The sequence below is a fragment of the Streptomyces sp. AA1529 genome (genome assembly GCF_000280905.1).
Taxonomy (GTDB): domain Bacteria; phylum Actinomycetota; class Actinomycetes; order Streptomycetales; family Streptomycetaceae; genus Streptomyces.
The window spans coordinates 56,634-111,450 of record NZ_ALAP01000037.1 but is presented as its reverse complement, the minus strand read 5'-3'; the positions used below and the strand labels follow the sequence as shown (position 1 = coordinate 111,450).

Below are 54,817 nucleotides of genomic sequence, written 5' to 3'. Positions count from 1 at the left end.
CTTCCCCGCTGTCCGGATGGCCGGGGTGGTCCAGTGCCCAGCGGGCGAGGGAACCGGTCCAGTTCCACTCGTAGTCGTCCAGCTCGTGCCGGGTCGAGACGTGTGCGTACACCGGGGTCCAGCCCTCCGCGGTGACCTTCCCGACCGTTCCCGCCAGGTCCTCGTACGCGCCCAGGATCTCCCGCGCCCGCGCGCTCGGCTCGCGCTCCCAGTACGCGTCCCCGACCAGCACCGCGCCGCCGGGCGCCAGCAGCCGCCGCGCGCCCTCCAGCGTGGGCAGCAGCCCGCCGAACGCGTGCGCGGCGCCCACGCTCAGCACCACGTCGCCGGGCCGCTCGGCGGAGAACGCCGCGGCCTCCTCCTGGCGCAGTGCCAGCCGCCCCGCGACCCCCGCCTCCTCCGCGCCGCGCCGGGCCCGCTGCAGCGCCTCCGCGGAGAGGTCGACCCCCTCCCCGGTGACCTCCGGATACGCTCGCAGGACACGCAGCAGCCACGCACCTTCGCCGCAGCCGAGGTCGATCACGTGTTCGTCGCCGCGGAGAATCGCCCGGGAGAGCAGTCGGTCCACCGAGAAGTCGTCGAGCGGCGCCGCGACGGGGTGGTCGGCGTGCGCGAGCAGGGAGCGTGTCTGTCGGTCCATGCCGGAACTCTGGCAGGTCCGACTTGCGCCGCGCCCCTGGTTTATTCTCCTTCCGCCTCCTTGCCCGGCATGGCGCCGAAGCCCGCAGTGTCGATGTCGCAATCGAACGGTGAAGGCAGGTGCACGATGTCGCCGAACTCGTAGGTGCGGCGTTCTGCGTATCCCAGGGGCGTCGGGGAGGCGAAAACGGAGAGGGTCAACTCCTGCATGTCGAGGAGCAGATACACCGGGACACTTGCCTTGGCGTAGGCCGGTAGCTTGTCGGTCCAGTCCACGGTGCGTGTCGAATCCGAGGTCAACTCGGCGACGAGCGTGAGCGCTTCACCGTCGATGTACCGATCATGCGTCCGGAACGCGTCGCGTGCCGCCACGTAGATGTCCGGTCCGTAGGCCCGCTCCTGCCCCGACAGGGCGAAGAGGAATGGGGCGTAGGAGACGCGCTGCCCCTCCGGCAGCCTCGGCATGAGCTGCTCGACGAGTGCGTCCATCACGTCGAGGTAGTACCCCTTCGACCACGGCGACATGACGATGTTTCCCCCGATGATCTCCGCCCGGTATCCCTCGGGCACCTCCATGGTCAAGAGTGTCCGGAACAGCGCCTGGTAGCGCGGTGGTCCCTCGGGGGTCTCTATGGGCGTCATGGGTGTCGTCCTGGCGGTCGGTCGTTCCAGCGTCTCCGTCATGATGCGCTCTCCAGGTGCTGTGAGCCAGTTGCCACGCACCGTAGCCGGATGGACCGACAATGTGAGCGGATCCCTCGACGGGGCCCTCGAAAGGGTGGGTTTCAGCTCGCTGCCGCGCGCAGTACCGCGTCGAGCAGGCCCGGGAAGCGGGCCTCAAGGTCGGCGCGGCGCAGGCAGCTGATCTTCGCGGTGCCGCGGTAGCACTGCTTGATCACGCCCGCCTCGCGCAGCACCCGGAAGTGGTGGGTCGCGGTCGAGGCGGAGACCGGCAGCTCGACCTGGGAGCAGGCGGCGCCGGCCCCGTCGCCTTCGCCATGGGCGCCCAGCGCGGTGGCGATGCGCAGCCTGATCGGATCGGACAGCGCGTGCAGCACCGTCTCCAGGCGGATCTCCTCCGGTGCGGGGTGCGGGAGTTCGCGTACGGCGGTCGTGGTCGGCACAGGTCCATAGTACGGCAGTCATCGAAATTTGACAGGTCTCGTAGTACGGCGGGTATCGTACTAAGGCCGTTGTGCCGGCAACGGCTCCCACCCCGATTGGAGAGCGCCGTGAGCGCACTGTTCGAGCCCTTCGACCTGCGGTCGGTGACCGTGCCCAACCGCGTCTGGATGGCACCGATGTGCCAGTACTCGGCCGCGCCGGACGGCCCCGACCAGGGCGCGCCCACCGACTGGCACCTCGCGCACCTGGGTGCGCGCGCCGCTGGGGGAGTCGGGCTGGCGCTGGTCGAGGCCACGGCCGTCACCCCCGAGGGCCGGATCAGCCCCTACGACCTGGGCCTGTGGAACGACCGCCAGCAGGAGGCGTTCACCCGCCTCACCCGGTTCCTCTCCGAGCAGGGCACCGTCCCCGGCATCCAGCTCGCACACGCGGGCCGCAAGGCGTCCACCGAGCGCACCTGGGTCGACCGCGGCGCACCCCTGGCACCCGGCGTGAACCACGGCTGGCAGCCGCTGGGCCCCAGCCCGATGCCCTTCACGGACGGGCACACCATCCCCGACGAACTCTCCCGGGAGCAGATAGCCGAGCTGGTGCGGCAGTTCGCGGACAGCGCCCGCCGCGCCCACGAGGCCGGATTCCGCGTCGTGGAGGTGCACGGCGCGCACGGTTACCTGATCAACGAGTTCCTGTCGCCCTACACCAACCACCGCACCGACGAGTACGGCGGCTCCTTCGAGGGCCGGACCCGGTTCGCACTGGAGGTCGTCGAGGCCGTCCGCGCGGTGTGGCCCGAGGAACTGCCGCTGTTCTTCCGGACCTCCGCGACCGACTGGCTGAGCGAGAACACCGAGGACGACCGCGAGGGCTGGACCGGCGACGACACGGTCCGCCTCGCGAAGGAACTGCACGCCCGCGGCGTCGACCTGCTCGACACCTCGACCGGCGGCAACGCGCCCGACGCCCGCATCCAGGCCCTCCCCGGCTTCCAGGTGCCGTTCGCCGAGCGGGTCCGCAAGGAGACCGACCTGCCCGTCGCCGCCGTCGGCCTGATCACCGAACCCCGGCAGGCGGAGCAGATCGTCGCCTCGGGCCAGGCCGACGCGGTCCTCCTCGGCCGCGAGTTGCTGCGCCGCCCGTACTGGGCGAACGAGGCCGCGGTGGAACTGGACGCCGAGCCGCGCCGCCCGGTCCAGTACCACCGGGCGTAGCCGGGCCGGTCAGGTCAACCGGGCGGGTCCGCGCCCGCGCGCAGTCGGCCCGGGCCCGGGCAGTCGGGCCCGGGCCGAGTCGTGCGGTTCGGCTTCGAGCCGCCCGGGCGCGCGCCCGCGGCCCGGTTCTATTCGGTCGACGCGGAGCCGGTCCGCCGGATATCACAGGACCGCACCGCGCACGCTGCGGTGCCGTACCTGTGGAGGAGAGGTGGCCGGGTGACCGCGCGTGCGGATTGGGCCGTGCTGGAGGTTCCGCAGTGGCAGGGATCGGGGTCGGTCTCGGCACCCCGCCTGGTGCAGGGGGCGCGCGCGACGGCGGACCTGTTCCCCGCCGCGCCACGGACGCGTGTGCCAGTGGACGTCCGGGCCGCGGCGACGGGCCCGGTGGACGGAGTCCGTGCGCTCGACGTGCTGGCCGCGAACTTGAGCGCCGTGCGTTTCGCGCTGGACCGACTGCCCGACCGGACCGTCGTGACGACCGGCGGCGACTGCGGGGTGGAACTCGCACCCGTCGAACGCGCGCACCGCCGGTACGGCGACAGACTGGCGCTCGTATGGTTCGACGCACACGGCGACCTCAACACTCCTGACACCTCGCCCTCCGGCGCGTTCCACGGCATGGTGCTGCGCACGCTGCTCGGTGACGGCCCCGCCGAACTGAGCACCGGCGTGCCGCTCGCGCCCGGGCAGGTCGTACTGGCCGGGGTGCGCTCCCTCGACCCCGCCGAGCGCCGGTACGTCGACCGGCACGCGGTCCGCCACCTCCCCCCGGCCGAGTTGGCCGACCCGTCCGCTCTGGTCGGGGCAGTCGCGCAGACGGGTGCGGAAGCGGTGTATGTCCACCTCGATCTCGATGTGCTCGATCCGGGCCAGTTCTCCTCCGTGGGGGTACCCGAGCCGGACGGCCTCTCCGCCTACCGACTCGCTTCCGCGATACGGGCCCTGGCCCGGAACTTCACCCTCGCCGGTCTCGGCGTCACCGAACACCAGCCGCCCGACGAGGGCCGTACGGCCGACGCCTCGGTCCTCGACCAGCTCGCCCGCACCCTGACCGACACGTTCGCCGGAAGCCCTCCCGAGGAGGTACGGCGTATCGAGCGGCACGCGCTGGCGGCCTGGCCCGCCCCCGTCACCCGGACCGCCGACGGCTGGCTGCTGCGCCACACCCCGGGCGTGCGGCGGCTGCGTTCTGACAACACCGCCCTGCCGCTGTCGCCACCGGCGACGGAACCGGCCGGTGATCCGGCGGCGGCCCTGTCCACGGTCGAGGACTTCTACGCCGGACGCGGCCTGCCCGCCGCTGTCCAGATCGGACCGGGGGCCGAACACCTGGCTCTGGACGCGTCCCTGGCCGCCCGCGGCTACCGACTCCGCAGCCGGGTGCACGTACTGACCGCCTCCGTCCGGACGGTCGCCGACGGCCCGGCCCCCCTCGCGGGCCGACGGACCCGGTTGAGCTCCGCGCCCACCGCGGAGTGGCTGCGGGCCTTCGTCGAGCTGGACGCGCAGCAGGACAGCCGACAGGTCGCCGACCAGGTCATCGCCGGTATCGCCGCCCCGCTGGCCTGCGTCGCGGTCTTCCCGGACGACGCCGGGAGCGATACCGGAACCCCGGCGGGCATCGGACTGTTCGTCGGCGGTGACGACGACTGGGCCGGCGTCTACTGTGTGATCACCCACCCGGCACACCGTCGGCGCAAGGTCGCCGCGACGGTCCTGCGCGCGGGGGCCGCGTGGGCCGCCTCCGAGGGCGTGCGCGGCCTCTATCTCCAGGTGGGCCGCGCCAACACGCCCGCTCAGGCCCTCTACACCGGCCTGGGCTTCCGCTACGCCTACAGCTACCACTACCGGCTGCGGGAGGAGTCTCCCGGCGCCCCCGCGCCCCGACGCTGACGCCGGAGCCCGGTCCTGCTCCCGCCCGGACGGCGATGGACGGAAGCGAGCGCCTCCGGCCCGCTCCGGCCGTACCTCCGCGGCTACCACCGACAGCTACCACCGACCCCGACGGGCCCACCGGTCCGGTCAGGAGTGAGCGATGCCCCTCGTCGAAGTGACCTGCGCGCCGGGCGTGCCCGAGCACACGCTCCGCGAACTGGGCGCGGTGCTGCCGCACCTGGTCTCGGTGGCGGTCGAGTGCCCCGAGGAGCCCTACGACGGCGACCTGCAACCCGGCGACGTGGAGCTCCGCTTCCGGCAACTCGGACCCCTCGACCGCTGCGGCCTGGACATCGTGATCGAGGTGCGGTCCAAGTGGTTCGAGAGCCGGGCCGCCGACCGTCAGCAGCGCGTGGACCGGCTCCACGAGAGCATCGCCGAGGCGACCGGCCTCGACGATTTCGGCGTCTACCTGGCGCTCCCGGTCGCCGCCTGGTCCCAAGGGGAGTGAGACACCCGCGGGGGCGCGGCTCAGTCCAACTGGTGCACGAACGCCACCAGGAACAGCGCGGCAGCCGCGCAGCTCAGCAGCACCGTCGGCAGTACCCACGCGGGTCGGTGCTCGCCGCGCAGCGGGGCCGTCATCCGCCGGTGCAGCGCGGCCAGGCCGTACAGCAGCCCGACCGCGGCGCCGCAGATCGGTACGCTCACCCCGAAGTGCGCCAGCCAGGCCCCGGTCCTGCTCGGGCCGCCCCAGGAGTCGTCGTAGGGGCCGCTGTCCACGAAGCCGTAGAACAGTCCGCGCGCGATGCCCAGGGCGAGTATCCCGGCCAGGATCAGCGCCAGGACGCCGAGCAGCACGGTCAGTAGCGCTTGTGTCAGTACTCGTGGACTGCTCGTTCCGGGGTCCGCGCGCAGCACCCTGCGTGCGGACCCGCTCTGTCCGCCGAGTCCCGCGAGCAGGGCGAACAGCCCGAGCGGGAAGAGCGCGACGGCCCCTCCCAGCCGCCGCCCGAACCGCCGCGAGGCCGAGGGTGCGGAGGAGGAAGGCGCTGTGGTGGTCCGGGAAGCGTTCATGAGCGGGAAGCTATGGCGCCTGATACGTCGCGCGGGAGCTACCGCGGAGCCACATGTGCGTGGCCGCCCCCTACCGCGGTAGGGGGCGGCCACGCTTGTCCTGGGCTCAGCCGGCCTCCGGGCCCCTGCCCAGCGCGCTGACGAATGCCTGCCAGGCTTGGGCCCCGAAGTACGCCGTTCCCCGCGCGGGGTCCTTGCTGTCGCGGACCGCGCGCCCGCCGGCCGCTGTGTGGGCGACCTCCACGCACTCGTGGTTCGGGTCGGAGCCCGAGTAGCTCGACTTGAAGAAGGGGGTGACCGGCTCGTCGCTCACGTTCACTGACTCTCCTCGGCTATGGCGGCCAGCGTGTCCGCGATGAATCCCTGGCTGTCGGCCGGATTCAGCGCTACCGAGCGTAGCTGGTCGAAGGAGTGTGCGTAGGCTGCGATTTCGGTCTCGTCTTCCGTGATGGCCACGTTGCGGTGTGTCTCCTGTCCCACGGCGGAAGGCGACCACTCGCCGTCGAAGGAGAGCATGACGAAGGTGGGCGCGGACCGCGCGGCGGCCCACTCGGTGGTCGGCAGCACCTGGAAGGTGACGTTCGGGCGAGCAGCGGTTTCCAGCAGATCTGCGAGTTGATTCCTGTGCACCTCGCGGGAGGGCATGGGGTTGGAGAGGGCGGGCTCCCAGACCACGGCGCTGTAGCGCGCCCCGGACTCCTCGAACCTGCGGCGACGCTCCTGCCGCATCTTGACTGCCTGCTCCACGACGTCGGGTTCCGTCACGGAGGGATTGCTTTCTACCAACGTCCGGGTGTAGTCGGCCGTTTGCAAGAGTCCTGGGACCAGCACTGTCTGCCAGGTGCGGACGAACGTCGCGTCGTGCTCCAGGGCGATGTAGTCGCTCAGCTCCGGCGAGATGCGATAGTCGAGCCACCACCCTCGTTTGTTGGCATCCCGCGCCAACTGCTCGTAGTGGCGGAACGTCTCCGGGTCCTGGATTCCGTAGAGCTCCAGCAGTAACCGGACGTCGCCGGGGCGCGCCGCTACCTGGCCCGACTCGATGCGGCTGACTTTCGCTTTCGAGCCCGCGATGTACTCGGCTGCCTGCTGCTGGTCGAGCCGTGCCACCTCGCGGAGACGACGGAGAGCCGACCCGAGACGACGGCTGCGCATCGTGGGGCGTCCACCTGCGGGCATCTTCTTCCTCTCTGCGTGTGCCGCTCGCACGGCAACGCACGGTACACGGGCATTCGTTGCTGCGGCAGCGTCATGCAAATTCTCGATAGTGAGGAGTTGCAGTGACCCGCGGGGGCCGCATAACGTGAGTCACCTCACCCAGCGCACCCATATGCGCACCAGGGGTGAATGAATCGACCTGCTCAGCCGCGGGAGGCCCCATGTCCGGGCGTACGAACATCGCAAGGTTCCGTCTCAGCAAGGCGTCCGTGCCAAGGGCGCGGGAGCATGTGCGGCTGGTGCTCAGAGAGTGGAAACTCGGCCACCTCTGCGACGAAGCGGCGCTCGTTGTGAGCGAGTTGACGACCAACGCGGTCACCCATGCCGCGCAGGGGATCGGCGACCAGTTGGAACTCGTGCTCCGCCGCCGGGGCGGGGTCCTCGTCCTGGAGGTCTCCGACGCCTACCGAGGCGCTTGGCGGGAGTGCCCCGTCCTTGAGGGCGGGGGTGACATTGCCCCATGGCGGCGGCCCGCTCAGTCGGGCCGCTTCTGCTGTTCGATGTAGTCCTTGACCAGGTGGAGGGGTGCGCCGCCGACCGATCCGGCGAAGCATGAGGGTGACCGGAAGTGTCCGTGTATGACGGCGCGGTTGACCCGGCCGGTGTACTCGGCGCGCGGACGCCGGGCGGAGACGCCCTTGAGTGAGTTCACCAGTCCGGACAGGGTGATCTTCGGCGGGTAGTGCACGAGGAGGTGTACGTGGTCGGCTTCGCCGTTGAACCCGGTGAGCGTGGCGCCGAAGTCGTCGCCCACCTTGCGCATGGTCTCTTCGCAGCGTGTCAGCATCTCGTCGTCCATGGCGCCCCGCCGGTACTTGGTGACGAAGACCAGGTGCGCGTGCAGGTTGTGGACGACCGTACGGCGCCTGCGGATATCGGGATTTGGGTCCCGTCGTGGTGGCATAGGCCAATAAGGTGATCTCATGCAGCTGCGGTACAGCTTCCGCTTGTACCCGGGCGCCGGTCAGCGCATGGCGTTGGCGAGGGCGTTCGGGTGTGCGCGGGTCGTCTTCAACGACGCATTGCGCGTCCGAGAGGAGGCCCGCACAGCGGGGCTGCCGTTCGTCTCCTCGGGCGAGCTGTCGAAGCGGCTCACCGCGTCGAAGAAGACACCGGAGCGGGCCTGGCTCGGCGAGGTGTCCTCGGTGATCCTCCAGCAGTCCCTCCGGGACCTGGACACCGCGTACAGGAACTTCTTCGACGGCCTCGAGGGCAAGCGCCCGAAGGTGGGGCCGCCCCGGTACAAGTCCCGCAAGGACAGCCGGCAGACCGTCCGCTTCACCGCGAACGCGTCGTGGCGGATCACGGCGGGCGGGAAGCTGCGCCTGCCGAAGGTCGGCGACGTGCCCGTTCGCTGGTCCCGCGCCCTGCCGTCCGTCCCGTCCACCGTGACGGTCCTGATGGACGCCGCAGGCCGGTACTTCGCGAGCTTCGTCGTCGAGACGGACGCCTCCGAGGTGCTGCCGGAGACGACGCCTGAAGTCGGCATCGACCTCGGGCTCGGGCACTTCGCGATCCTCTCCGACGGCACGAAGGTCGACAGCCCGCGCTTCCTGCGCCGGGCCGGGAAGCGGCTGAAGAAGGCACAGCGGGACCTGTCCCGCAAGCAGAAGGGCTCCGCGAACCGGGGCAAGGCCAGGGTGAAGGTCGCTCGCGCTCACGCGCGGGTGGCCGACGCGCGCCGCGAGTTCCACCACCAGCTCTCCACCCGGCTGATCCGCGAGAACCAAGCGGTCGCTGTGGAAGACCTGGCGGTGAAGGGACTCGCCCGTACGCGCCTGGCCAAGTCCGTGCACGACGCCGGATGGTCGGCGTTCGTGAACATGCTGGAGTACAAGGCCGCACGGTACGGGCGCACCTTCGTGAGGATCGGACGGTTCGAGCCCACCAGTCAGGTGTGCTCGCAGTGCGGCGTCAAGGACGGCCCCAAGCCCCTGCGCGTCCGGGAGTGGACGTGCCGGGAGTGCGGGGCCGTCCTCGACCGGGACGTGAACGCGGCGGTCAACGTCGCGAAGGCGGCCGGACTGGCCGTTGCGGCCTGTGGAGCGCAGGTAAGACCGGTACCCGTACCGGCGCAGCGCGTTGAAGCAGGAACCCACCGAGGCCCGCAGACGCGGGCAGTAGGAATCCCGGTCCTTTAGGGCCGGGAGGATGTCAACAGTGGGAGATGCCCGAACTCCGCAAACCGGCACCGGAGGGGACCTCCGGGCGCGGATTACTCCTGGTCGACGCCCTGTCCCAGGCATGGGGCGTACGCCCCCGCACGGGTGCGGGCAAAACGGTGTGGGTGCACCTCGCGGTGCGCCACGAGGGAGAGGAGTAGCGCCGGGTCGGGCAACGTTCACCCTGCCGGCGACGGCGCGGCGGCGCGTCGGCGCCGGTCGTCGGCGTGGCCGGTGCCGTCGAACATGGGCAGGAAGCGTTGATGCGGCCCTAGCCGCGATGCAGGATCTCATCGTCCGCGTGCGGGCCGAACTCGTCGACGCGTACCTCCGCGATGTGCTCGTACCGGCTGACGTGGTCGGTCCACTCCGCCTCGACGCCGAACGCCACCTGCGCGAAGCCCACCTGTCGGACGGCCTCGGCCAGGCCCGGGTCGCCGGGTGCCAGCAGTCGCACCGGCGTGTCGAGCGCCACGGTGTGCGGCGGCACGAAGTACTCGTCCGGCACATCGGTGCGCGCATGGACGAGCGCGCCGACGGCGACCACCGTGCCTGCCCCCAGATGTGCGCGCTGCAGGACCGTCGCCGAGGTCGCCACGTAGACGCATCTGCCGACCTCGCAGCCCAGCAGGGTGGCGTGCGGTCCCACGAAGACGTGATCGGCGACGAGCACCGGCTGATCGCCGGCGACCGCAGACCCGCGCAACACCGCGTTCTCGCAGATCACCGCCGCCTCCCCGATCTCGATCCGGGACCCCTCGGCATCGAGCACCGCGCCGTACATCACCCGCGCCCTCGGCCCCACGCGGACATCGCCGACGAGCGTGGCCGTCGGGGCGACGTAGGCGGTGGGATGGACCTGCGGCTCGTACCCGCGGTGCCGGATGCGGATTCCCCGCGTTTCAGCGCTCATGAGCGGATGCTCGCCCGGCCGACCGTGAGCGTGCTGGCGGGTTTCCGACGTCGCGGTCGCCGAGACCTGTGCCACGGCGATCCGAGGCACCACAGGGCGAACGCCGACCGGTAGGGCACCAGGCCCTGTCCGGCGGGTCGAGGGCGAAGCCGGACGAGTCTGCGCAGGTCACCCGCCGAAATTCTGGCTGCGCCGGATGGGCGGCTGTGACAGGCTCCGAATATGCCGAACGCTGTCGTGTCCCCCGAGGTGTCCATCGCGTACGAGAGCTTCGGCGATCCGGGCGACCCTCCGGTCCTGCTGGTGATGGGTTTCGGCGCACAGTTGCTCGGCTGGCACGAGGACTTCTGCAGGGCGCTGGCCGGGCGCGGCCGTTATGTGATCCGGTACGACAATCGTGACTGCGGGCTGTCCACGAAGTTCGACGATCACCCCGTGGACGTGGGCGAGTTCATGGCAACCGTCAGCTCGGGGGACATTCCGCCGCCCTCGAGATGGTTCCCTACCGGCTGGTCGACATGGCCGACGACGGACTCGGCTTGCTCACCGAGCTCGGTATCGAACGTGCCCACGTGGTCGGCGCGTCGATGGGAGGGATGATCGCCCAGACGATGGCGCACTCCCGTCCGGAGCGGGTGCTGACCTTGACGTCGATGATGTCCTCGACCGGCGAGAGTGAATACGGCCGGCCCAGCCCGCAGGCCCAGGCGGTGCTGTTCGGCCCCAAGCCCGCGGACCGCGAGGGGTACGTCGCGGCGGCGGAGAAGGAACTGGTGTGGGCCTCCAAGCGATACGGCAGCGGCGCGGTGCTGCGTGAGCTGGCCGCCGCGAGCTACGACCGCGCCTACTACCCCGCGGGGATCGGGCGGCAGCTCGGCGCGATGATCCTCAGCGGTTCCCGCGCGGACGACCTGCGTGAACTGCGGGTGCCGACGCTGGTGATCCACGGCCTGGACGACACGCTGATCGATCCCAGCGGCGGTGAGCGCACTGCGGAGCTGGTGCCCGGCGCCGGACTCCTGCTGGTCCCCGACATGGGCCACGACCGCCCGCGTGAACTCTGGCCCCAGCTCATCGATGCCGTGGTGGCCCACACCGGTTGAGGCGCGGATGCGGTCGACGGGAACCAACCGACGGGGCCGTCGCTCCTCATCGGCCAGGACGGCTGCGAGGACGCCCACCGGCCCTCCCGTTTCCCGGACTTCGGCAGATGCGGCTCCGACCGGGTCCGTTCCTCGCTCGTGAGGTCACATGACCCGCAGGACAGGGCCTAACCGTTCTGCGACAGTGTGCGGACCGTCGCCACCGCTTCGCGGACATCCGGGTGCGGGTCGGCGGCGAGTCCGTCCAGCAACTCGGCCACTCCCGGCGTGGACCAGCGGGCGACGGCCCACACGAACTCTTCCCGCACGCCGGGATCGGGGTGCGCTGCGAGGTGGCCGAGTTGAGCGAGCGGGCCGCGGCGGCGCTTGCCGAACCAGTGCAGGGTCTCCCGGAGTGCGGCCGGGTCTCCGGGGGTGCCGGCCGCGGCGATCCGTGCGAGCAGCACCCTGGCGGGCGGCGGCGGACCGTCCAGCGGATGCGGCAACCGCTCGCGCAGCCGCCGGGATCCGTACTCGCCGCGTACCCGGCAGCCGTCGCAGGTGCAGGGCCGCACACCGTGCGCCTCGGGCCAGTAGCGCCAGCCCACCGCCTGGGGTGCGGTGCGGATCCGGTGCACCTCGCGCGGCCGGACCGCCCGGGGGACGAACACCTCCCAGCCGCGCGGATCCTCCAGAGCCGCGATGCGCCGCACCGCCTCGGCCGCGGGAACGGCGGCCTGCTCGCGTGCGTAGCGACCCACCCGCACCTCCTGGTTGTCGTCCAGCCGCACATGGACAGCCACCAGACCTCCCCGGCTGCCGGTACGGGCCAGCTCGCGCAGCCACTGGTGGGTGAGGGTGTAGGAGGGCAGCACCGGAAAGCAGTACACCCCGCGCGCACCGTCCTGCCCGCGGGAGGCCGCGCGGATGCCGGACCGCCGGATGCGCGGTGCGTTCGCCGCCGATGTAAGGTGCACGAACATGGCCATGACCAGCATGCTAGTGCTGTGTTCGCAGAGAACCGGCGGGAAGGCTGGGGCGTCCGAGCCGAGTCCTGGGCGCACGGTGGCCGAGCCCGGCCAGGGAGCGGTCCGATCGGTCAGAAGGTGCAACGGCTGCGGCCGGTCACCGCGGCGCGCTCCCCGGGGCACCGGGCGGAGAGAACGTGCGACACCGCCGCGCTCGGTACCTGTTTCGGGCGGGGACGTTCGCCGAGCCCGGCCCCCGACGGCCGCTGTAGCCTGGCGCCGCTGTGACGACGGGGGGAGCTGGCCGTGGAGAACATTGTGTCCGTGGCCGTCGGGGCCGCAATCGGCCTCATAGGGGTCGTGTTCGGTGCGTGGTTCACCGCGCGCAGGCAGGACCGCATGTGGCTCCGCGAGCAGAAGCTGAAAGCCGGGATCGGCTTCAACACGGCCGTGGTGCAACTGCTGGACCACTTGAAAGGAACACGGCTGAGTGATGACGGCCCGGGCGCCGACGACTTGGTGAACCGGATGCAGGAAGCACGCTCAGCCCTCTACCTGCTCTGCAGCGGTGAAACCGTCGATCTCGCCGATGCTCTCGCGCGTCGGGTCTGGAGCACCCGGCCCACCGACGGGAGGGACGATCGCCGGGCCGAGTTCCAGGAGACGCTGGATCTGCTGCGTCGGTTCACCGGCCGGCTGCGGGAAGAGATCGCCGGATCGCAGTCCGCCTCTGGACGATCGGGACCGTAGAGTCAGGAGACCGGGCCGACAGGTCGTCGGGGTCGGTGGTCGGCGGAAGGTGCCGTCGCGGAGTCAGCCGGTTTCCTGGCGCCGCCGAGCGCTCCGAAGACACCCGGCGGCGAGGTATCGGCTGCGAAGTCCTCCTGACAGACATGTACGTGCCTCCGACGGCGAAATCCGGGGGCGCACCTCGCCGACCCGCGGGATCATGAGGCATGAGCCCGGACGACTGGCATCTCACCGAGGACGTCGGCGCTTTTCTCGCTCGCGCCAGGACCTTCCTGCGCTTGCGTCCTGCTCTGCACACTCTCCCGCTGACGGTGACCGACACACTGCGGACGCGCGGGGCGGACGCGTACGGCGCCGACACCCCGGTTCTCGGCCTGCTGGAGCGGGCGGGCGAGGTCCGTGCTGTCTTTTTCCGTACCCCGCCCCGCCGCCTGACACTCACCCCGCTGAACCCGGGGGAGACCGACAGTCTCGCCGCCTGCCTGGCGGGCCTCGGTCATCAACTCCCCGGTGTGCACGCCGACCAGGACACCGCCGCGTCGTTCGCCCGGGCCTGGCAGCGGCACACGGGTGCGGTGCCGACGCTGCAGGAGCGGCAGCGTCTCTACCGACTGGGCACGCTCACGCCACCGGAGCCGCTCCCCGAGGGCCGGGGGCGGGTCGCGGGTGAGGAGGACCGTGAGCGGCTGATGCTCTGGCACCGCGAGTTCGTCACCGACGTCGGAGGGACTCCCGCTGCGGGCGACAGCTCATGGGCGGACACCCGTATCGCCGACCAACGCGTCATGCTCTGGGAGACTCCGGACGGCACCCCCGTCTCCATGGCGGGCAGGACCCTCATGGTCGCGGGCCAGATCCGGGTAGCGCCCGTCTACACCCCGGCCCCGCTGCGTGGCCGCGGTTACGCGGGTGCCGCGACAGCCGCGGTGAGCTGGGCCGCGTCGGCCGCGGGCGCGTCGGAGGTCGTGCTGTTCGCGGACCTGGCCAACCCCACCAGTAACGGCCTTTATCGGCGGATCGGGTACCGCCCGGTCGCCGACTTCGCGGCGTACGACTTCTAGTCCGCCGCGCCCGGTACCCGCCGAGGAGCTCCGAAAGGGCTCGCAGCGGGACCCCGCGGGTGCTCGGCCCTCAGCCCATCGTGCGGGGCATCCGCACCCCCGTCACCACCAGAGTCAGCAGCCCGCATGCCTGGAGGGCCAGGACGGCCGCCAAGGCTTCGCGCATGCCGTACTGCGGCGTCAGAGCGAGGAAGAGGGAGCCCAGGGCGGCGACGCCGAGGGCGAAGCCGGCCTGCTGGGCGGTGGCGGCCAGGCCACTGCCCGCGCCGGCTCTGGCGGCGGGAACGCCGGAGAGCAGGACGCGGTAGTACGTGGGCAACTGGAGTCCCTGGCCCAGTCCGCACAGCAGCAGGGCGGGCGCCAGCGCCACCGGCGGCAGTCCGGGCCACTGCGTGAACAGTGCCAGCAGCAGGGCACCCAAGCCCGTGCCCTGGGCGACGGCGCTCAGCACCAGCACTCCTCCCGCGCCGAACCGTTCGGTCAGCCGTGGGGCCCGCACGGAGGCGGCGAACTGCGCCAGGCCCATCGGCACCAGGGTGAGCCCCGCCTTGAGCGCGCCGTACCGCAGCCCCTGTTGCAGCAGCAGTGCGCTCTCGAACATGAAACTGCTGAAGCCGAGGAAGACGGGGGCGCCGATGAGCAGTCCGCGCCGGACGCCGGGCTCCCGCAGCAGTGAGGGCGGCAGCAGCGGGCTGCGGCCCGCGCGCTCCTCGCGGCGTTCGACGGCGAAGAAGGAATACGCCAGCAGGGCCGCCGCCCCCAGCAGGGCGATGGACCACCAGGGCCAGCCTGCCGCGCGCCCTTCCGTCAGGGGCAGCAGCAGGGCGATCAGCCCGCAGGCCAGCAGCACTGTTCCGGCGGTGTCTCCGCGTGCGGGCGACTCCGAGCGGCTCTCGGGCACCGTGCGGGCGCCGATGGCGAGTATGACCAGCACCACCGGGACGTTGATCAGGAAGATGGCCCGCCAGCCGGTGCCGCCCAGGTCGGCGGCGACCAGCACGCCACCCAGCACCTGCCCGGTGACGACGGAGATCCCGCCGACCGAGCCGAACAGGCCGATGGCCCGGGACCGCGCCCGTCCTTCGCTCGTGGCCTGGATGGTGGCGAGCACCTGCGGGAACATCATCGCCGAGGCGGCTCCCTGTGCTGCCCTGGCGGCGGTCAGCCACCACACTCCGGGGGCGAATCCGCAGGCCAGCGAGGTGGCTCCGAAGGCGGCGACGCCCCACAGGAAGAGCCGTCGGCGGCCGAGGGCGTCGCCCAGCCGGCCGCCCAGGACGAGCAGCGAGGCATAGGCGACGGCGTATCCGGCGACGACCATCTCCAGCGCTGCCGGGGAGGCGCCGAGGTCGTTCTCGATGCTCGGGAAGGCGACGTTGACGACGAAGAAATCGATCATGGGTAGTGCGGCGCCCAGCAGCAGCGTGACCAGGCCGGAAGGGTGCAGCGCCGGCGGGGCCTGCGGCACCGGCGGTCCGGGTGCCGGGTACGGGCCGTGTTTCCGGTCGGAAGGGTTTCGCTTCCGGTCGCAGTGGTCCGGCTTCCGGTCGGGGGCCGGCCGCGCGGCGGTGGGGATGTCGTGACTCATGAGGACGAGCCTCGGCCCCCTGTCTGCCTGGTACCAGGCGGTCCTCATCCTGGTACCAGGACTACCCGGCACCAGGATGCGGCGTGCGCCATCCTGGTGCCATGAGCCTCAGCACTCCCGGAGCGGCCCGCTTCGGATCGGCAGGCCCCGCACCGGGATCGCCCGCACCGGAACCGGCGGCTCTCACACCGGCACCGGCCGCACCCGCCGACAGCGTCCGCCGCCAGGAACTCGCGGCGTTCCTGCGCAGCAGGCGCGAGCGGATCCCGCCCGAGCGGGTGGGGCTGCCCAGGGGGCCGCGCCGCCGGACACCGGGGCTGCGCCGCGAGGAGGTGGCGCATCTGTCGACCGTGGGCGTGACCTGGTACACGTGGCTGGAGCAGGGCCGTGCCATCCAGGTCTCGGCGCAGGTGCTGGACGCGCTCGCCCGGGCGCTGATGCTCGACTCCAGCGAGCGCGCTCATCTGTTCGCGCTCGGCGGGACGGCCGATCCGACGCCCGCCGCCGAGACGCCCGTGCTGCCGGAGGGCATCCGCAAGGTGCTCGACCGGCTCGAACCCTTTCCGGCCTGCGTGCAGAACGCGCGCTACGACATCGTGGCCTACAACCGGGTCTACGGCTGTCTGCTGGGCGATCTGGACGCGCATCCGCCCGAGGACCGCAACTGCATGTGGCTGGCCTTCACCGACCCGGACTGGGCCGCCGCGATGCCGGACCGGGAGGAGGCGATCCGGCTGATGGTGGCCCGCTTCCGCTCCCGGATGGCCGAGCATCTGGCGGAGCCCGCGTGGAAGGCGCTGCTGGCGCGGATGCGTACCTCCGCGGAGTTCCGCGCGCTGTGGGAGCGGCACGAGGTGGTCCGTGCCGCGGACCACACCAAGCGCTTCCGCAACCCGCGGGTCGGGATGGTCTCCTTCACCTACCACGGGCTGTGGCTCGGCCCGGCCGAGGGCGCGCGCCTGGGGACGTACGTGCCGCGCGACGAGGAGACCCAGGCGCGGGTGGAGCGGCTGCTCGGCCTGGTCGCCGGCGGTCGGTGAGCGGGACGGAGACCGACCTGCGGTGTCCGTCGCCGGATGGGGGACAATGGGAAGCTGTTCGCCACGCCGGACAACGCCGAACAACGACGAACAACGACGAACGAGCCGAGGAACCCCTGCCGTATGAGCCCGTCGATCCAGCCGCTGCACATCGGAGAGCACGCTGTCCAGCCGCCGGTCGTGCTGGCGCCGATGGCCGGGATCACCAACGCGCCGTTCCGGACGCTGTGCCGGGAGTTCTCCGGCGGCCGGGGCCTGTTCGTCAGTGAGATGATCACCACGCGGGCGCTGGTGGAGCGCAACGAGAAGACGATGCAGCTCGTGCACTTCGACGCGAGCGAGAAGCCGCGCTCCATCCAGCTCTACGGCGTCGACCCGGTGACCGTCGGCAAGGCGGTGCGCATGATCGCCGACGAGGACCTCGCCGACCACATCGACCTCAACTTCGGCTGCCCCGTCCCGAAGGTGACCCGCAAGGGCGGCGGCTCCGCGCTGCCGTACAAGCGACCGCTGCTGCGGGCCATCCTGCACGAGGCGGTGCACAACGCGGGCGGCCGGCCGGTGACGATGAAGATGCGCAAGGGCATCGACGACGATCATCTGACCTTCCTGGACGCCGGGCGGATCGCGGTGCAGGAGGGTGTCACCGCCATCGCCCTGCATGGCCGTACGGCGGCGCAGCACTACGGCGGGACCGCCGACTGGGACGCCATCGCGCGCCTCAAGGACGCCGTCCCCGAGATCCCGGTGCTGGGCAACGGCGACATCTGGTCGGCCGACGACGCGCTGCGCATGATGCGCCGGACCGGCTGCGACGGCGTCGTGGTCGGGCGCGGCTGCCTGGGGCGGCCCTGGCTGTTCGCCGACCTGGTGGCCGCGCTCGGCGGCGAGGACACCGGGGCCCGCGCCCGGCCGACGCTGGGCGAGGTCGCCGACGTCATGGTGCGGCACGCCGGGCTGCTGGGGGAGTGGTTGGGGGACGAGGCGCGGGGCGTCATCGACTTCCGCAAGCACGTCGCCTGGTACACCAAGGGCTTCTCGGTCGGGTCCGAGATGCGCAAGCAGCTCGCCGTCGCGGCCTCGCTGGCCGAACTGCGTTCCCTGCTGGACGGGCTCGACCTGTCCCAGGAGTGGCCGGAGGGGGCCGACGGTCCGCGCGGGCGGACCCACTCGCGCAACAAGGTCGTCCTGCCGGACGGCTGGCTGGACGATCCGTACGCGTGCGACACCGGCATCGGCGCGGACGCCGAGCTGGCCACCTCCGGCGGCTGACGCCCGGCACGGCGGCTCCCCCGGCGGCGTTCAGCGGTCCGGGTGCCCGCCCCGGTGCCGCGCCGTGGCGGCCGCCTCCAGCCGCGCCGTGGCGGCGGCCTCCAGCCGGGCCGCGTAGCCCGCCAGTCGCCGGGCCGCGAAGACGTCCGCCGACCAGTCCTCCGCGGCGACCTGGTCCGGCGCCGCCCAGACGTACGTCCAGATCCGGCCGGGCACGGAGCAGCGGCTGTCCGCCGTCCCGCCGGCTGCCGCGGGAGGCCCCTGTTCCGCGGCAGGCACTCGCTCCGCCCCGGGCTCCCGCTCCGCGGTGAGGCGGCGCAGCTGGTACGCGTCGTCCTCGAAGTCGTCCAGCGCGCGCCACTCGGCAGGGCTCAGTCCGGTCAGCAGCAGCCCGGTGGCCGTGTGTCCGGGGGACGGGACGAGCCCTGGATAGGGGCGGTCCGCGAGTGCCGCGGTGCGCCAGCCGGGCGCGGTGGCCGGGAGGCCGGGCGGGACGCGGCCGAGCAGGGCGGCCAGGATGCGGTCGAAGCGCAGCGTGCCGTAGACGAACAGGGCGTCCGCCGCGGTGTCGACGGGGGCGAGGCGGGCGTGCCGGGCGGCCGGATTCTCAGCGGTGTGCGGATCGGTCACCACGGCAATCTACTGCGGCCCACACCTCGTCCGGATGGTGAGACGTTCACCCGTTCAGCCGCGTGATTCGCGCCACCTTGATCAGGGGTGCGCTCAGATGAGCGCTCAGATGTGAGCTGTACATCTCCAAGGAGCGGGTCGCGGTTTTACCGACCCTTGGTTCCCGGGTTGTAGGTGGCCGTTACTCTGTGTCGGTTATTTCGGCTGATTCTTTCAGCTCAGCGTAGTAATCAATTCGAGGTTTGAATGGTATGACCAATTAGCTCATACGGTCCTCCGCTTTCGATCTCTCGGCACACGGGTGGTTACAGCCGTGTGACGTGCTGTTGGACGTACTCGTAAGCCTTCGATCTGGGTACGCTCCCCGCCGTCAGGGCAGCCGACCACGAGGAGCCGAGTCCGGTGCCGGTTCACGCGAAGAACACAGAGTCCGCGAACGCAGAGTCCGCAGTAGGCGCGTCGCAGCAGCAGTCGCAGCAGCGGAAGTTCGTCTATGACTTCAGTGAGGGCAACAAGGACCTCAAGGACCTCCTCGGCGGGAAGGGAGCCAACCTCGCCGAGATGACCAACCTCGGTCTGCCCGTCCCTCCGGGCTTCACCATCACCACCGAGGCCTGCAAGGCGTACCTGGACTCCGGAGCGGCCCCCGCGGCCCTCCGCGACGAGGTGAGCGGACATCTGGCCGCGCTCGAGGAGCGCATGGCCAAGAAGCTCGGCCAGGCCGACGACCCGCTGCTGGTCTCCGTGCGCTCCGGCGCCAAGTTCTCCATGCCCGGCATGATGGACACCGTCCTCAACATTGGGCTCTCCGACGAGTCCGTGCACGGACTCGCGGCCCAGTCCGGCGACGAGCGCTTCGCCTGGGACTCCTACCGCCGCCTCATCCAGATGTTCGGCGACACCGTGCTCGGCATCGACGGCGAGCGCTTCTCCGAGACCCTGGACGAGGCCAAGAGCGCACGCGGCGTCGTGACCGACGTGGACCTGACCGCGGACGACCTCAAGGAACTGGTCCAGAAGTTCAAGTCCATCGTCTCCGAGGAGACCGGCCGCGACTTCCCCCAGAACCCCCGCGAGCAGATGGACCTGGCCGTCCGCGCGGTCTTCGACTCGTGGAACGGCGCCCGCGCCCGCCTCTACCGACGGCAGGAGCGCATCCCGCACGACCTGGGAACGGCCGTCAACATCTGCTCGATGGTCTTCGGCAACCTCGGCCCCGACTCCGGCACCGGCGTCGCCTTCACCCGCGACCCGGCCAGCGGCCAGCAGGGCGTCTACGGCGACTACCTGCAGAACGCCCAGGGCGAGGACGTCGTCGCCGGTATCCGCAACACCGTGCCGCTCGCCGACCTCGAACAGCTCGACAAGGCGTCGTACGACCAGCTCATGCAGATCATGGAGACCCTGGAGAACCACTACCGGGATCTGTGCGACATCGAGTTCACCATCGAGCGCGGCAAGCTGTGGATGCTGCAGACCCGCGTCGGCAAGCGCACCGCGGCGGCCGCCTTCCGCATCGCCACCCAGCTCGTCGACCAGGGCCTGATCGACGAGGCCGAGGCGCTGCAGCGGGTCAACGGGACCCAGCTCGCACAGCTGATGTTCCCCCGCTTCGACAGCAATGGCGGTCTCGAGGGCGCCGACCAGATCGGCTGGGGCATCGCCGCGTCGCCCGGCGCCGCGGTCGGCAAGGCGGTCTTCGACTCCTACACCGCCATCAAGTGGTCGCGCTCGGGCGAGAAGGTCATCCTCATCCGCCGCGAGACCAACCCCGACGACCTGGACGGGATGCTCGCCGCCGAGGGCATCCTCACCTCGCGCGGCGGCAAGACCTCGCACGCGGCCGTGGTCGCCCGCGGCATGGGCAAGACCTGCGTGTGCGGCGCCGAGGAGCTGGAGGTCGACACCAAGCGGCGCTGCCTCAAGAGCCAGGACGGGCGGATCGTCGAGGAGGGCGACGTCGTCTCCATCGACGGCTCCACCGGCAAGGTCTACGCCGGTGAGGTGCCGGTCGTCCCCTCGCCGGTCGTGGAGTACTTCGAGGGCCGCACGCACGCGGGGGCCGACGAGGCCGACGAGCTGGTCCAGGCCGTCCACCGGATCATGGCGTACGCCGACCGGGTACGCCGGCTGCGGGTGAGGGCCAACGCCGACAACGCCGAGGACGCCGCGCGGGCCCGCCGGTTCGGCGCCCAGGGGATCGGCCTGTGCCGCACCGAGCACATGTTCCTCGGGGAGCGGCGCGAACTGGTGGAGCGGCTCATCCTCGCCGACACCGAGGAGGAGCGCGAGCGGGCGCTGGGCGCCCTGCTCCCGCTCCAGCAGGGCGACTTCGTCGAGCTGTTCGAGTCGATGGACGGACTGCCGGTGACGGTGCGGCTGCTGGACCCGCCGCTGCACGAGTTCCTGCCCGACATCACCGAGCTGTCGGTCCGGGTCGCGCTCGCCGAGTCCCGCAAGGACGCCAACGAGAACGATCTGCGGCTGCTGCAGGCCGTGCACCGGCTGCACGAGCAGAACCCCATGCTGGGGCTGCGCGGCGTCCGCCTGGGCCTGGTCATCCCCGGCCTGTTCACCATGCAGATCCGCGCCATCGCCGAAGCGGCCGCCGCACGGAAGGCCGGCGGCGGCGACCCGCGGGCCGAGATCATGATTCCGCTGGTGGGCACCGTGCAGGAGCTGGAACTCGTCCGCGAGGAGGCCGAGCAGGTCATCACGGAGGTCGAGCAGCGGCACGACGTGGAGCTGGGGCTCACCCTCGGCACCATGATCGAGCTGCCGCGCGCCGCGCTCACCGCCGACCAGCTCGCCGAGTGCGCCGACTTCTTCTCCTTCGGCACCAACGACCTGACCCAGACGGTGTGGGCGTTCAGCCGCGACGACGTGGAGGCCAGCTTCTTCACGGCCTACCTGGAGAAGGGCATCTTCGGCGTCTCCCCGTTCGAGACCATCGACAAGGACGGCGTGGGCTCCCTGGTCCGCAGCGCCGCGGAGGCGGGCCGGGCCACCCGGCCCGACCTCAAGCTCGGTGTCTGCGGCGAGCACGGCGGCGACCCCGAGTCGGTGCACTTCTTCCACGAGGTGGGCCTCGACTACGTCTCCTGCTCGCCGTTCCGCATCCCGGTGGCCCGGCTGGAGGCGGGCCGGGCGGCCGCGGCCCAGCAGCACGCGACCGCGTGACCCGAGCCATCCCGCTCCCGGGCTCCCCGTCCGCACCGACCCTCACCGCGGACGGGGAACCCGGCCCGGGAGGCGGCACCCGTGCGGGGGTGCCGCCTCCTCCTTCTTCTTCTTCTTCTTCGCCCCCGGCCCCGGCGCTCCCGGCTGTCGGATCATGGTCTTCCGCGCTGCGTCCGCCGAAGTCGCCGCGGCGCCGGGCGGGTTCGTCGGTGCTCGGCGAGCACGGTGGTGGCACCGGCCGGGCGTGAGTGCCCTTACAGTGATGCCGTCATGTGCGCTTCAGCGCACGTCAGGCCAGCACCTCAACGGGGAACACTCATGTCCGCACCACCGCCGTACCAGTACCAGTACCAGCAGCCCCAGGGCCCTCCGCCGCAGTACCAGCAATACCAGGCTCCCCCGCCGCCCCGCGGCCCGCAGCGCCCCCAGCAGGGCGGCCCGTTGCGCGGCCTGATCGCCGCCGTCCTCGTCCTGGCGGTGTTCGGCGGCGTCGGCTGGTACGTGTACGACTACAACACCGACCCCGACGGCGGTAAGGCCAAGGCGGAGGCGTCGCGGTCCGCGCGGATCGAGGAGCAGAAGACCCACGACCCGCAGCAGGGCGACTGCGTGAAGATCGAGGGCACCGACGACGACCCGCTGCCCACCATCGTCGACTGCGGTTCCCCGGAGGCCGAGTACCGGACCGGGGAGCGGCTCTTCGGGCCGGACAAGGAGTGCCCGGCCCAGTACGACTACGGCATCCAGTACTCCAGCAACCGCGGTGGCGACCACACCATGTGCTTCACCGAGGTCTGACCCAGAGACGGCGAACGGGCCGCCCGCCGCACCTCACATCCGGTGGTAGCGGCGCTCGGGGCGGCCCGTGGTGCCGTACCGCAGGGTGACCCGCGCCGCCCCGGTCGCCACGAAGTGCTCCAGGTAGCGGCGGGCGCTCACCCGGGACAGACCGCTGTGCTCGGCGCACTCCGAGGCCGACACACCCGTCGCCCGCGGACCCGCCCGGAGGGCCGCACGGACCAGGGCCGCGGTCTGCTCGGTCAGCCCCTTGGGCAGCGGCTGCGCCCGGACGGCCACCCCGGCGCCGTCCGGCAGCTGCGTGGTCCCGCGCGCCGTCGCGGCTCCCGGGGGCTCCGCGGTCGCACCGCCGCCGGAGTGCCCGAAGACCCGGTCCAGCTCCTCCTGGCCGGGGGCCGTCAGCGACTCCAGGTCCCGCCGCTCCCGCGCGTACCGCTCCAGCCGTTCGCTCAGCAGCCGCCCCTCGAACGGTTTGACGACGTACTGCACGGCCCCGCCGTGCCGTGCGGCCCGCACGCTCGCCGCGTCCCGCGCCGCCGTGATCACCAGCACGTCCGGGCCGCCGCCCGGCGCGCCGTCGCCGCGCAACTGCTGCAATACCTCCAGCCCGCTGATGTCGGGCAGATACAGGTCCAGCAGCACCAGGTCCGGCGCGGTCCCGCGCACCGCCGCGAGCGCTTCCGCACCGCTGTGCGCCACCGCGGCGATCTCGAACCCGGGCACCCGGGAGACCAGGGTGCTGTGCAGCCGGGCCACCATGAAGTCGTCGTCGACCACGACCGCCCGGATCACGAGGGAACCCCGTAGGCGACCCCCGTCAACTGCTCGGAGGCCGCCCACAGCCGCTCGGCCGCCACGTCGCTGAGGGTCCAGGGCGCCCGCCAGGACGGCGCCGGAGCACCGCGCCAGCCCAGCAGCCGCGGCCCGGTGAACGAGTCCGGCGCCACCCCCGGAGCGGTCGCCGCGTACAGCGTCGGCAGGGCGCCCGCGTCGGCGGACTGCCCCAGCACGCGGGTGCCCAGCGCCATCACCCGCTCGGCGGTCTTCCGGCCCTCCATACGGGCTCCGGCGGTCTGCAGGTTGGTGGCCGCATAGCCGGGGTGCGCGGCGGCGGCGATCAGCGGGGTGCCGGCCAGCAGCCGGGCCAGCTCGTGGGTGAAGAGCAGATTGGCGGTCTTGGACCGGCCGTAGGCGATCCAGCGCCGGTAGGAGTGCTCGCTGTTGAGGTCCGCGATGTCGATGTTGGCCAGTAGGTGCAGCCCGCTGGACAGCGTCACGACGCGGGGTGCCGGGGCCGCCAGCAGCCGCTCCAGCAGCAGCCCGGTGAGGGCGAAGTGCCCCAGGTGGTTGACGCCGAACTGCCGCTCGAAGCCGTCCGCCGTCCGGCCGTAGGGCAGCGCCATCACTCCCGCGTTGTTGACGAGGAGATCCACCCGCTCGTCCGGCAGCTCCTTGGCGAAAGCGCGCACCGACGCCAGGTCGCCCAGATCGAGCCGGCGCAGCTCGGTGCGCGGCCCCGCCTCGGGCAGCTCCTGCACGAGCGCGTCCCGGGCCCGGCCGCCCCGCTCCTCGTCCCGGCAGGCGAGCACCACCCGCGCGCCGCGCCGTGCCAGCTCCCGGGCCGTCACGAAGCCGAGCCCGCTGTTGGCGCCGGTCACGACCGCCGTACGGCCGCTCTGGTCCGGAATGTTCCGCGCTGTCCAGCCCATCGCCCGCCCTGCTCCTCGCTCGTTCAGCGATTCTCTCCTGTGGAGGCTAGCGGCAGGCCTCCGGGCGGTCGAGGTCAGCCGCGCCACGACCGGTGCCGCACCGCGTGCCCCGCCGCGGCCGCAGCGGATCCGGCGGCCGGCACGGGCCGCCGCGCTCTAGGCTGCCCCCATGAACGCGAACTCCGCCGCAGCCGGGCCGCCCTCCGCGAGGCCGCGTGTGCTGCTCCTGCACGGCCCCAACCTCGACCTGCTCGGCGAACGCGACCGGGCGACCTACGGCAGCACCACCCTGCGGGACGTCGAGGAGCGGGTCACGGCGCTCGGCGCCGAGCTGGGCGCCGAGGTGCGCTGCGCGCAGAGCAACAGCGAGGGCGCGCTGATCGACCTGATCCACGCCACCCGGGGCGGCGACAGCGGCATCGTCTTCAACCCCGGCGCCTACGCGCACTACAGCTACGCGCTGCGGGACGCCGTCGAGGTGGTGGCCGCGCTCGGCATCCCCTGCGTCGAGGTGCACATCTCCAACGTGCACGCCCGCGAGCCCTTCCGGCACACCTCGGTCACCGCGCCGGTGTGCCAGGGCATGGTCTCCGGGCACGGCGTCTTCGGCTACGAGCTGGCGCTGCGCTCCGTGCTGCACCGCGTCGCGGAGTGGGGCGCCGTCGACGGCGCCTGAGCGCCGCCCGCCGGCCCGTCAGTCGGTACCCGTCACCGCCGTCAGGACGAACACGCTGTCCTCCAGTGCGAGCACGCCGTGCCGCAGGTGCGGAACCCGCTGGATCTGCCCGGCGGCGACATCCTGGTCGGCGCTGCCCTCGGTGAGCCGGATGCGGCCCCGGAGGACGTGGACGCTCGACGCCGGCGGCGTGTTGTGCTCCTCCAGCGACGACCCCTCCGTCAGCGCGATGACGGACTGCCGCAGCGGCCCGTCGTGCAGGAAGAGGTACGCACTGCGGCCGTGCGGGTCTTTCCGTGCCAGCGCCAGGTGCTCGGTTGCCAGGGCGGTCACATCGTCCATGCGTCCATCGTGCCCCGCACGGCACGCGACGCAACCGGGCCACCGCGGGCGCGGCGGATTCGCCTGCGGCCCCCGCGGCGCGCGGCCGCCCGCGCTGCTCTCCCGTGCTGCGCCCCTCGCTCCCGCCCGGCGGCGCCTCGCCGCGGTGCGTCCCGCGCCCGCCCGCAGCGTGCCGGGGCGCGTCCTCAGGGCCGCCACGCCCCACGCCGCACCGCCTCGCGGGCGGCGTCGCGGACGTCCCGCGCCGGGCGGCCCAGCACCTCCTGCACGCCGTCCGTGACGGAGGCGTTGCGCCCGTCCAGCAGCTGTGCGAACAGTTCACCCAGGAAGGCCACCAGCTCCGGCGGCAGCCCCTGCCCGGCCAGCTCTCCGGCGTACTCCCGCGCGGTCACGGGCACGTACCGCACGGCGGGGCCGCCGGCCGCGGTCACCTCCGCCGCCGCCTCCCCGAAAGTGAGCAGCCGCGGCCCGGTCAGCTCGTGCACGCGCGCGTGGTGGCCCTCCTCGGTCAGTGCGGCGGCGGCCACCTCCGCGATGTCGTCCGCGTCGATGAACGGTTCGCGCACCTCGCCGGCCGGGAAGGGGAGTTCGCCCGCCAGCACGGAGGGCAGCAGGACGCCCTCGCTGAAGTTCTGGAAGAACCAGCTCGTGCGCAGGATCGTCCACTCCGTGCCCGCGTCCCGGACCGCCTGCTCGGTCGGGCGGGCGAGCTCCTCGCCGCGCGCCGAGAGCAGCACCAGCCGCCGCACGCCGGCCGCCGCCGCGCGGGCGCCGAACGCCCGTACCGCGCCGGCGACACCGGGGGCGCCCACGTCCGGCTGGCAGACGACGAAGACGGCGCCCACCCCCGCCAGCGCGGCGTCCCAGGTACCGGGGTCCTCCCAGTCGAACGCCGGCTCCCCGGTGCGGGAGCCCACGCGCACCGGGTGCCCGCGGGCGTGCAGTCGCTCGACGACCCGGGAGCCGTTCCTGCCGGTGCCGCACAGCACCAGAACCGGGTCCTGTGCGTGCTGCCGCTCCGCCGCGTGCTCACTCTTCCGCTGTGTCATGCCGCAAGCCAACGCCGGCGGGGCTCCCGGGGACATCGTCGGGCGGCTCAGCCGCATGTCCGTGCGTCTAGGCTGCTGCCGTGACAACGGTCGCGGCGCGGGGCGCCGAACAGGACGGGCGGTCCGGCCGGGCCGCGGGGGCGTGGCGGACGGGCGGCGCCGACGGGCTGACCGAGGCGCTGACCGACGTGCTCGGCGGCGCCCGGGCGCGCGGCGGACTCTTCCACCGTGCGGTACTCGCACCCCCGTGGGGCGTGCGGGTGCAGGACGGCGCGCCGCTGTCGCTGGCTTCCATGCTGCGCGGCACCGGCTGGGTCCGGCACTCCGGGGCGCCGGAGCCGGTGCGGCTGACGCCCGGCGCTGTGGCGGTGCTGCGCGGACCGGCCCCCTATGTGCTCGCCGACGACCCGGAGACCGAACCGGGGCTGCTGATCCAGCCGGGTGACTGCTGCACCACCGTGGACGGGACCGACATGTGCGAGGAGCTCGCGCTGGGGGTGCGGACCTGGGGCCGCAGCTTCGACGATCCCGCCGTCCTGCTGAGCGGCAACTACCAGTTGCACGGCGATCTCAGCGCCCGGCTGCTGGACGCGCTGCCGCCGCTGCTGGTGCTGGATGCGGCCGAGTGGGACGCGGACCTGATGCGGCTGGTCGCCGCGGAGGTCGTCAAGGACGCGCCGGGCCAGCAGATGGTGCTCGACCGGCTGCTGGACCTGCTGCTGGTCTCCGTGCTGCGCGCCTGGTTCGCACGGCCCGAGGCGGACGTGCCCGCCTGGTACCGCGCGCAGAGCGACCCGGTGGTGGGGGTGGCGCTGCGGCTGCTGCACGAGCAGCCCGGGCACGCCTGGACCGTGGCGGCGCTGGCGGCCGGAGCCGGGGTGTCCCGCGCGAGCCTGGCCCGCCGCTTCTCCGAACTGGTCGGCGAGCCGCCCATGTCCTATCTCGCGCAGTGGCGCATCGATCTGGCGGCCCGGCTGCTGCGGGAGCGGGGCGCCACGCTGGGCGCCGTCGCCCGCCGGGTGGGCTATGGGGACGGCTTCGCGCTGAGCGCGGCCTTCAAGCGGCTGCGCGGCGTCAGCCCCACGGCGTACCTGGCGGGCAGCGACCCGGACTGAGCCCCGGTGCGGCCCTCCGCCGGGTTCGGCGGCCGGGCTGTCGGTGGCCGGGTGCACCCTGGGGCCATGTACGAGGAGCGGACGTCCCGGCTGCGGGGCGCGGTGTGCTGGACCCGCGCCGCCGTGCCCCCGGGCACCACCGGGCGGGTGCTGCCGGACGGCTGCATGGACCTGCTGCTGTGGAACGGCGAGCTGGTCGTCGCGGGCCCGGACACCCGCGCGCATCTGGCGACCGAGCGCGCCGGACTCCCGGCGTACGGCCTGCGGCTGCCGCCGGGCACCGGCCCGCGGGTCTTCGGCCCGCCGGCCTGGGAGCTGCGGGACCGGCGCACGCCGCTGGCCGACCTGTGGCCCGCCGGCCGGGTGCGGGAGCTGACCGAGCGGGTCGCCGGTGCCCGGGACCCGCTGGCGGCGCTGGAGCAGGTCGCGGCGGAGCGGCTGGCGGCGCCGGAGCGCACGGCCGCCGAACGGCGCGCCGCCGCGCAGGAGGAAGCCGTCGTCGCGGCGCTGCGCGAGGGGGCCGGGGTGGCGCGCACGGCCCGCGGCGTGGGCCTGAGCGAACGCCAGCTCCACCGCCGGTGCCGCGCCGCGTTCGGGTACGGGCCCAAGACCCTCGCCCGGGTGCTGCGGATGCAGCGGGCGCTGCACCTGGCCCGGTCCGGCACCGCGCTCGCCGGGGCGGCGCAGCTGGCCGGGTACGCCGATCAGGCGCACCTCTCCCGCGAGGTCCGCGCCCTGGCGGGTGCTCCGCTGACCGCGCTGGTGCCCGCGGCCGGCCGCCGGGCCGGTCAGTCGTTCGGCGCGAACAGGTCGACGCCGTTGCCGTCCGGGTCCAGGACGACGGCGTAGCGCTGCCCCCACACGGCGTCCCACGGGGCGTGGTGGCCCGGGTGACCCGCGGCGGTCAGCTCGCCGTACACCCGGTCTACCTCGGCGGGCGAGTCGCACCGGAAGGCGAGCCCGATCCGGCCGCCGCCCGCCGGAGCCGTCCATTCCGGTTCGAAGGAGCGGACGACCTCCTCGGTGTCCCAGGCCAGCCGCACGCCGCCCGGGCCGACGTGCTCCACGTGCGGCTGTGCGTCCGCTTCCGCGGGGAGATCGAGCCCCAGCCGCCGGTAGAAGGCGAGCGAGGCGGCCATGTCGGAGGTGACGATGCCGATGAGGTCGAAGCGCGGTGTCATACGGCCACGCTAGGGCGCCGCGTCCAGGCCGTCTTGAACGTTTCGGCCCCCGTCGCCCCGTCGCCCCGTCGCCCCGTCGCCCCGTCGCCCCGTCGCCCCGTCGCCCCGTCGCCCCCGGTGTCCCGGACCCCGCCCGGACAGGCGCCTCCGCTGTCCCGCCCGGAGCCTCCGCCGTCCGCACCCGCCCGGACGTCTCGCCGTCCGCGCCCGCCGCGACGGCACCTGGCGCGGCTGCGCGCGGTGGCTACGCTGTCCGGATGGCCGAGATCCTCACCGTACTGACGACGACCGCCTCGCAGGAGCAGGCCCAGACGCTCGCCGCCGGAGCGATCACCCGGCGGGTGGCGGCGTGCGCCCAGCTCAACGGCCCCGTCACCGCCGTCTACCGGTGGGAGGGCGCGGTGCAGACGGACTCCGAGTGGCAGGTGCTGTTCAAGACCTGCGCCGACCGCTACGGCGCGCTGGAGGAGTATCTCCGCGAGGCCCATCCCTACGAGGTGCCGGAGATCATCGCCACGGCCGTGGTGCGCGGCAGCGCGGACTATCTGCGGTGGGTGGAGGAGGAGACGCGGCCCTCCCCGCAGCCGTGAGCCCGGGCCCTGCGGTTACGGTCGGTCCATGGAACCCTCCTCCGCGGCTGCGGGCGGCGCCCCCGCGACGCCGCGCTACGGTCCCGCCGACCTCGAGCGCTGGGTGCCGGAGCCGGACAAGCGGCCCGGGCGCACCGCCTTCCAGCGCGACCGCGCCCGGGTTCTGCACTCCGCCGCGCTGCGCAGGCTGGCGGGCAAGACGCAGCTGGTCGCACCGGGCAGCGCCAGCCCCGCCTGGGACGCGACACCGCGCACCCGGCTGACCCACTCCCTGGAGTGCGCCCAGGTGGGCCGGGAGCTGGGTGCCGCGCTGGGCTGCGACCCCGATCTGGTCGAGACGGCCTGCCTCGCCCACGATCTGGGGCACCCGCCGTTCGGGCACAACGGCGAGGCCGTGCTGGCCGAGATCGCCGCACCGGCGGGCGGCTTCGAGGGCAACGCGCAGTCGCTGCGGCTGCTCACCCGGCTGGAGCCCAAGCGGTTCTCCGCGCACCTGGACGGCCAGGGCTATGTCGGGCTCAACGCGACACGGGCCGCCCTGGACGCAGCGACCAAGTACCCGTGGCGGCGCGGCGGCCATCCGGACGACCCCGCCTCGCCCAAGTTCGGCGTCTACGAGGACGACCTGCCGGTCTTCGGCTGGCTGCGCAAAGGCGCGCCGGAGGGCCGCACCTGCTTCGAGGCGCAGGTCATGGACTGGTCGGACGACGTGGCCTACTCGGTGCACGACCTGGAGGACGGGATCAGGGCCGGGCATCTGGACCCGCGCATCCTGCGGTCCGGACCCGAGCGCGGCGACGTGTTCGAGGTGGCCGCGGAGCGCTACGCGCCGGGAGCCGGGGAGGGCGAGCTGGCCGCCGCGCTCGACCGGCTCCTGGAGCGGGACTGGTGGCCGCACTCCTACGACGGCACCGCGCACGCCCAGGCCCGCCTCAAGGACGCCACCAGCCAGCTCATCGGCCGCTTCTGCCTGGCCGCCGAGGCCGCGACCCGGGCCGCGCACGGCTCGGGCCCGCTGACCCGGTACGCCGCCGAACTGATCGTCCCGCAGTCCGCGCAGTTGGAGTGCGCCGTCCTCAAGGCGGTCGCCGACCGCTATGTGATGCAGCGGCCCGACCTGGAGCGGCTGCGCCGCGAGCAGCGGGTGGTCCTGCGCGAGCTGGCCGAGGCGCTGCTGGCCAGAGCGCCGGAGGGGCTGGATCCGCAGTACGCGGACCTGTACGCGGAGGCCGCGCTCGCTGCCGACCCGGACACGGCGCGGCTGCGGGTGGTCGTCGACCAGATCTCCACGCTCACCGACGCCGCCGCCCGTGCCCTGCACCGCGCGCTGGCGATGCGCGGGCAGCAGGGATGAGGTGCGCGGCGCTCCGGGCGGGACGCGTGGCCGACCGGGGCCGCGTCCGCGCCGGGTCGGCCGGGCCCGCGGGGCGCGCACCGGGCCCGGCGCCCGGTGCCGTCCGGCGCCTCGGAACTCGTCGCGCGGCTCATACGTCCCATCCATGCCCCCTGCCTCTTCCCGGGCCCGCCCCGATGCGGGACGCTCACGTGTGGACGACGGGGGACAGCACGGCCCGCAGGGGGCAGCGTCTTCGAGGAGGAGGCTTCAAGTGGTCGACGCACACCGGACGTTCGTCATCGTCGGCGGAGGGCTGGCGGGGGCGAAAGCCGCCGAGACCCTGCGCGCGGAAGGGTTCACCGGCCGCGTCATCCTGATCGGCGACGAGCGCGACCATCCCTACGAGCGCCCTCCGCTCTCCAAGGGCTACCTCGCCGGTTCGGACGAACGGGACAGCGTCTTCGTGCACGAGCCCGCCTGGTACGCGGGCGCCGACATCGAGCTCCATCTGGGGCAGCCCGCGGTGCAGCTGGACCGGGCGGGCAGGTCGGTCCGGCTGGGCGACGGCACGCGCATCCACTACGACAAGCTGCTGCTGGCCACCGGCGCCGAGCCGCGCCGGCTGGACATCCCGGGGACCGACCTGGCCGGTGTGCACCACCTGCGCCGGCTGGCGCACGCCGAACGGCTGCGCGGGGTGCTGAGCGCGCTGGGCCAGGAGAACGGCCATCTGGTGATCGCCGGGGCGGGCTGGATCGGCCTGGAGGTGGCCGCGGCGGCGCGGACCTACGGCGCGGAGGTCACCGTCGTCGAGCCGGAGCCCACACCGCTGCACGGCGCACTCGGCCCGGAGCTGGGCGCGCTCTTCGCGGACCTGCACCGCGAGCACGGGGTCCGCTTCCACTTCGGCGCCCGGCTGACCGAGATCACCGGTACCGACGGCATGGTGCAGAGCGTGCGCACCGACGACGGCGACGAGCACCCCGCGCACGACGTGCTGGCCGCCATCGGCGCCGCGCCGCGCACCGCGCTGGCCGAGAGCGCGGGTCTGGAGCTGGCGCCCGGCCCGGGCGGCGGCATCGCCGTGGACGCCTCGCTGCGCACCAGCGACCCGGACATCTACGCCACCGGCGACGCCGCCGCCGTCGCGCACCCGCTGCTGGGCGACCGGCTGCGGGTGGAGCACTGGGCCAACGCCCTCAACGGCGGTCCGGCGGCGGCCCGGGCCATGCTCGGCGCGCAGGTGTCCTACGACCGGGTGCCGTACTTCTTCTCGGACCAGTACGACCTGGGCATGGAGTACTCCGGGCACGCCCCGCCCGGCTCCTACGACCAGGTGGTGTGCCGGGGGGATGTGGCCAAGCGCGAGTTCATCGCCTTCTGGCTGCGGGACAACCGGGTGCTGGCCGGGCTGAACGCCAACGTCTGGGACGTGACCGGGGCGGTGCAGGACCTGATCAGGTCCGGCGCCGCGGTGGATCCCGACGCGCTGGCCGACCCGGGTGTGCCGCTGGAGTCGCTGGGCACCGCCGGTCCGGCCTGAGCCCCACCGCGAGCCCGGTCCCGCCGGGTCCGTACCGGTGGACCGCCCCGCGCGGGGCGGTCCACCGGCAGGCCGGTCCGCCGCGGTGGGGTGCCGCTGTCCGGGCCCGCGCCGCGCCGGTACGGGAGATTCACGTGATGCTTGAGCGGCGGACGGGGAATACGTTCGGCGGAAGAGAGCGACACCCCGTACCGCCGCCCTCCCGTGGCGCGGCGAGCGAAGGACGAGTGAACGATGGCGAAGCAGACGGTGGCCGAGCAGTTCGTCGACACGCTGGTGCGCTGCGGGGTGGAGCGCCTCTACGGCGTGGTGGGGGACAGCCTCAACCCGGTGGTCGACGCCATTCGGCGGACTCCCGCCATCGACTGGATCCAGGTCCGCCACGAGGAGACCGCCGCTTTCGCGGCCGGTGCCGAGGCGCAGCTCACCGGGAAGCTCGCCGCGTGCGCCGGCTCCTGCGGCCCCGGCAATCTGCACCTGATCAACGGGCTCTACGACGCGCACCGCTCGATGGCGCCCGTCCTCGCGCTGGCCTCGCACATCCCCAGCAGCGAGATCGGCACCAGCTTCTTCCAGGAGACCCACCCCGACCGGCTCTTCGCCGAGTGCAGCCACTACAGCGAGCTGATCTCCAGCGAGCAGCAGATGCCGCGGGTGCTGCAGACGGCCATCCAGCACGCCGTCGGACAGCAGGGGGTCAGCGTCGTCGCGCTCCCCGGCGACCTGGCGTCCGAGGAGGCGCCCGCCAGCCCGGAAGAGCATGCGCTGGTCACCTCGCGCCCCACCGTGCGCCCCGGGGACGCGGAGATCGACGCGCTGGTGCACCTGATCGACGACGCGGAGAAGATCACGCTGTTCTGCGGCGCCGGCACCGCGGGCGCGCACGGCGAGGTCATGGAGTTCGCCGAGCGGCTCAAGACCCCGGTGGGGCACGCGCTGCGCGGCAAGGAGTGGATCCAGTACGACAACCCCTATGACGTGGGCATGAGCGGACTGCTCGGCTACGGCGCCGCCTACGAGGCCACCCACGAGTGCGATCTGCTGATCCTGCTGGGGACCGACTTCCCGTACAACGCGTTCCTGCCCAAGGACTGCCGGATCGTCCAGGTCGACGTGCGTCCCGAGCACCTGGGCCGGCGCACCGCCCTCGACCTCGCGGTGTGGGGCGACGTGCGCGAGACGCTCCGCTGCCTCACGCCGCGGGTGCGGGCCAGGACCGACCGCCGGTTCCTGGACCGGATGCTGCGCAAGCACGCCGAGACGCTGGAGGGCGTCGTCAAGGCGTACACCCGCAAGGTGGAGAAGCACACCCCCATCCACCCCGAGTACGCGGCCTCGGTGCTGGACGAGGAGGCGGCCGACGACGCCGTCTTCACCGTGGACACCGGGATGTGCAACGTGTGGGCGGCGCGCTATCTCACGCCGAACGGGCGGCGCCGGGTGATCGGCTCCTTCAGCCACGGCTCGATGGCCAACGCGCTGCCGCAGGCCATCGGCGCGCAGTTCCTCGACCGGAGCCGGCAGGTGGTCTCGCTCTCCGGGGACGGCGGCTTCACCATGCTGATGGGCGACTTCCTCACGCTGGTCCAGTACGACCTGCCGGTCAAGGTCGTGCTGTTCAACAACTCCTCGCTGGGGATGGTCGAGCTGGAGATGATGGTCGACGGGATGCCCGCCTACGGCACCCACAACCGCAACCCGGACTTCGCGGCCCTCGCCGAGGCCGCGGGCGCGCACGCCGTACGGGTCGAGAAGCCCAAGCAGCTGCGCGGCGCCCTGCGGGACGTGCTCTCGCACGACGGGCCCGCGCTGCTCGACATCGTGACCGACCCGCACGCGCTCTCCCTGCCGCCGAAGATCACCCGGGAGCAGGTGAGCGGCTTCGCGCTCTCCGCCGGCCGGACCGTGCTGGACGGGGGAGTGGGGCGGATGGTCCAGATGGCGCGGTCGAATCTGCGCAACATCCCGCGGCCCTGAGCCGCGCCGCCGCACCGGGGTCGGGGAGTGTCACCGGGCGGCCGTAGACTTCCCACGTGGCTGGAAGGATCAACGACGAGGACGTGAAGGCGGTCCGGGACGCGGTCCCGATCGACTCCGTGGTGTCCGAGTACCTCCAGCTCCGCAACGCGGGCGGCGGCAACCTCAAGGGACTGTGCCCGTTCCATGACGAGAAGTCCCCTTCGTTCCACGTCAGCCCGAGCAAGGGGTTCTACCACTGCTTCGGCTGCCAGGAGGGCGGGGACACCCTCGACTTCGTGATGAAGGTCGACCACCTGTCCTTCTCCGAGTCCGTCGAGCGGCTCGCCGCCCGCGCCGGGATCACCCTGCGCTACGAGGAGGGCGGCTACGGCCGCGCCTCGCAGCAGGGTGAGCGCACCCGGCTGGTGGAGGCGCACCGGATCGCGGCCCGCTTCTACGCCGAGCAGCTCGACGGCCCCGAGGCGGAGATCGGCCGCCGCTTCCTCGCCGACCGGGGATTCGACCAGGAGGCCGCCCGGCACTTCGGCATCGGCTACTCCCCGGCCGGCTGGGACCACCTGGTGCGCTATCTGCGCGGGCAGGGCTTCACCGACAAGGAGCTCACGCTCTCCGGCCTCGCCCAGGAGGCGCGCAACGGCCGTCCCATCGACCGCTTCCGCGGCCGTCTGATGTGGCCGATCCGCGACATCACCGGCGACGTCGTCGGCTTCGGCGCCCGCAAGCTGCGCGAGGACGACCAGGGGCCGAAATACCTCAACACGCCGGAGACCCCCCTCTACCGCAAGTCGCAGGTGCTCTACGGCATCGACCTGGCCAAGCGGGAGATCGCCAAGGCCAACCGCGCCGTCGTCGTGGAGGGCTACACCGACGTCATGGCCTGCCACCTGGCGGGCGTGACCACGGCCATCGCCACCTGCGGCACCGCCTTCGGCGGTGAGCATGTGAAGATCCTGCGCCGGGTGCTGATGGACAATGCCCAGTCGGAGGTCGTCTTCACCTTCGACGGCGACGCGGCCGGGCAGAAGGCCGCGCTCCGTGCCTTCGAGGACGACCAGAAGTTCGCGGCCCGCACCTGGATCGCGCTGACGCCCGGCGGCATGGACCCGTGCGATCTGCGGCTCGCGCACGGCGACGAGGCCGTGGCCGAGGTGATCGAGGACCGTGCCCCGCTCTTCGACTTCGCCATCCGCTCCATCGTGGACCGGCACAACATCGACACCGCCGAGGGGCGGTCCGCCGCGCTGGAGGAGGGCGCGCCGGTCGTCACCCAGATCAAGGACCCCTCCATCCGGCGCGGCTACGCGGTACGGCTGGCCGGGCTGCTGGGCATCGTGGACGAGGAGTTCGTCGTCCGCCGCGTCGCCCAGCTCTCCCGGTGGGCGCGCGAGCGCGGGCAGGCGCCGCCGCGGGGCGCGGGGCGCGGCTCACGCGCGCAGGAGAGCCCGGCCGTGCAGGCGCCCTTCGTGCCCCGCGGCCCGGATCTGAACCTGCGCAGCCCTGCCCACCGGGTCGAGCGCGAGCTGCTCAAGCTGGCGCTCCAGCGGCCGGAACTGGTCTCGCCCGCCTTCGACGCCTACGGGACCGACGAGTTCACCGCGCCGCCGTACGCCGTGGTGCGGCAGGCGGTGGAGGCCGGGGGCGGCGCCGAGGCCGGGGTCGGGGACAGCGGCTACCTGGGACGGGTGCGGGACGCGGCACCGGACGACACGGTGCGCTCCCTGGTCACCGAGCTGGCCGTCGAGCCGCTGCGCAGCGCCCGCAACCGGGAGGTCGACGAGGCGTACGCGGGCGAGCAGCTGGTCGCGGTGCGCCGCGCCGCCGTCAATGCCCGCATCGCCGAACTGGAGGGTGCGGCGCGGCGCCTGGAGGCGCGCCAGGAGTACGAGCAGTCGGCCGGTGTGCGCCGGCAGATCTGGACGCTCCAGCAGTACGGCATCGCCCTGCGCGAGCGGGGTGCCGCGGCGCTCTGACGCCGAACGGGACCGTCCGGCGGCCGGGAGCGGTCGGCTGCGGAGGCCGTCCGGCGGTGGGAGCGCGGCCGGCCGCGGCGCCCGGCCGTGCGGGGCCGACTCGCGCCCGGCCGCGGTGTGTTGGTGCCGCCCCGCCCGGTCCGGCTGCCTGTGACGCCGGCGGTGGGTGCCCGCGGCGGGCGTGCGGCGGCGCGCCGGGCGCACGTTTTCGGGCTTGCCGCGCTGCGGGCGCTTGCGGACACCACCCGCGGGCCCGGTGAGCGCCTCGGGGCGGCCGGCGGGGCACGCCCCGGGAGCCGCGAAGCGGCCGCTGCCGGTGCCACAGGAGGAACAGCTGCCTCCGCGACCCCGGGAGTGCGTAGTGGATCGTGCGCTGAGGGTGACGTTTGGCGGAAAAACTGCCCGCACGCCTCTCGTGGCGGGCATGTGTCGTACCCCACACTGGTGAGCGGTGCCTGAGTCCTCGGAGCGGGGCGGTGCTGGCCGGAACGGGCCAAAGTCCCCCGCGGAACCGCACGTTCCGTACGGGATGGAGCGCGGCCCGGCCGCGGCCGTTCCCCTCCCGCACGCCGCCCCCGAACCGGCAGCGATCACACTGGAGGTCGCCCCCGTGCAGACCCGGACCCGGAATGCGGCGCCCCGCGCCGCCTCGACCGCCCCGCTGGACGCGCACTCCGCGCCGTCGGCGCCCCCGGCGCTGGTGCCCGTCGCCGAGTCGCCCCTGGTAGCCGCCCCGGCCGCGGCCCTCCTCGGCCCGCCGGCCCAGGCGCCCCTCGCGGAGCCCGGTTCCCCGGGCGGCGTGCCCGGTGTTCCGGAGCCCGGCGGGACCGTGCCGGAGCAGCGCGGGGCGCCCCGGGCCGAGGAGGAGGCCGAGCCCGCGGTACCGCAGCCGGAGGCGCCCGCGACCGGCGCCTCGGCGGATCTCTTCCGCCAGTACCTGCGCGAGATCGGCCGCATCCCCCTGCTCACCGCCGCCGAGGAGGTGGAGCTGGCCCGGAGCGTGGAGGCGGGGCTCTTCGCCGAGGAGAAGCTCGTCGACTCGCCCACCCTGGACGGGGAGCTGGCGCTCGACCTCGACCGCCTGGTGGTGCGCGGCAGACTGGCCAAGCGCCGCCTCATCGAGGCGAACCTGCGGCTGGTGGTGTCCGTCGCCAAGCGCTACGTGGGCCGCGGCCTGACCATGCTCGACCTCGTCCAGGAGGGCAACCTCGGGCTGATCCGCGCGGTGGAGAAGTTCGACTACGCGCGCGGCTACAAGTTCTCCACCTACGCGACCTGGTGGATCCGCCAGGCCATGTCCCGGGCCCTGGCCGACCAGGCCCGGACGATCCGGGTGCCGGTGCACGTGGTCGAGCTGATCAACCGGGTGGTGCGGGTGCAGCGCCGGATGCTCCAGGAGCGCGGGTACGAGCCCGCGGCCGAGGAGGTCGCGGCCCAGTTGGACCTGACCGAGGAGCGGGTGACCGAGGTGCTGCGGCTCGCCCAGGAGCCCGTATCCCTGCATGCGCCGGTCGGCGAGGAGGAGGACGTCAACCTCGGCGACCTGATCGAGGACGGGGACGCGCCCTCGCCGGTGGAGTCGGCCGCCTTCCTGCTGCTGCGGGAGCATCTGGAGGCGGTGCTCTCCACGCTCGGTGAGCGCGAACGCAAGGTCGTGCAGCTCCGGTACGGGCTGATCGACGGCAGGCCGCGCACGCTGGAGGAGATCGGCCGGCTCTTCGGCGTCACCCGGGAGCGGATACGGCAGATCGAGTCCAAGACCCTCGCCAAGCTGCGGGACCACACCTTCGCGGACCAGCTTCGGGGCTATCTGCACTGACGCCCGTCGATGCGCCCGCCGCCGCGCGGCACCGCCCACCCGGTCCGGTCCGGCCCGGATTCACCCGGCGCCCGGCGGCGAGGAGCGGCCCGCACGCCGGCGGGGGCGGGTCAGTCCACCTCCGCCACCGCCTCGGCGAACTGCGAACGGTACAGCCGCGCGTAGGCACCGCCCGCGGACAGCAGCTCCTCGTGACTGCCCTGTTCGACGATGGCGCCGTTCTCCATCACCAGGATCACGTCCGCGTCCCTGATGGTGGAGAGCCGGTGCGCGATCACGAAGCTGGTCCGCTCCGCTGCCAGCCGCTCCATCGCCTGCTGGATCAGCACTTCGGTGCGGGTGTCCACCGAACTGGTGGCCTCGTCCAGGACCAGGATCACCGGGTCGGAGAGGAAGGCGCGGGCAATGGTGATCAACTGCTTCTCGCCCGCGCTGACGCTGTCGCCCTCGGCGTCCAGGACCGTGTCGTAGCCGTCCGGCAGGGTGCGGATGAACCGGTCGGCGTGCGCGGCCCGCGCGGCCTCCTCGACCTGTGCGCGGGTGGCCCCCTGCGCCCCGTAGGCGATGTTGTCCGCGATGGTGCCGCCGAACAGCCAGGTGTCCTGCAGCACCATGCCGATGCCCGCCCGCAGGTCCTCGCGGGACATGGCGGCGATGTCCGCGCCGTCCAGCAGGATCCGGCCGCCCCGCACCTCGTAGAACCGCAGCAGCAGGTTGACCAGCGTGGTCTTCCCGGCACCGGTGGGGCCGACGATCGCCACCGTCCGCCCGGGGTCGACCGAGAGCGACAGATCTTCGATCAGCGGGGTGTCCTCCGCGTAGCGGAAGGAGACGTGCTGCATCTCCACCCGCCCCCGTGCCGCCGCCGGCCGCACGGCGTGCTTTTCGTCCGGGTCGGGTGACTGCTCCTCGGCGTCGAGGATCTCGAAGACCCGCTCGGCCGAGGCCACCCCGGACTGCACGAGGTTGGCCATCGAGGCGACCTGGGTGAGCGGCTGGCTGAACTGCCGCGAGTACTGCACGAACGCCTGCACGTCCCCGATGGACAGGGCTCCGGAGGCCACCCGCAGTCCGCCGACCACCGCCACCAGCACGTAGTTGAGGTTCCCGACGAACATCATCGCGGGCTGCATGATCCCGCTGATGAACTGGGCCTTGAAACCGGAGCGGTACAGTGCCTCGTTCTGCTCCGCGAAGACCTCGGCCGACTCGCGCTGCCGCCCGAAGACCTTCACCAGCGCGTGCCCGGTGTACATCTCCTCGACGTGCGCGTTCAGCGTGCCGGTCGACTTCCACTGGGCGACGAACTGCGGCTGCGCCCGCTTCCCCACCCGCGTGGCGACCAGCGCCGACAGCGGCACCGTCAGCAGCGCGACCAGCGCCAGCAGCGGCGAGATCCAGAACATCACCGTCAGCACGCCGACGATCGTCAGCAGCGAGTTGATGAGCTGGCCCATGGTCTGCTGCAGCGTCTGGCCGAGGTTGTCGATGTCGTTGGTGACCCGGGAGAGCACCTCGCCGCGCGACTGGCCGTCCAGGTAGGACAGCGGCAGCCTGCCCAGCTTCTCCTCCACCCGCTCCCGCAGCCGGAAGACAGTACGGGTGATGACCCGGACGGATATTCGTCCCGACCACAGCATCAGCAGCCCGGCCGCGGCGTACACGGCGGCCACACCCAGCAGCACCGCGCCCACGGCGCCGAAGTCGATGCCCTGGCCGGGGGTGAAGTCCATCCCGGAGAGCATGTCGGCCACCCCGTCGTCACCGTGCTGCCGCAGGTTCTCCAGCGCCTGCTCCTTGGTCAGCCCGGCGGGCAGCTTCCGGCCGACGAAGCCGCCGAAGACCAGGTCCGTCGCAAGTCCGAGGAGCTTGGGACCGATGACGCTCAGCGTGACGCTGACGACGAGCACCCCGAGCATCATCAGCAGCGGGCCCCGCTCCGGCCGGAACTGCCGCAGCAGACGCTTGCCGGACCCGGCGAAGTCCATGGATCGTCGAGGCGGCCTTCCGGCCATGCCCCCGGGCCCGCTCATGGTGTGTCCTTCCCGCTCGCCGCCACGCGCGCACGGTGCACGGGACCGGTCGTCCCCGCTGTCCGCGGCCGGGCGGTGGTGTGTGCCCCGCTCACGCGGCCTCGCTCTCGGTCAACTGGGAGAGCACGATCTCCCGGTAGGTCTCGTTGCTCTCCATCAGCTCGTGGTGCCGCCCCGTTCCCACGGCCCGGCCCTCGTCCAGGACGACGATCCGGTCGGCGTCCCGGATGGTCGCCACCCGCTGCGCGACGATGACCACCGTGGCCTCCCCCGTCTCCCGCGCGAGCGCCGCCCGCAGTGCCGCGTCCGTCGCGTAGTCCAGCGCGGAGAAGGAGTCGTCGAACAGGTAGATCTCCGGCCGGTGCACCAGCACCCGTGCGATGGCCAGCCGCTGCCGCTGCCCGCCGGAGACGTTGCTGCCGCCCTGTGCGACGGAGGCCTCCAGACCGCCCTCCATCCGCTCCACGAAGTCCTTGGCCTGCGCGACCTCCAGGGCGTGCCACAGTTCGTCGTCGCTCGCGTCGGGCCGTCCGTAGCGCAGGTTGGAGGCGATCGTCCCGGAGAAGAGGTACGGGCGCTGCGGCACGAGCCCCACGGTGCCCGCCAGGAGCGCCGGGTCCAGCGCACGTACGTCCTCCCCGTCCACCAGGACCTCGCCCGCCGTGGCGTCGAACAGCCGGGGCACCAGGCCCAGCAGGGTGGACTTGCCGCTGCCCGTGGAGCCGATGACGGCGGTGGTCTCGCCGGGGCGCGCCACCAGGTCGATGGCGTGCAGCACCGGGGCCTCGGCTCCCGGGTACCCGAACCCGGCGCCGCGCAGCTCCAGATGGCCGTGCCGCCGCAGTGCCGTGACCGGCGCGGCGGGAGGTACGACGCTGGAGTCGGTCGTCAGCACCTCCTGGATCCGCTCGGCGCACACCTCGGCGCGGGGCACCATCATGAACATGAAGGTGGCCATCATCACCGACATCACGATCTGCATCAGATACGCGAGGAACGCGGTCAGTGCGCCGATCTCCATGTCGCCGCCGCTGATGCGGTGCGCGCCGAACCAGACCACCACCACGCTGGAGATGTTCACCACCGTCATCACCACGGGGAACATCAGCGCCATCAACCGACCGGTGCGCAACTGCATGTCGGTCAGCTCGGTGTTGGCCGCGTGGAAGCGGCGGCGCTCGTAGGCGTCCTGGACGAAGGCCCGGATGACGCGGACACCGGTGATCTGCTCGCGCAGGATCCGGTTGACGTGGTCGAGCCGCTCCTGCATGGAGCGGAACAGCGGCCGCATCCGGCGCACGATCAGCCCGACCGTGATGCCCAGCACCGGCACGACGCCCAGCAGCACGGCCGACAGCGGCACATCCTGGCCCAGCGCCATGAAGATGCCGCCGAAGCACATGATCGGAGCGGTGACCATCAGGGTGAACGCCATCAGCGTCACCGTCTGCACCTGCTGCACGTCATTGGTGGTGCGCGTGATCAGCGAGGGTGCGCCGAACCGGCCGACCTCGCGGGCCGAGAAGGACTGCACGCGGTCGAAGACGCCCGCGCGGATGTCGCGGCCCACCGCGGCCGCGGTCCGCGCGCCCAGGTAGACGGCACCGATGTTGCACACCACCTGCACCACCGAGACCGCCAGCATGAGGCTGCCGTGGCGCAGGATGTAGCCGGTGTCGCCGAGAACGACACCGTTGTCGATGATGTCGGCGTTCAGAGTGGGCAGATACAGCGTGGCGCTCGTCTGCACGAGTTGCAGCAGCACGAGAAGCGCGATCGGCCGCTGGTACGGACGCAGCCGGGCGCGGAGGAGGCGGATCAGCACACGGATTTCCTCGGTCGGTCAGATCGGGAGAACGGAGGGCGCAAGTGATCGAGCGTACAAGCGTCCGGTACGGGGCCGCCTCCGGTTTTGGACGGTCCCGGTGCCCGCACGACCGGCCCTCGACGCGCGCCGCCGGACACCCGTCCCCCGCCCGCGCCCCGGACCTGCCGCTCCCGGCGCACCGGTGCCGCGCGGGGGCGCGGGGCGCCCGTGTACCGCGGGGGTCAGACTCCCAGCGCCCCCGGATACATCTCCTCGCGCACCGTGGCGTACTGCTGCCGCACCGCCTGCCCGACGGCCCGCTGCTCGCCCGCCTCGAACACCTGGCAGGCCGCGGCGGGCCACTGCGGGGGACTGCCGGACCCGGAGAGCGCCCACGCCGCCTGCCGCGCCGCGCCGATCGCCGCGTAGTCGGCCGGCTCGGGCACCACGACCTGCGCGTCCAGCAGTGCGGGCGCCGCCTCCCGGACCGCGCCCAGCCCCGCCGCCTGGCCCAGCAGGAAGACCCGCCGCACCTGCACCCCGCGGGCGCGCAGCACCTCCAGCGCGTCCGCCAGCCCGCACAGCATGCCCTCCACAGCGGCCCGCGCCAGGAACTCCGGCCGCATGCTCTCGCGCCGCAGCCCGTGCAGCGAGCCCGCGGTGTGCGGCAGCTGCGGCGTCTGCTCGCCCTCCAGGTAGGGCAGCAGCACCAGCCCCGAGGAGCCGGGAGTGGAGGAGAGCGCCAGCTCGGAGAGGCCCTCCAGATCGGTGCCGAGCATCCCGGCGGCCCCGCGCAGCACCCGCGTCGCGTTCAGGGTGCGCACGACCGGCAGATGCCTGCCGGTGGCGTCCGCGTAGGAGGTGATGGTTCCGGAAGGATCGGCCAGCGCCTCGTGATGGACGGCGCACACCGAGCCGGTCGCGCCGAGCGAGATCACCACATCGCCGGGACCCAGGCCCAGGCCGAACGCGGCGGCCATCGTCTGGCCGGTACCGGCGGAGATCAGCAGCCCCTCCGGGGTGTGCCCGGCGGGCTCCGCCGGACCGGCCACCTCCGGCAGCCCCACCTGGTGTCCGAGTGCCAGCTCGACCAGGTCCGGCCGGTAGGACTCGGTCGCCGCCGACCAGTAGCCGGTGCCCGAGGCGTCCCCGCGGTCGGTCACCCGCCGCGCCGGGCGGCCCAGCAACTGCCACACCAGCCAGTCGTGCGGCTGCATGGCCTCGGCGGTCCGCCGCGCCGCCGCCGGCTGTTCGCGGGCCAGCCAGCGCAGCTTGGACACCGGGTGCGCGGCCTGCGGGACGCTGCCGACGGCCGCCGCCCACGCCGCACGCCCGCCGAACGCCTCCACCAGGTCCGCCGCGGCCGTCTGCACCCGCTGGTCGTTGCCCAGCAGCGCGGCGCCGACCGGTTCGCCCGTGCCGTCCAGCGCGACGAGGCCCTGCTGCTGCGCCGAGACACCGATCGCCTGCACGTCGGCGAGCTGCCCGCCACCCGCGGCCGTGCCGAGGGAGCGCAGCCAGGACTGCGGATCGTCGCGCTCACCGGGGTGCTCGGCGTGCCCGTGCCGGACGACCGCACCCGTTTCGGTGTCGCAGACGACGATGCTCGTGTACTCGGCTGAACTGTCCAGGCCGGCGACTATCCCCATGGCCGGAATGATGCCTCATAGCCACCCGTACCGGGCCGGGCACCCCGCCCCGGCACCCCGCACCGGTGACGGACGCCGCACCTCCGCCGGCCCGGGCACCGCACAGGAACGATTCACCAACACGACCCGCAGGCACCACTCACAGGCACCACTCACAGGCACCACGACCGGAAGGAGCACCGTTGCCGAACCCCCTGCGCACGCTGAGCCTGGAGGAACTGCGCCGCCGCACGAGCATGAAGTGGCGCGCCTACGACCCCGATGTGCTACCCGCGTGGGTGGCGGAGATGGACGTCCTGCCGGCGGAGCCGGTCGCCGAGGCGATCCGCGAGGCGGTCCGGACGGGCGACACCGGCTACCCCGCGGGCACCGGCTACGCGGACGCGTGGGACGACTTCGCGCGCCGCCGCTGGGGCTGGCGGATCCCGGCGGAGCGCACCGCGCTGGTGCCGGACGTGATGCTCGGCGTCGTCGAGGTGCTCAAGCTGGTCACCGGCCCCGGTGACGCGGTGGTGGTCAATCCGCCCGTCTACCCGCCCTTCTACCAGTTCGTCGCGCACCTGGACCGCCGCGTCGTGGAGGCCCCGCTGGACCCGGCCGGACGGCTGGACCCGGAGGCGCTGGAGGCGGCTTTCGCGCGGGCCGCGGAGGGCGGGCGGCGGGCCGCCTTCCTGCTGTGCAGCCCGCACAACCCCACCGGCACGGTGCACACCGCCGAGGAGCTGGCGGATGTCGCAGCGCTCGCCGCCGCGTACGGGGTGCGGGTGGTCGCCGACGAGATCCACGCGCCGTTGGTGCTGCCGGGAGCCAGGCAGGTGCCGTATCTGTCGGTGCCGGGCAGCCAGGACGCGTTCTGTCTGCTGTCCGCGTCCAAGGCGTGGAACCTGGCCGGACTCAAGGCGGGCCTGGCGGTCGCGGGCAGCGCGGCAGCCGACGAGCTGGCCGCGATGCCGGAGGAGGTCGGCCACGGGCCCAGTCACCTGGGCGTGATCGCGCACTCGGCGGCGCTGCGGCAGGCCACCGGCTGGCTCGACGACCTGCTGGCCGGCCTGGACGAGAACCGGCGGCTGCTGGGGGAGCTGCTCTCCGGGGAACTGCCCGGGGTCGCCCACCGGGAGCCCCAGGGCACCTTCCTCGCCTGGCTCGACTGCCGGGCGCTGGGGCTGGGCGAGGACCCGGCCGCGGTGTTCCTGCGGCGCGGCCGGGTCGCCCTCAATCCCGGGCCCGCTTTCGGTACCGGGGGAGCGGGGCACGTCCGGCTGAACCTGGCGACCTCGCCGGAGATCCTGGCGGAGGTGGTGCGCCGGATGGCCTCGGTGCTGTGAACTCCCCCGCTGCGGCTCGGGTGGTCAGCGGCCGGACAGGGTCAGCAGCGCTTGGAGGAGTAGGCGTAGTTCTTGCTCTCGCCGGGCACCGTCACGGCGCCGCGCGCAGCGGTGCAGTGGCGCACGGTGTCCGCCGGGTAGGACCAGAACTCCGCGGCGGAGGTGTGGCGCCAGATGCGCAGCCCGACCAGCTTCTTGGCGTGGAAGTCGTACACGCCGACGTTCGTCGCGTAGTTCCGGTGGTGGTCGCGGAAACTCTTCCACACCCACAGGTAGCCGTAGTTGCGGTTGCACTTCTTCGAGTAGAACTGCTTGACCGAGCCGATCGTGTAGCCCTTGCGCTTGATGTAGCCGGTCGAGCCGATCTGGTGGGCGTCGCTGCACATGTGCGCGGACATGGCGGACCGGTCGGCGGACATGCCGGCCTCGTCGGCCGCCGGGGCGCTCTCGGGCAGGCCGGCGGATGCCGCCGCCGAGCCGGCCCGGGCCTCGGTGGGGGCCGGCGCCGTGGCGTCGGCCTGGGCGGCGCCGGCGGGCAGCAGCGCCATCGCGCAGGCGGCGGCGGTGAGGGCGCCCTTGACGGGCGAGACGCCCTTGAAGGCGGACGGAGTGCGCATGAATCTCCTCCTGATGGGAGTACGGGATTTTCCGGTCATAACGGTCAGACCAGAACCTCACAGTACGAGGCGGTGATGCCCGTGGCGGGGATTCGTGCGCGCGGCGGCGGGTCGTGGGAAGGGGGTGCGAGCGGCGCGGAAGGGGCCCGGCGCCACCGGCAAAGCGGCGCCGGGCCCCGGCTCTTGCGCATCCCCTCCGGCCGTCGTGGGCCGGTCGGGTGCGTTGCTCAGCAGCGCTTCTGGGAGTACGCCTGGTAGCTCTGCGGCGCGCCGGCCGGGCGCAGGCTGCCCACGCCGGAGGTGCAGTGGTCGACGGTGTTTGCCCCGTCCGTCCAGAACTCCTGCTGTTTGGTGGACTTCCACGCCTTGGCGGCGTGCACCGAGTCGTCGCTGTAGCTGTAGACGCCGGCGGTGATGTCGTAGGGCGCGGCTGTCTTGCGGAAGCTCTCCCAGACCCACACGTAGCCGTAGTTCTCGTTGCATTTCTTCGAGTAGAACTGCTTGACCGAGGCGATCGTCTCCGAGCCCCGCTTGATCAGTCCGCGGGTGCCGATCGGCACGGCGTCGTCGCAGACCCCCGCCGCCCGGGCCGCCCGGCTCGCCGGGTTCCCCTCGGGGGAGGGGGCCGTGCTGCGGGTCAGCTTCTGCGGGTGCGCCGGGGGAGTGGCCGGGCCGCTGCCGGCATAGGCGGCCCCGGCGGGCAGGAGTACCAGCGCGGAGGTCGCGGCAGCGGCCAGTGCGCCCTTGGAGAAGCGGGTGGAGCGGGTGGAACCGGTGGAACGCATCGTGATTTTTCCCCCTCTTCGGTGAAGAAGCAGTCGTATACGTGCTTTCCGTGGCATCGCCGGAATGGGAGCGATGCGCGGGATACCCAGTACGACACGTCGCCGCCTCGGGGGGTTGTACGTCATCACCCGGCTCTGTGCGGGCAGTTGCCCCCTACCGAGCCACCGGTGCCCCTCCCGTCACCGGAGCCTCAGAGGTCCCGGTCACGTGCGCCCCGGAGGTCTCCTCACGAGGTCGCCGCCGTCCGCAGGTCGTCGAGCACCAGTTCGTGCACCACCGCCGGTTCCACGCCGAGCCGCGTGAACACCGCGACGGAGATGTTGTCCTCCGACCCCAGCACGCCGAGCAGTACGTGTGCGGTCCCGATCTCCCGGTCCCCGCGCGCCGACGCCTCGCGCAGCGCCCGCTTCAGCGCCCCCTTCGCGCGTGCGGCGAACGGGATGTGCCGCGGGGCGGTGCCACTGCCGCGCCCCGTACGACCGGACCCCGGGGCCGAGTCGAGCGCGCCCGCGCCGAAGGACTCCTCCGCACGCCTGCGGACCTCCGCCAGGTCGATCCCGAGGGTGCGCAGCGCCTCCGCGTCCTGCGGGCCGAGGTCCTCGCGGGACCCGGCGACCACTCCCGCGACCGCCGCCCGGCACGACGCCGCGCTCACGCCCAGCCGGTGCAGGGTCGCGGCGCCCGTCCGCCCGGGCCGCCGCAATGCGCCCAGCAGCAGATGCTCGGTGCCGATCCGGTCGTGCCCGAGGGAGCGTGCCTCCTCCTGAGCGCCGATCACCACGTCCCGCGCCTCCTCGGTGAACCTTTCGAACATCGTTCCTACCTCCCGGTGCGCTTCGAGTGCTTCTTGTGCACGGCCTGCCTGCTGACTCCGAGGGCCGCGCCGATCTCGTCCCAGGACCACCCCTGGCGGCGCGCGCTGTCGACCTGGAGCGCCTCCAGGCGCTCGGCGAGCCGCCGCAGCGCGGCGACGGCCCGCAGCCCCACGGCCGGGTCGCCGTCCAGGGCGGCCTGTGCGGTGCGGACCGCCTCGTCCGCTCCTGCTGCTTCCGTTCCTGCCATGCATGTCAACTTAGGGTGACGCGAGACTGCTGTCAACCAATATTGACGGCTCTTCCGGTGGCGGCGCGGTGTGGAGGGTGCGATCCGGGGCGCGGGGGAGAGCCGTCCCGGATGCCGTTGGACGGAGTCGCGGGCGGGACGCTTCCACAGAGGTGCCGAAGAGCGGGGGCGCCCGGACGGCGCAGGGAGGTGCGGGCGCTGTTCCGGAGGACTCGCACGGCTCGCACGGCTCGCACGGCTCGCACGGCTTTCGCGGAGCGCGCGGTCCGACCGGGCGGAGGGGCTCTTCGAAGACCTGGACGGGGGTGCCCTGGACGGGTGACGGGGGCAGCTGCCCGGCGCAGAGGTCAACGGCCGCCGGAGGGCACGCGGAACGGGGCGCCCGTTCCCGGAATGCTCCGGCCGAGGTCCAGCTCGGAACGTTTCTGCGCGGTTGTACTGAGGTGGGGCGGGTGGGACTCGAACCCACGGCCGACGGATTATGAGTCCGCTGCTCTAACCGGCTGAGCTACCGCCCCGTAACGGCGCGCCGCGCACATCTGTGCGCGCCGTCTGCCGCAGCATAACCGTTCATAGGATCTGCCGCCCGCGCCGGGGGAGATCTACGCAGGTGAGGACCCCGAACCAAGGGTGATTGGTTCCAGTTCGCGGCCAACTTCGTTGTGAAGCACGGAAGAACGCCCCTTGTGCCGGGCCTCGGACGCAGTGGTGGCACACGAAAAGGGCCCCTGGAGAGGGGCCCTTTCGAGTGGTGCTCCCGCGACTGGACTCGAACCAGTAACCTGCCGGTTAACAGCCGGCTGCTCTGCCGATTGAGCTACACGGGACCGTCGCGTCGGTCGCACTCCGGATCCCCGGGGCGCTCCCTTGCGGTGGGGAATACATTAGCGCATGCCAGGGGGTGCTCCGAAATCGGTATTGCCGCCGCCCGAACGCGGTACCCCTGAGGCACCCCGGTGGCTGCCGCAGTCCCCGGGTACGGCAGCAGGACCACCAGCCGAGAGAAGGGGCAAGCTATGCGCTACCGGCTCACATTCGTGTCCGGACTGGCCATCGGCTACGTGCTCGGCGCCCGCGCGGGACGCGAGCGCTACGAGCAGATCAGGAAGGGCGTGCGGAGGATCGCGGAGAACCCGGCGGTGCGCAACGCGGGGGAGGCGGCGGCGCTCAGCAGCCGGCAGGCCGCCGCGAAGGCCGCCGACGCCGTCCAGGACCGGCTCCCCTCCTCGGTGGCCGACCGGGTCCGCACGGCTCGCGACTACCGTGCCCGCGCGGGCAGCGACTGGGGCGCGGAAGCGCACTGAGACCGGTCGGCGGGCTCTTCGGGAGGCCGCCACGGAAGCCGTCCGGGGGAGGGCGGAGCGACCTCGGCCGCTCCACCCTCCCGCCCCGGCGCGCGGGCGGAGCCCCCCGGGCGGTGTGCGCACGACGCTACGCCGGGATGCGGCCCCGGCCGCTCCCGGCGGCGCTCTCCAGCAGTGGGGCCAGCAGGTCGCCGTACTCCTCGATCCGCTGCGGCAGCTCGGTGCCGAGGAAGACCAGGTCCTCCGGCCGGTCGGCAGCGGCCAGCTCGGCCCACGTCAGCGGGGTCGAGGCGGTCGGACGCTGCTTGGCGCGCAGCGTGTAGGGCGCTGCCGTGGTCTTGGCCTGGTTGTTCTGCGACCAGTCGACGAAGACCTTCCCCGGCCGCAGATCCTTGGCCATCTTGCTGACCGCATGGTCGGGAAGCTCCGCCTCGGCCTGCTGGGCGAGCCGCTTCGCGTATGCCGAGACCCGGTCGGAGGGCGTGTGCTCGATCGCCGCGATCAGGTGCAGGCCCTTGGAGCCGGAGGTCTTGGGCAGCAGGGCGATCCCGTCGTCGGCCACCCGTTCGCGCAGCCAGTCGGCGAGCCTGCGGCAGTCCAGGATGTCGGCACCCTCACCGGGATCGAGGTCGAAGACCAGCCGGTCCGCCTCGGCCTGGTGGTCCGACTGCCACTGCGGGGTGTGCAGCTCCAGGGCCGCCAGATTGGCCGCCCAGACCAGCGTGGCCTCGTCCTGGATGAGGACCTGGTTCAGCGGCGTCCTGCTCACCACCGTGATCTTGCGTGTCGTCACCCAGTCGGGGGTGCCCGGCGGAACGTGCTTGGTGAAGAACTTCTCGCCCTCCACGCCGTCCGGGAAACGCAGAAAGGAGAGGGGGCGTCCGTCGAGGTGGGGCAGCAGGACATCGGCGACGGCGGCGTAGTAGCGGATCGCCTCGCCCTTGGTGAACCCCGTCGCCGGATAGAGCACCTTGTCGAGGTTGCTGAGGGCCAGACGGTGGCCCCCGATCTCCGTGTGCGGCATAACCTGAGAGTCCCATAGAAGGGACAAAGTATGCGTTCAATCTGGAAAGGGACCATTTCGTTCGGGCTGGTCTCGATCCCGATCAAGGTGGTGGCGGCCACCGAGAACCACAGCGTCTCCTTCCACCAGGTCCACACGGCCGACCAGGGCCGCATCCGGTACCGCAAGGTGTGCGAGCTGGACGAGGAGGAAGTGCCGCGTGAGGAGATCGGCCGGGGCTTCGAGACCGAAGAGGGCCGCACCGTGCTGCTGACCGACGACGACATGGCGGCCCTCCCCCTGCCCACCGCCAAGACCGTGGAGATCCTCGGCTTCGTGCCCGCCGAGGAGATCGACCCCATCCAGCTCGACCGCTCCTACTATCTGGCAGCCGACGGCAAGCGCGCCGACAAGCCGTACGTCCTGCTGCGTGAGGCCCTCAAGCGCTCCGGCAAGGTCGCCGTCGCCAAGCTGGCCCTGCGGGCCCGGGAGAGCCTCGGGATGCTGCGCGTCTACGAGGACGCGCTGGCGCTGCACACGATGCTGTGGCCCGACGAGATCCGCTCGGTCGGCGGCGTCGCACCCGAGGAGGAGGTCACGGTGCGGGACGCCGAACTCGACCTCGCGGACACCCTCATGGAGACCCTCGGCGAGCTGGACTGGGGCGACCTGCGGGACGAGTACCGGGAGGCGCTGGAAGAGCTCGTCCGGGCGAAGGCGGAGGGCGCCGAGCCGCCGTCCGAGGAACTGCGCCGGCGTGCCGAGGCGGGCGGCGGCAAGCTGGTGGATCTGATGTCCGTGCTGGAGCGCAGCGTCCAGGAGGCCAGGAGCGGGCGCCAGGAGGGCGAGGCGACCGTCCACGAGCTGTCGGACCGCAGGAAGGAGACGGCCGGGCGGGCGGCGTCCGGGCGGAGCGGCGGCGAAGGGGGTGGCAGGTCCGGAGCCGCGGGGTCCGGCGCGAAGCCGGCCGCCGGGAAGAGTCCGGCGAAGAAGTCCGCGGCGAAGAAGACCGCGGCGAAGAAGACCACCGCCAAGAAGACCGCGGCCAAGAAGACCGGCACCGGGAAGGCCGCTGCCAAGAAGTCGGCAGGTGCGACCGGCAAGACCGGGGCGAAGAAGACCACCGCGGGCAGGTCCGCCGCGAAGAAGTCCGCACGGCCCCGCAAGACCGCCTGACCGGAGGCACCCCCGTGGGCTCGGCCGCCGGGCGGGCCCACGGGGGCCGCGAGGCACCGGACGGGGCCGGCGGTCCGACCGCAGGTGCCTTCCGTGCGCCCCGCATCCTGCCCCGGTGCGGGGGCGTCGTGCGGGGGCGCCGGACCGGCCGGTCGGGGTCGCGAGCCGCGGGCGCGGCAGGCACCGGACGGCGGTCAGCGGACGACGTCGAACACGTTCTTCTGCAGGCCGTTGGCGTAGGCGTCGTGCTCGACCAGCTTCAGCTTCTGGGTGTCCTTGTCCGTGGTGCTGAACAGCCGCTTGCCCGCGCCGAGCAGCAGCGGGAAGACGAGCAGGTGGTAGCGGTCGATCAGGTCGGCGTCCGAGAGCGCCTGGTTCAGGGAGGCGCTCCCGTGCAGGATGATCGGGCCGCCCTCGGTCCGCTTCAGCGCGGCGACGTCGTCGAGCGAGCGCAGGATCGTCGTCTCGCCCCAGTTCTCCACCAGGTCCTCCTCGCCCAGCGTGGTGGAGACGACGTACTTCGGCAGCAGCTTGTAGTCGGCGAAGTCCGCCATGTCCGGCCACACCGGGCTGAACGCCTCGTAGCTGGTCCGCCCCATCAGCATGGCGGCGGCCTCCTTCTGCTCCCGGCCCTTGATGTCGAAGGCCTCGGGGACGAACTCGATGTCCTTGAAGGTCCACCCGGCGTTCCGGTAGCCGGGCTCCCCGCCCGGGGCCTCCACGACGCCGTCGAGCGATATGAAGGCGGTGCTGATCAGAGTGCGCATCTCAGGTCCTCGGTGTCTCGTGTCGGTTCTCGGCGGATCGGTGCGAGGCCCTCACCGCTCGCGGCTGCTGCCACACCGTTCATGGATCCAGACCGCCGTCTGCGGAGAAACTTATCGGCCTGTCGCGCATCCTTTTCCGTGAATTTCGGTGACCCGGTCTCCTGGGCGGCATGCCGTCTCCGGCCCCCGGTGCCGATTGCCCGCGTCCGGTGCGCCGGATGCCGTGCTCCCGGTCGGCACGCCGTCGCTCACCACCCGGTGCGACGCTCCATGCGGGTCCCCGCGATCCGCGAGAACGTCATGATGTCGCTGGGTTCCTCGACGGTGATGCGGTGCCAGCGCCCGCGCGGGATGACGCAGGCGGTGCCCGGGCCCAGCCGGGCCGCCGGCTCCCCGTCCGGGTCCCGCGGATCGGTCTCGCTGCGGAAGTGGACCCGCACCGTGCCGGTCAGCACGCACATCACCTCCTCACCGTCGGGGTGGCACTCCCACGACTCGGGGTGTGCGTCCGCGCCGCTGTCGACATGCAGCGTCACCACCGTCCAGCCGTCGAGGTCCGGGGACATCCGGCGCTCCTCGGCCCGGGCATCGCCGTCGGGTCCGAGCCGGATCATGGAGGAGAACAGGTCTACCGCGGGCATGGTGGCCACCTCTTCATCAAGTACGGTGTACGTGATGACAGTGGAACACGTACGGCGTACGTGGTCAAGGGAAGGCCGGAACGGCCAGTGGCCGGAGGACGGCCGGGAAGGCGGACGCCCGTGCCCGCACCGAAGAAGTTCAGCAGGGACCAACTCGCCTCGGCGGCTCTGGAGCTGGCCGACGACAAAGGGCTGGACGCCCTCTCGATGCGTGCTCTCGCCGCGCGGCTGGGCACCGGCCCGATGACGCTCTACAACTACGTGGACGGCCGGGACGGGCTGGAGTCGCTGGTGATCGAGGCCGTCGTCCGGCACGCCGCCTACCCGGTGGAGCCCGCCGAGGACTGGCGCGAGGAGGTGCGGGTCCTCGCCGAGTCCTACTGGGCGACCGTCCGCCGCCATCCCCAGGTCGTACCGCTGATCGTGGCGCGCCGCACGACGGACGAGCCGACGCTGGCCTTCGGGGAGCGGATGCTGGAGGCGCTCGCCCGAGGTGGCCGGTCGGGGCGGGATCTGCTGGTGGCCTTCCGGCTGGTGGTCGGGTTCGTCATCGGCTTCGCGCAGAGCGAGTCGGGAGCCGCCTCGCTGCGCCTGTCGGGCGGCTCGGCCGACGAGGTGATCGAGCGCGGGCGGACCCTTCCGGAGGGCCGCTATCCGCGGGTGGTGGAGATCGCCACGGCCTCGGCCCAGGGCGACCGTTCGGAGGAGTTCCGGGCGGGGCTCGACCTGCTGGTGGCCGGGCTCAGTGCGCGGTCCCGCCCAGCATCCGCCTGAGCAGATCGCGCAGCATTCTGCGTTCGGCCGGCGTCAGCTCCTGGAGGGGTTCCCCCGCGAAGTCCAGGTCGCCGCGCAGCCGGGTCGCGGTGGCGCGGCCCTCCTCGGTGGTGGCGGCGACCTTGACCCGGCGGTCGGCCGGGTCTGGTCTGCGCTCGACCAGGCCTCTCGCCTCCAGCCGGTCGACTATCCCCGTCACGTTCGACGGCTCGCACTTGAGGTGGCGGGCGAGCTGCCGCATCGGAGTGGGCCGGTGCGACAGCAGGGTGAGGACCCGCGCCTGCGCGCCGGTCAGCGCGTGCTCGGCGGCGGCCAGCTCGTATTCCTCGTGGTAGCGCGCGACCACCGTGCCGATCAGCTCGGCGACCTCGACGCTGAGCGCGTCCGGGGCGCGACCGTCTCCTGCTGCCATGCGACCAGCCTAGCGGGCGATGCTTGACAACATGAAATATCCGCCCGCATGGTTGTTTCAGTACCTGAAGCAATTCTGGAGGCGACAGCGTGACCTCATCCGTATCCCCCGACTCCGCCGAGAACCGGATCCCGGCCAGCGGGCGTGCCTGGCACCTGACCGCCCGGCCGCAGGGCTGGCCCACCGCGGACGACTTCGCGCTGCGGGAGGAGCCGGTCCGGGCTCCGGCCGAGGGGCAGATCCTGGTGCGCAACATCCACCTGTCCGTGGACCCGTACATGCGCGGCAGGATGAGCTCGGCGAAGTCCTATGCCGACCCCTACAAGCTGAACGAGCCCATGACCGGCGGCGCCATCGGTGTCGTCCTCGCCTCCGAGGACCCCGCCTTCACCCCCGGCGACCACGTGCTGCACGACCTGGGCTGGCGCGAGTACGCCACGCTCCGGGCCAAGTACGCCACCAAGGTCGACCCCCAGGCTGCTCCGCTCTCCACCTACCTCGGGGTGCTGGGCATGCCGGGCCTGACGGCCTACGCGGGTCTGCTGCGGGTGGCCGGTTTCCAGCCCGGCGACGCCGTCTTCGTCTCCGGCGCGGCGGGTGCGGTCGGCAGCGAGGTGGGCCAGCTCGCCCGGCTGAAGGGCGCCTCCCGGGTGATCGGCTCGGCCGGCTCCGACGAGAAGGTCAAGGTCCTCACCGACGAGTACGGCTTCGACGCGGCCTTCAACTACAAGCACGGCCCGGTCGCCGAGCAGCTCAGGGAGGCGGCGCCGAGCGGAATCGACGTCTACTTCGACAACGTCGGCGGCGAGCACCTGGAGGCCGCCATCGACGCCATGAACCTGCACGGCCGGATCGCGGTGTGCGGGATGATCTCGCAGTACAACGCCACCGAACCGACCCCGGCGCCGCGCAATCTGGCCCAGATCATCGCCAAGCGGTTCCGGATGGAGGGGCTGCTGGTCATGGACCACTTCGACCTCCAGCAGCAGTTCGTGGACGAGGTGGCCCCCTGGGTCCGCTCCGGGGAGCTGAAGTACCGGGAGACCGTGGTCGAGGGCATCGAGAACAACCTGGAGGCCTTCCTGGGCCTGCTGCGTGGGGAGAACGTCGGCAAGATGATCGTCAATCTCGACGGCTGAAACGCCGAGCACGGGCGGGCCGGGTCCGGCCGGGCTCCCCGCCCGGGCCCGGTCCGGCCGGGCTCCCTGCACCGCCCTCGGAGCGAGCGCCTACGCTGGGCACCGCACCGGAGGGAGCCTGGGCGCGAGTTCCCCCGGTCGTGCCATCAACAGGAGGAAATCCATGGCGATACAGCCGATCGACGTCAAGTACACCGCCGTCGCCACCGCGGAGAACGGCCGCGACGGCCGCGTGGCCAGCGATGACGGCCAGCTCGACGTCGTCGTCAACCCGCCGCGCGCGATGGGCGGCAGCGGCGCGGGCACCAACCCCGAGCAGCTCTTCGCCGCGGGGTACAGCGCCTGCTTCCAGGGAGCGCTCGGTGTCGTGGCCCGCAAGGAGGGCGCGGACATCTCCGGCTCGACCGTGACCGCCGAGGTCGG

The 54,817-nt window shown here is 72.7% G+C and carries 54 protein-coding genes, 2 tRNA genes and 1 pseudogene (2 of these 57 only partly in view); 28 read left to right on the top strand and 29 right to left on the bottom strand.

All coding sequences use genetic code 11. From position 1 onward, the window contains the following. From A949_RS0111220 to A949_RS0111210, 3 genes are all read right to left on the bottom strand, one after another. On the bottom strand, positions 1–640 hold the 5' portion of the coding sequence (locus tag A949_RS0111220; protein ID WP_019356102.1) for an SAM-dependent methyltransferase. The gene continues 98 nt to the left of window position 1, outside the view; the window shows 640 of its 738 coding nt (coding positions 1–640); the start codon lies at positions 638–640; the stop codon falls past the left edge of the window. Positions 641–681: 41 nt separating this feature from the next. Continuing rightward, positions 682–1,323, bottom strand: a complete 642-nt coding sequence (locus tag A949_RS0111215) for a Uma2 family endonuclease (protein WP_106428791.1) — start codon at positions 1,321–1,323, stop codon at positions 682–684. A gap of 101 nt (positions 1,324–1,424) precedes the next feature. After that, on the bottom strand, positions 1,425–1,763 hold the full coding sequence (locus A949_RS0111210; RefSeq protein ID WP_019356100.1) for an ArsR/SmtB family transcription factor: 339 nt from the start codon (positions 1,761–1,763) through the stop codon (positions 1,425–1,427). A gap of 108 nt (positions 1,764–1,871) precedes the next feature. Here A949_RS0111210 and A949_RS0111205 point away from each other — a divergent pair, with 108 nt between their 5' ends. The 3 genes from A949_RS0111205 (at position 1,872) to A949_RS0111195 (ending at position 5,361) form a co-directional block, all read left to right on the top strand. Further along, a complete protein-coding gene (locus A949_RS0111205; RefSeq protein WP_019356099.1) occupies positions 1,872–2,972 on the top strand; it encodes an NADH:flavin oxidoreductase/NADH oxidase in 1,101 nt (366 codons plus the stop codon). Positions 2,973–3,323: 351 nt separating this feature from the next. After that, positions 3,324–4,868 (top strand): GNAT family N-acetyltransferase, encoded by a 1,545-nt coding sequence (locus A949_RS35890; RefSeq protein ID WP_237735801.1) that lies wholly within the window; start codon positions 3,324–3,326, stop codon positions 4,866–4,868. A gap of 142 nt (positions 4,869–5,010) precedes the next feature. Then, entirely contained in the window at positions 5,011–5,361 is a 351-nt protein-coding gene (locus tag A949_RS0111195; protein ID WP_019356097.1) for a hypothetical protein, read from the top strand. 20 nt (positions 5,362–5,381) lie between these two features. Here A949_RS0111195 and A949_RS33130 read toward each other — a convergent pair whose 3' ends face one another. The 3 genes from A949_RS33130 to A949_RS0111180 form a co-directional block, all read right to left on the bottom strand. Next, positions 5,382–5,927 carry a hypothetical protein gene (locus A949_RS33130; RefSeq protein ID WP_019356096.1) on the bottom strand — a complete coding sequence of 182 codons (546 nt, stop codon included), beginning with the start codon at positions 5,925–5,927 and terminating at the stop codon, positions 5,382–5,384. 106 nt (positions 5,928–6,033) lie between these two features. Beyond that, the gene (locus tag A949_RS0111185) at positions 6,034–6,240 is read right to left on the bottom strand and encodes a DUF397 domain-containing protein (protein ID WP_106428795.1); all 207 of its coding nucleotides are present in this window, start codon (positions 6,238–6,240) and stop codon (positions 6,034–6,036) included. 2 nt (positions 6,241–6,242) lie between these two features. Beyond that, a complete protein-coding gene (locus A949_RS0111180) occupies positions 6,243–7,082 on the bottom strand; it encodes a helix-turn-helix domain-containing protein (protein ID WP_019356094.1) in 840 nt (279 codons plus the stop codon). A gap of 224 nt (positions 7,083–7,306) precedes the next feature. Here A949_RS0111180 and A949_RS38490 point away from each other — a divergent pair, with 224 nt between their 5' ends. Further along, positions 7,307–7,651, top strand: coding sequence for an ATP-binding protein (locus A949_RS38490; RefSeq protein WP_019356093.1), 345 nt, complete (start codon positions 7,307–7,309; stop codon positions 7,649–7,651). Here A949_RS38490 and tnpA read toward each other — a convergent pair. Beyond that, a complete protein-coding gene (gene tnpA / locus A949_RS0111170; protein WP_078565392.1) occupies positions 7,621–8,049 on the bottom strand; it encodes an IS200/IS605 family transposase in 429 nt (142 codons plus the stop codon). The two genes, A949_RS38490 and tnpA, sit on opposite strands and share 31 nt — an antisense overlap. A gap of 19 nt (positions 8,050–8,068) precedes the next feature. Here tnpA and A949_RS0111165 point away from each other — a divergent pair, with 19 nt between their 5' ends. Then, the gene (locus A949_RS0111165) at positions 8,069–9,286 is read left to right on the top strand and encodes an RNA-guided endonuclease InsQ/TnpB family protein (protein WP_019356091.1); all 1,218 of its coding nucleotides are present in this window, start codon (positions 8,069–8,071) and stop codon (positions 9,284–9,286) included. Between the two features lie 26 nt (positions 9,287–9,312). Further along, positions 9,313–9,468 (top strand): hypothetical protein, encoded by a 156-nt coding sequence (locus tag A949_RS37590; RefSeq protein WP_237735799.1) that lies wholly within the window; start codon positions 9,313–9,315, stop codon positions 9,466–9,468. 110 nt (positions 9,469–9,578) lie between these two features. Here A949_RS37590 and A949_RS0111160 read toward each other — a convergent pair whose 3' ends face one another. Then, complete coding sequence (locus tag A949_RS0111160) at positions 9,579–10,220, bottom strand: gamma carbonic anhydrase family protein (RefSeq protein WP_019356090.1); 642 nt, start codon at positions 10,218–10,220, stop codon at positions 9,579–9,581. Positions 10,221–10,442: 222 nt separating this feature from the next. Between A949_RS0111160 and A949_RS33120 the strand changes: the two are divergent. Next, positions 10,443–11,323, top strand: a pseudogene (locus A949_RS33120) (alpha/beta fold hydrolase). A 167-nt stretch (positions 11,324–11,490) separates the two neighbouring features. Here the strand turns inward: A949_RS33120 and A949_RS0111150 are convergent. Continuing rightward, positions 11,491–12,291: a HEAT repeat domain-containing protein gene (locus tag A949_RS0111150; protein ID WP_192817140.1), complete on the bottom strand. Its 801-nt coding sequence runs from the start codon at positions 12,289–12,291 to the stop codon at positions 11,491–11,493. Positions 12,292–12,576: 285 nt separating this feature from the next. Here A949_RS0111150 and A949_RS0111145 point away from each other — a divergent pair, with 285 nt between their 5' ends. Both A949_RS0111145 and A949_RS0111140 read left to right on the top strand, forming a co-directional pair. After that, positions 12,577–13,020 carry a hypothetical protein gene (locus A949_RS0111145; protein WP_019356087.1) on the top strand — a complete coding sequence of 148 codons (444 nt, stop codon included), beginning with the start codon at positions 12,577–12,579 and terminating at the stop codon, positions 13,018–13,020. A gap of 206 nt (positions 13,021–13,226) precedes the next feature. Continuing rightward, the gene (locus A949_RS0111140; protein WP_019356086.1) at positions 13,227–14,081 is read left to right on the top strand and encodes a GNAT family N-acetyltransferase; all 855 of its coding nucleotides are present in this window, start codon (positions 13,227–13,229) and stop codon (positions 14,079–14,081) included. Positions 14,082–14,151: 70 nt separating this feature from the next. Here A949_RS0111140 and A949_RS0111135 read toward each other — a convergent pair whose 3' ends face one another. Then, the gene (locus A949_RS0111135; RefSeq protein WP_019356085.1) at positions 14,152–15,669 is read right to left on the bottom strand and encodes an MFS transporter; all 1,518 of its coding nucleotides are present in this window, start codon (positions 15,667–15,669) and stop codon (positions 14,152–14,154) included. A gap of 101 nt (positions 15,670–15,770) precedes the next feature. Here A949_RS0111135 and A949_RS0111130 point away from each other — a divergent pair, with 101 nt between their 5' ends. Continuing rightward, complete coding sequence (locus A949_RS0111130; protein WP_019356084.1) at positions 15,771–16,709, top strand: helix-turn-helix transcriptional regulator; 939 nt, start codon at positions 15,771–15,773, stop codon at positions 16,707–16,709. A 123-nt stretch (positions 16,710–16,832) separates the two neighbouring features. Next, positions 16,833–17,981, top strand: coding sequence for a tRNA dihydrouridine synthase DusB (gene dusB / locus A949_RS0111125; protein ID WP_019356083.1), 1,149 nt, complete (start codon positions 16,833–16,835; stop codon positions 17,979–17,981). A 30-nt stretch (positions 17,982–18,011) separates the two neighbouring features. Here dusB and A949_RS0111120 read toward each other — a convergent pair whose 3' ends face one another. Further along, positions 18,012–18,611 (bottom strand): gamma-glutamylcyclotransferase family protein, encoded by a 600-nt coding sequence (locus tag A949_RS0111120; protein WP_106428794.1) that lies wholly within the window; start codon positions 18,609–18,611, stop codon positions 18,012–18,014. Between the two features lie 402 nt (positions 18,612–19,013). Here A949_RS0111120 and ppdK point away from each other — a divergent pair, with 402 nt between their 5' ends. Both ppdK and A949_RS38060 read left to right on the top strand, forming a co-directional pair. Then, positions 19,014–21,791: a pyruvate, phosphate dikinase gene (gene ppdK, locus A949_RS0111115; RefSeq protein WP_019356081.1), complete on the top strand. Its 2,778-nt coding sequence runs from the start codon at positions 19,014–19,016 to the stop codon at positions 21,789–21,791. A gap of 318 nt (positions 21,792–22,109) precedes the next feature. After that, positions 22,110–22,589, top strand: coding sequence for an LppU/SCO3897 family protein (locus A949_RS38060; protein ID WP_019356080.1), 480 nt, complete (start codon positions 22,110–22,112; stop codon positions 22,587–22,589). A gap of 33 nt (positions 22,590–22,622) precedes the next feature. On the opposite strand, the gene A949_RS0111105 is transcribed toward A949_RS38060, so the two are convergent. Then, positions 22,623–23,381 (bottom strand): response regulator, encoded by a 759-nt coding sequence (locus A949_RS0111105; RefSeq protein WP_019356079.1) that lies wholly within the window; start codon positions 23,379–23,381, stop codon positions 22,623–22,625. Beyond that, entirely contained in the window at positions 23,378–24,298 is a 921-nt protein-coding gene (locus tag A949_RS0111100) for an oxidoreductase (RefSeq protein WP_019356078.1), read from the bottom strand. The genes A949_RS0111105 and A949_RS0111100 overlap by 4 nt, the downstream gene beginning before the upstream one ends. A 169-nt stretch (positions 24,299–24,467) precedes the next feature. Between A949_RS0111100 and aroQ the strand changes: the two genes are divergently transcribed. Further along, a complete protein-coding gene (gene aroQ, locus A949_RS0111095) occupies positions 24,468–24,974 on the top strand; it encodes a type II 3-dehydroquinate dehydratase (protein ID WP_051019459.1) in 507 nt (168 codons plus the stop codon). Positions 24,975–24,992: 18 nt separating this feature from the next. Here aroQ and A949_RS0111090 read toward each other — a convergent pair whose 3' ends face one another. Further along, on the bottom strand, positions 24,993–25,316 hold the full coding sequence (locus A949_RS0111090) for a hypothetical protein (protein WP_019356076.1): 324 nt from the start codon (positions 25,314–25,316) through the stop codon (positions 24,993–24,995). 185 nt (positions 25,317–25,501) lie between these two features. Then, a complete protein-coding gene (locus A949_RS0111085) occupies positions 25,502–26,365 on the bottom strand; it encodes an NAD(P)H-binding protein (RefSeq protein ID WP_019356075.1) in 864 nt (287 codons plus the stop codon). A 167-nt stretch (positions 26,366–26,532) separates the two neighbouring features. On the opposite strand from A949_RS0111085, the gene A949_RS0111080 reads away from it, so the two are divergent. Together A949_RS0111080 and A949_RS0111075 are read left to right on the top strand one after the other, a co-directional pair. After that, positions 26,533–27,480 (top strand): AraC family transcriptional regulator, encoded by a 948-nt coding sequence (locus A949_RS0111080; protein ID WP_026004552.1) that lies wholly within the window; start codon positions 26,533–26,535, stop codon positions 27,478–27,480. Between the two features lie 66 nt (positions 27,481–27,546). After that, complete coding sequence (locus A949_RS0111075) at positions 27,547–28,329, top strand: helix-turn-helix domain-containing protein (RefSeq protein WP_019356073.1); 783 nt, start codon at positions 27,547–27,549, stop codon at positions 28,327–28,329. Here A949_RS0111075 and A949_RS0111070 read toward each other — a convergent pair. Next, positions 28,269–28,661 carry a VOC family protein gene (locus tag A949_RS0111070; protein ID WP_019356072.1) on the bottom strand — a complete coding sequence of 131 codons (393 nt, stop codon included), beginning with the start codon at positions 28,659–28,661 and terminating at the stop codon, positions 28,269–28,271. The two genes, A949_RS0111075 and A949_RS0111070, sit on opposite strands and share 61 nt — an antisense overlap. 257 nt (positions 28,662–28,918) lie before the next feature. Here A949_RS0111070 and cutA point away from each other — a divergent pair, with 257 nt between their 5' ends. The 6 genes from cutA (at position 28,919) to A949_RS0111040 (ending at position 37,899) form a co-directional block, all read left to right on the top strand. Next, positions 28,919–29,251: a divalent-cation tolerance protein CutA gene (gene cutA / locus A949_RS0111065; protein WP_019356071.1), complete on the top strand. Its 333-nt coding sequence runs from the start codon at positions 28,919–28,921 to the stop codon at positions 29,249–29,251. 28 nt (positions 29,252–29,279) lie between these two features. Then, a complete protein-coding gene (locus A949_RS0111060) occupies positions 29,280–30,605 on the top strand; it encodes a deoxyguanosinetriphosphate triphosphohydrolase (protein ID WP_019356070.1) in 1,326 nt (441 codons plus the stop codon). Between the two features lie 253 nt (positions 30,606–30,858). Beyond that, positions 30,859–32,130, top strand: coding sequence for an NAD(P)/FAD-dependent oxidoreductase (locus tag A949_RS0111055; RefSeq protein WP_019356069.1), 1,272 nt, complete (start codon positions 30,859–30,861; stop codon positions 32,128–32,130). 234 nt (positions 32,131–32,364) lie between these two features. Then, a complete protein-coding gene (locus A949_RS0111050; RefSeq protein WP_019356068.1) occupies positions 32,365–34,107 on the top strand; it encodes a pyruvate dehydrogenase in 1,743 nt (580 codons plus the stop codon). A gap of 56 nt (positions 34,108–34,163) precedes the next feature. Further along, positions 34,164–36,080 carry a DNA primase gene (dnaG, locus tag A949_RS0111045; protein WP_026004551.1) on the top strand — a complete coding sequence of 639 codons (1,917 nt, stop codon included), beginning with the start codon at positions 34,164–34,166 and terminating at the stop codon, positions 36,078–36,080. A 451-nt stretch (positions 36,081–36,531) separates the two neighbouring features. Beyond that, complete coding sequence (locus A949_RS0111040) at positions 36,532–37,899, top strand: RNA polymerase sigma factor (RefSeq protein ID WP_037706129.1); 1,368 nt, start codon at positions 36,532–36,534, stop codon at positions 37,897–37,899. 110 nt (positions 37,900–38,009) lie between these two features. Here A949_RS0111040 and A949_RS0111035 read toward each other — a convergent pair whose 3' ends face one another. The 3 genes from A949_RS0111035 to A949_RS0111025 all read right to left on the bottom strand — a co-directional run bounded on the left by A949_RS0111035 (position 38,010) and on the right by A949_RS0111025 (position 43,388). Then, positions 38,010–39,932, bottom strand: coding sequence for an ABC transporter ATP-binding protein (locus A949_RS0111035; RefSeq protein WP_026004550.1), 1,923 nt, complete (start codon positions 39,930–39,932; stop codon positions 38,010–38,012). A 91-nt stretch (positions 39,933–40,023) separates the two neighbouring features. Further along, positions 40,024–41,757 (bottom strand): ABC transporter ATP-binding protein, encoded by a 1,734-nt coding sequence (locus A949_RS0111030; RefSeq protein WP_019356064.1) that lies wholly within the window; start codon positions 41,755–41,757, stop codon positions 40,024–40,026. Between the two features lie 224 nt (positions 41,758–41,981). Then, complete coding sequence (locus A949_RS0111025; protein ID WP_019356063.1) at positions 41,982–43,388, bottom strand: FGGY family carbohydrate kinase; 1,407 nt, start codon at positions 43,386–43,388, stop codon at positions 41,982–41,984. Between the two features lie 236 nt (positions 43,389–43,624). On the opposite strand from A949_RS0111025, the gene A949_RS0111020 reads away from it, so the two are divergent. Further along, complete coding sequence (locus tag A949_RS0111020) at positions 43,625–44,713, top strand: MalY/PatB family protein (RefSeq protein WP_086022650.1); 1,089 nt, start codon at positions 43,625–43,627, stop codon at positions 44,711–44,713. Between the two features lie 41 nt (positions 44,714–44,754). Here the strand turns inward: A949_RS0111020 and A949_RS0111015 are convergent, their stop codons facing one another. The 6 genes from A949_RS0111015 to A949_RS0110990 all read right to left on the bottom strand — a co-directional run bounded on the left by A949_RS0111015 (position 44,755) and on the right by A949_RS0110990 (position 48,005). After that, positions 44,755–45,330: a hypothetical protein gene (locus tag A949_RS0111015; RefSeq protein ID WP_019356061.1), complete on the bottom strand. Its 576-nt coding sequence runs from the start codon at positions 45,328–45,330 to the stop codon at positions 44,755–44,757. A gap of 227 nt (positions 45,331–45,557) precedes the next feature. Further along, the gene (locus A949_RS0111010; RefSeq protein ID WP_019356060.1) at positions 45,558–46,115 is read right to left on the bottom strand and encodes a hypothetical protein; all 558 of its coding nucleotides are present in this window, start codon (positions 46,113–46,115) and stop codon (positions 45,558–45,560) included. A gap of 227 nt (positions 46,116–46,342) precedes the next feature. Next, on the bottom strand, positions 46,343–46,930 hold the full coding sequence (locus tag A949_RS0111005) for a Clp protease N-terminal domain-containing protein (protein ID WP_019356059.1): 588 nt from the start codon (positions 46,928–46,930) through the stop codon (positions 46,343–46,345). 5 nt (positions 46,931–46,935) lie between these two features. Beyond that, on the bottom strand, positions 46,936–47,178 hold the full coding sequence (locus tag A949_RS0111000; protein WP_019356058.1) for a hypothetical protein: 243 nt from the start codon (positions 47,176–47,178) through the stop codon (positions 46,936–46,938). 444 nt (positions 47,179–47,622) lie between these two features. Further along, positions 47,623–47,696 (bottom strand) — tRNA-Ile (locus tag A949_RS0110995). A gap of 236 nt (positions 47,697–47,932) precedes the next feature. Next, positions 47,933–48,005, bottom strand: a tRNA-Asn gene (locus A949_RS0110990). A 189-nt stretch (positions 48,006–48,194) separates the two neighbouring features. Here A949_RS0110990 and A949_RS0110985 point away from each other — a divergent pair. Then, positions 48,195–48,482, top strand: coding sequence for a hypothetical protein (locus A949_RS0110985; protein WP_019356057.1), 288 nt, complete (start codon positions 48,195–48,197; stop codon positions 48,480–48,482). A 127-nt stretch (positions 48,483–48,609) separates the two neighbouring features. On the opposite strand, the gene ligD is transcribed toward A949_RS0110985, so the two are convergent. Next, positions 48,610–49,506 carry a non-homologous end-joining DNA ligase gene (gene ligD / locus A949_RS0110980; RefSeq protein WP_019356056.1) on the bottom strand — a complete coding sequence of 299 codons (897 nt, stop codon included), beginning with the start codon at positions 49,504–49,506 and terminating at the stop codon, positions 48,610–48,612. A gap of 30 nt (positions 49,507–49,536) precedes the next feature. On the opposite strand from ligD, the gene ku reads away from it, so the two are divergent. Then, positions 49,537–50,661: a non-homologous end joining protein Ku gene (ku, locus tag A949_RS0110975; protein WP_019356055.1), complete on the top strand. Its 1,125-nt coding sequence runs from the start codon at positions 49,537–49,539 to the stop codon at positions 50,659–50,661. A 194-nt stretch (positions 50,662–50,855) separates the two neighbouring features. Here the strand turns inward: ku and A949_RS0110970 are convergent, their stop codons facing one another. Then, a complete protein-coding gene (locus A949_RS0110970; RefSeq protein WP_019356054.1) occupies positions 50,856–51,428 on the bottom strand; it encodes a dihydrofolate reductase family protein in 573 nt (190 codons plus the stop codon). 248 nt (positions 51,429–51,676) lie between these two features. Further along, complete coding sequence (locus tag A949_RS0110965) at positions 51,677–52,069, bottom strand: cupin domain-containing protein (protein ID WP_037706140.1); 393 nt, start codon at positions 52,067–52,069, stop codon at positions 51,677–51,679. A 120-nt stretch (positions 52,070–52,189) separates the two neighbouring features. On the opposite strand from A949_RS0110965, the gene A949_RS0110960 reads away from it, so the two are divergent. Then, on the top strand, positions 52,190–52,843 hold the full coding sequence (locus A949_RS0110960) for a TetR/AcrR family transcriptional regulator (RefSeq protein WP_019356052.1): 654 nt from the start codon (positions 52,190–52,192) through the stop codon (positions 52,841–52,843). On the opposite strand, the gene A949_RS0110955 is transcribed toward A949_RS0110960, so the two are convergent. Beyond that, complete coding sequence (locus tag A949_RS0110955) at positions 52,812–53,255, bottom strand: MarR family winged helix-turn-helix transcriptional regulator (protein ID WP_019356051.1); 444 nt, start codon at positions 53,253–53,255, stop codon at positions 52,812–52,814. The genes A949_RS0110960 and A949_RS0110955 overlap by 32 nt on opposite strands. 89 nt (positions 53,256–53,344) lie before the next feature. Here A949_RS0110955 and A949_RS0110950 point away from each other — a divergent pair, with 89 nt between their 5' ends. Further along, complete coding sequence (locus A949_RS0110950; RefSeq protein WP_019356050.1) at positions 53,345–54,394, top strand: NADP-dependent oxidoreductase; 1,050 nt, start codon at positions 53,345–53,347, stop codon at positions 54,392–54,394. 163 nt (positions 54,395–54,557) lie between these two features. Beyond that, positions 54,558–54,817, top strand: the 5' portion of a protein-coding gene (locus A949_RS0110945; RefSeq protein ID WP_019356049.1) for an organic hydroperoxide resistance protein. 169 nt of this gene lie beyond the right edge of the window; 260 of the gene's 429 nt are visible here — the first part of the coding sequence; the start codon lies at positions 54,558–54,560; its stop codon lies off the right edge, out of view.

Bases quoted from the DNA above. Each gene is read 5' to 3' on its own strand.
- A949_RS0111070 (WP_019356072.1), bottom strand. From the start codon at position 28,661: ATGACACCGCGCTTCGACCTCATCGGCATCGTCACCTCCGACATGGCC.
- A949_RS0111000 (WP_019356058.1), bottom strand. From the start codon at position 47,178: ATGGCAGGAACGGAAGCAGCAGGAGCGGACGAGGCGGTCCGCACCGCA.
- A949_RS0111015 (WP_019356061.1), bottom strand. From the start codon at position 45,330: ATGCGCACTCCGTCCGCCTTCAAGGGCGTCTCGCCCGTCAAGGGCGCC.
- A949_RS0110970 (WP_019356054.1), bottom strand. From the start codon at position 51,428: ATGCGCACTCTGATCAGCACCGCCTTCATATCGCTCGACGGCGTCGTG.
- A949_RS37590 (WP_237735799.1), top strand. From the start codon at position 9,313: ATGCCCGAACTCCGCAAACCGGCACCGGAGGGGACCTCCGGGCGCGGA.
- A949_RS0111215 (WP_106428791.1), bottom strand. From the start codon at position 1,323: ATGACGGAGACGCTGGAACGACCGACCGCCAGGACGACACCCATGACG.
- A949_RS0111135 (WP_019356085.1), bottom strand. From the start codon at position 15,669: ATGAGTCACGACATCCCCACCGCCGCGCGGCCGGCCCCCGACCGGAAG.
- A949_RS0110965 (WP_037706140.1), bottom strand. From the start codon at position 52,069: ATGCCCGCGGTAGACCTGTTCTCCTCCATGATCCGGCTCGGACCCGAC.
- A949_RS38490 (WP_019356093.1), top strand. From the start codon at position 7,307: ATGTCCGGGCGTACGAACATCGCAAGGTTCCGTCTCAGCAAGGCGTCC.
- A949_RS0111140 (WP_019356086.1), top strand. From the start codon at position 13,227: ATGAGCCCGGACGACTGGCATCTCACCGAGGACGTCGGCGCTTTTCTC.
- A949_RS0111035 (WP_026004550.1), bottom strand. From the start codon at position 39,932: ATGAGCGGGCCCGGGGGCATGGCCGGAAGGCCGCCTCGACGATCCATG.
- A949_RS0111100 (WP_019356078.1), bottom strand. From the start codon at position 24,298: ATGGGCTGGACAGCGCGGAACATTCCGGACCAGAGCGGCCGTACGGCG.
- cutA (WP_019356071.1), top strand. From the start codon at position 28,919: ATGGCCGAGATCCTCACCGTACTGACGACGACCGCCTCGCAGGAGCAG.
- A949_RS33130 (WP_019356096.1), bottom strand. From the start codon at position 5,927: ATGAACGCTTCCCGGACCACCACAGCGCCTTCCTCCTCCGCACCCTCG.
- aroQ (WP_051019459.1), top strand. From the start codon at position 24,468: ATGAACGCGAACTCCGCCGCAGCCGGGCCGCCCTCCGCGAGGCCGCGT.
- A949_RS0111020 (WP_086022650.1), top strand. From the start codon at position 43,625: ATGAAGTGGCGCGCCTACGACCCCGATGTGCTACCCGCGTGGGTGGCG.
- A949_RS38060 (WP_019356080.1), top strand. From the start codon at position 22,110: ATGTCCGCACCACCGCCGTACCAGTACCAGTACCAGCAGCCCCAGGGC.
- A949_RS0111160 (WP_019356090.1), bottom strand. From the start codon at position 10,220: ATGAGCGCTGAAACGCGGGGAATCCGCATCCGGCACCGCGGGTACGAG.
- A949_RS0111165 (WP_019356091.1), top strand. From the start codon at position 8,069: ATGCAGCTGCGGTACAGCTTCCGCTTGTACCCGGGCGCCGGTCAGCGC.
- A949_RS0111090 (WP_019356076.1), bottom strand. From the start codon at position 25,316: ATGGACGATGTGACCGCCCTGGCAACCGAGCACCTGGCGCTGGCACGG.
- A949_RS0111010 (WP_019356060.1), bottom strand. From the start codon at position 46,115: ATGCGTTCCACCGGTTCCACCCGCTCCACCCGCTTCTCCAAGGGCGCA.
- A949_RS0111050 (WP_019356068.1), top strand. From the start codon at position 32,365: ATGGCGAAGCAGACGGTGGCCGAGCAGTTCGTCGACACGCTGGTGCGC.
- A949_RS0111075 (WP_019356073.1), top strand. From the start codon at position 27,547: ATGTACGAGGAGCGGACGTCCCGGCTGCGGGGCGCGGTGTGCTGGACC.
- A949_RS0111195 (WP_019356097.1), top strand. From the start codon at position 5,011: ATGCCCCTCGTCGAAGTGACCTGCGCGCCGGGCGTGCCCGAGCACACG.
- A949_RS0111150 (WP_192817140.1), bottom strand. From the start codon at position 12,291: ATGGCCATGTTCGTGCACCTTACATCGGCGGCGAACGCACCGCGCATC.
- A949_RS0111085 (WP_019356075.1), bottom strand. From the start codon at position 26,365: ATGACACAGCGGAAGAGTGAGCACGCGGCGGAGCGGCAGCACGCACAG.
- A949_RS0111180 (WP_019356094.1), bottom strand. From the start codon at position 7,082: ATGCGCAGCCGTCGTCTCGGGTCGGCTCTCCGTCGTCTCCGCGAGGTG.
- ku (WP_019356055.1), top strand. From the start codon at position 49,537: ATGCGTTCAATCTGGAAAGGGACCATTTCGTTCGGGCTGGTCTCGATC.
- dusB (WP_019356083.1), top strand. From the start codon at position 16,833: ATGAGCCCGTCGATCCAGCCGCTGCACATCGGAGAGCACGCTGTCCAG.
- A949_RS0111005 (WP_019356059.1), bottom strand. From the start codon at position 46,930: ATGTTCGAAAGGTTCACCGAGGAGGCGCGGGACGTGGTGATCGGCGCT.
- A949_RS0111025 (WP_019356063.1), bottom strand. From the start codon at position 43,388: ATGGGGATAGTCGCCGGCCTGGACAGTTCAGCCGAGTACACGAGCATC.
- tnpA (WP_078565392.1), bottom strand. From the start codon at position 8,049: ATGCCACCACGACGGGACCCAAATCCCGATATCCGCAGGCGCCGTACG.
- A949_RS0110985 (WP_019356057.1), top strand. From the start codon at position 48,195: ATGCGCTACCGGCTCACATTCGTGTCCGGACTGGCCATCGGCTACGTG.
- A949_RS0111130 (WP_019356084.1), top strand. From the start codon at position 15,771: ATGAGCCTCAGCACTCCCGGAGCGGCCCGCTTCGGATCGGCAGGCCCC.
- ligD (WP_019356056.1), bottom strand. From the start codon at position 49,506: ATGCCGCACACGGAGATCGGGGGCCACCGTCTGGCCCTCAGCAACCTC.
- A949_RS0111060 (WP_019356070.1), top strand. From the start codon at position 29,280: ATGGAACCCTCCTCCGCGGCTGCGGGCGGCGCCCCCGCGACGCCGCGC.
- A949_RS0110955 (WP_019356051.1), bottom strand. From the start codon at position 53,255: ATGGCAGCAGGAGACGGTCGCGCCCCGGACGCGCTCAGCGTCGAGGTC.